Source organism: Sphingobium lactosutens DS20 (assembly GCF_000445105.1).
Classification (GTDB): Bacteria; Pseudomonadota; Alphaproteobacteria; order Sphingomonadales; family Sphingomonadaceae; genus Sphingobium; species Sphingobium lactosutens.
Window position 1 is genome coordinate 113454 of the sequence record NZ_ATDP01000107.1, and the last position, 55749, is coordinate 169202.

At 63.1% G+C, this 55749-nt stretch carries 61 protein-coding genes and 4 pseudogenes (2 of these 65 running past the window's edge); 49 read left to right on the plus strand and 16 right to left on the minus strand.

Annotation, left to right across the window (positions count from 1 at the left end; all coding sequences use genetic code 11):
• From RLDS_RS50725 to RLDS_RS50750, 6 genes are all read left to right on the plus strand, one after another.
• Positions 1-654: the 3' portion of a DUF7146 domain-containing protein gene (locus tag RLDS_RS50725; RefSeq protein WP_021228120.1), read on the plus strand. Its footprint begins 393 nt before the window's first position; only the last 654 of its 1047 coding nucleotides appear in the window; its start codon lies beyond the left edge, outside the window; its stop codon occupies positions 652-654.
• A 311-nt stretch (positions 655-965) separates the two neighbouring features.
• A complete protein-coding gene (locus RLDS_RS50730; RefSeq protein WP_021228121.1) occupies positions 966-1898 on the plus strand; it encodes a DUF2493 domain-containing protein in 933 nt (310 codons plus the stop codon).
• A 69-nt stretch (positions 1899-1967) separates the two neighbouring features.
• Positions 1968-2564 (plus strand): antitoxin Xre/MbcA/ParS-like domain-containing protein, encoded by a 597-nt coding sequence (locus RLDS_RS50735; RefSeq protein WP_152528134.1) that lies wholly within the window; start codon positions 1968-1970, stop codon positions 2562-2564.
• Positions 2561-3154 (plus strand): RES family NAD+ phosphorylase, encoded by a 594-nt coding sequence (locus RLDS_RS50740; RefSeq protein ID WP_021228123.1) that lies wholly within the window; start codon positions 2561-2563, stop codon positions 3152-3154. Before RLDS_RS50735 ends, RLDS_RS50740 begins: the two co-directional genes overlap by 4 nt.
• Positions 3155-3177: 23 nt before the next feature.
• Positions 3178-4281 (plus strand): hypothetical protein, encoded by a 1104-nt coding sequence (locus RLDS_RS50745; RefSeq protein ID WP_031298967.1) that lies wholly within the window; start codon positions 3178-3180, stop codon positions 4279-4281.
• Positions 4281-4787, plus strand: coding sequence for a hypothetical protein (locus RLDS_RS50750; RefSeq protein WP_021228125.1), 507 nt, complete (start codon positions 4281-4283; stop codon positions 4785-4787). Before RLDS_RS50745 ends, RLDS_RS50750 begins: the two co-directional genes overlap by 1 nt.
• Positions 4788-4826: 39 nt before the next feature.
• Here RLDS_RS50750 and RLDS_RS57060 read toward each other — a convergent pair whose 3' ends face one another.
• Positions 4827-5159: a hypothetical protein gene (locus tag RLDS_RS57060; RefSeq protein WP_021228126.1), complete on the minus strand. Its 333-nt coding sequence runs from the start codon at positions 5157-5159 to the stop codon at positions 4827-4829.
• A 359-nt stretch (positions 5160-5518) separates the two neighbouring features.
• On the opposite strand from RLDS_RS57060, the gene RLDS_RS50755 reads away from it, so the two are divergent.
• From RLDS_RS50755 to RLDS_RS50920, 37 genes and pseudogenes are all read left to right on the plus strand, one after another.
• Positions 5519-5839, plus strand: a complete 321-nt coding sequence (locus RLDS_RS50755) for a DUF736 domain-containing protein (protein ID WP_021228127.1) — start codon at positions 5519-5521, stop codon at positions 5837-5839.
• Positions 5840-5908: 69 nt separating this feature from the next.
• Positions 5909-6217, plus strand: coding sequence for a hypothetical protein (locus tag RLDS_RS50760; RefSeq protein ID WP_021228128.1), 309 nt, complete (start codon positions 5909-5911; stop codon positions 6215-6217).
• Positions 6218-6621: 404 nt separating this feature from the next.
• Positions 6622-6786: a hypothetical protein gene (locus RLDS_RS56585; RefSeq protein ID WP_021228129.1), complete on the plus strand. Its 165-nt coding sequence runs from the start codon at positions 6622-6624 to the stop codon at positions 6784-6786.
• 142 nt (positions 6787-6928) lie between these two features.
• Positions 6929-7378 carry a hypothetical protein gene (locus RLDS_RS50765; protein WP_021228131.1) on the plus strand — a complete coding sequence of 150 codons (450 nt, stop codon included), beginning with the start codon at positions 6929-6931 and terminating at the stop codon, positions 7376-7378.
• 427 nt (positions 7379-7805) lie between these two features.
• Positions 7806-8126 (plus strand): DUF736 domain-containing protein, encoded by a 321-nt coding sequence (locus RLDS_RS50770; protein WP_021228132.1) that lies wholly within the window; start codon positions 7806-7808, stop codon positions 8124-8126.
• A gap of 270 nt (positions 8127-8396) precedes the next feature.
• The gene (locus RLDS_RS57065; protein ID WP_228226848.1) at positions 8397-8606 is read left to right on the plus strand and encodes a transcriptional regulator domain-containing protein; all 210 of its coding nucleotides are present in this window, start codon (positions 8397-8399) and stop codon (positions 8604-8606) included.
• Positions 8607-8643: 37 nt separating this feature from the next.
• A complete protein-coding gene (locus RLDS_RS50780) occupies positions 8644-9168 on the plus strand; it encodes a DUF2285 domain-containing protein (protein WP_021228134.1) in 525 nt (174 codons plus the stop codon).
• 125 nt (positions 9169-9293) lie between these two features.
• Positions 9294-9557 (plus strand): helix-turn-helix transcriptional regulator, encoded by a 264-nt coding sequence (locus RLDS_RS50785; RefSeq protein ID WP_021228135.1) that lies wholly within the window; start codon positions 9294-9296, stop codon positions 9555-9557.
• Positions 9558-9561: 4 nt separating this feature from the next.
• Positions 9562-10440, plus strand: a complete 879-nt coding sequence (locus RLDS_RS50790; RefSeq protein ID WP_021228136.1) for a replication initiator protein A — start codon at positions 9562-9564, stop codon at positions 10438-10440.
• A 227-nt stretch (positions 10441-10667) separates the two neighbouring features.
• Positions 10668-11438 carry a DNA-methyltransferase gene (locus RLDS_RS50795; RefSeq protein ID WP_021228137.1) on the plus strand — a complete coding sequence of 257 codons (771 nt, stop codon included), beginning with the start codon at positions 10668-10670 and terminating at the stop codon, positions 11436-11438.
• Positions 11435-11953: a DUF2840 domain-containing protein gene (locus RLDS_RS50800; protein WP_021228138.1), complete on the plus strand. Its 519-nt coding sequence runs from the start codon at positions 11435-11437 to the stop codon at positions 11951-11953. The genes RLDS_RS50795 and RLDS_RS50800 overlap by 4 nt, the downstream gene beginning before the upstream one ends.
• A complete protein-coding gene (locus tag RLDS_RS0128955; RefSeq protein ID WP_031298977.1) occupies positions 11950-12549 on the plus strand; it encodes a S26 family signal peptidase in 600 nt (199 codons plus the stop codon). The genes RLDS_RS50800 and RLDS_RS0128955 overlap by 4 nt, the downstream gene beginning before the upstream one ends.
• Complete coding sequence (locus RLDS_RS50805; protein ID WP_021228139.1) at positions 12540-12872, plus strand: DUF736 domain-containing protein; 333 nt, start codon at positions 12540-12542, stop codon at positions 12870-12872. Before RLDS_RS0128955 ends, RLDS_RS50805 begins: the two co-directional genes overlap by 10 nt.
• Positions 12873-12875: 3 nt before the next feature.
• Positions 12876-13613 carry a lytic transglycosylase domain-containing protein gene (locus tag RLDS_RS50810; protein ID WP_021228140.1) on the plus strand — a complete coding sequence of 246 codons (738 nt, stop codon included), beginning with the start codon at positions 12876-12878 and terminating at the stop codon, positions 13611-13613.
• Between the two features lie 244 nt (positions 13614-13857).
• Positions 13858-15621: a relaxase/mobilization nuclease domain-containing protein gene (locus RLDS_RS50815; protein WP_031298980.1), complete on the plus strand. Its 1764-nt coding sequence runs from the start codon at positions 13858-13860 to the stop codon at positions 15619-15621.
• 85 nt (positions 15622-15706) lie between these two features.
• Positions 15707-17743 (plus strand): conjugal transfer protein TraG, encoded by a 2037-nt coding sequence (locus tag RLDS_RS50820; RefSeq protein WP_021228142.1) that lies wholly within the window; start codon positions 15707-15709, stop codon positions 17741-17743.
• Positions 17740-18159: a ribbon-helix-helix protein, CopG family gene (locus tag RLDS_RS50825; protein WP_021228143.1), complete on the plus strand. Its 420-nt coding sequence runs from the start codon at positions 17740-17742 to the stop codon at positions 18157-18159. Before RLDS_RS50820 ends, RLDS_RS50825 begins: the two co-directional genes overlap by 4 nt.
• 142 nt (positions 18160-18301) lie before the next feature.
• A complete protein-coding gene (locus RLDS_RS50830; RefSeq protein WP_021228144.1) occupies positions 18302-18535 on the plus strand; it encodes an EexN family lipoprotein in 234 nt (77 codons plus the stop codon).
• A 95-nt stretch (positions 18536-18630) separates the two neighbouring features.
• Positions 18631-19089: an SRPBCC domain-containing protein gene (locus tag RLDS_RS50835; protein ID WP_021228145.1), complete on the plus strand. Its 459-nt coding sequence runs from the start codon at positions 18631-18633 to the stop codon at positions 19087-19089.
• A 60-nt stretch (positions 19090-19149) separates the two neighbouring features.
• Positions 19150-20133 (plus strand): HEPN domain-containing protein, encoded by a 984-nt coding sequence (locus RLDS_RS50840; RefSeq protein WP_021228146.1) that lies wholly within the window; start codon positions 19150-19152, stop codon positions 20131-20133.
• A 190-nt stretch (positions 20134-20323) separates the two neighbouring features.
• The gene (trbB, locus tag RLDS_RS50845; protein WP_021228147.1) at positions 20324-21310 is read left to right on the plus strand and encodes a P-type conjugative transfer ATPase TrbB; all 987 of its coding nucleotides are present in this window, start codon (positions 20324-20326) and stop codon (positions 21308-21310) included.
• Entirely contained in the window at positions 21307-21642 is a 336-nt protein-coding gene (locus RLDS_RS50850; protein ID WP_021228148.1) for a TrbC/VirB2 family protein, read from the plus strand. Before trbB ends, RLDS_RS50850 begins: the two co-directional genes overlap by 4 nt.
• Positions 21642-21914, plus strand: coding sequence for a VirB3 family type IV secretion system protein (locus RLDS_RS50855; RefSeq protein WP_021228149.1), 273 nt, complete (start codon positions 21642-21644; stop codon positions 21912-21914). The genes RLDS_RS50850 and RLDS_RS50855 overlap by 1 nt, the downstream gene beginning before the upstream one ends.
• Positions 21911-24382, plus strand: coding sequence for a conjugal transfer protein TrbE (gene trbE, locus RLDS_RS50860; protein WP_021228150.1), 2472 nt, complete (start codon positions 21911-21913; stop codon positions 24380-24382). Before RLDS_RS50855 ends, trbE begins: the two co-directional genes overlap by 4 nt.
• Entirely contained in the window at positions 24382-25101 is a 720-nt protein-coding gene (gene trbJ, locus RLDS_RS50865; protein ID WP_021228151.1) for a P-type conjugative transfer protein TrbJ, read from the plus strand. Before trbE ends, trbJ begins: the two co-directional genes overlap by 1 nt.
• Entirely contained in the window at positions 25098-25340 is a 243-nt protein-coding gene (gene trbK-alt / locus RLDS_RS50870) for a putative entry exclusion protein TrbK-alt (protein ID WP_021228152.1), read from the plus strand. The genes trbJ and trbK-alt overlap by 4 nt, the downstream gene beginning before the upstream one ends.
• Positions 25337-26626, plus strand: a complete 1290-nt coding sequence (gene trbL / locus RLDS_RS50875; protein ID WP_021228153.1) for a P-type conjugative transfer protein TrbL — start codon at positions 25337-25339, stop codon at positions 26624-26626. The genes trbK-alt and trbL overlap by 4 nt, the downstream gene beginning before the upstream one ends.
• Before the next feature lie 3 nt (positions 26627-26629).
• Positions 26630-27313: a conjugal transfer protein TrbF gene (gene trbF, locus RLDS_RS50880; RefSeq protein WP_021228154.1), complete on the plus strand. Its 684-nt coding sequence runs from the start codon at positions 26630-26632 to the stop codon at positions 27311-27313.
• The gene (trbG, locus tag RLDS_RS50885) at positions 27310-28302 is read left to right on the plus strand and encodes a P-type conjugative transfer protein TrbG (protein ID WP_021228155.1); all 993 of its coding nucleotides are present in this window, start codon (positions 27310-27312) and stop codon (positions 28300-28302) included. The genes trbF and trbG overlap by 4 nt, the downstream gene beginning before the upstream one ends.
• Positions 28299-29039 carry a hypothetical protein gene (locus RLDS_RS56745; RefSeq protein WP_021228156.1) on the plus strand — a complete coding sequence of 247 codons (741 nt, stop codon included), beginning with the start codon at positions 28299-28301 and terminating at the stop codon, positions 29037-29039. Before trbG ends, RLDS_RS56745 begins: the two co-directional genes overlap by 4 nt.
• Positions 29029-30069, plus strand: a complete 1041-nt coding sequence (locus RLDS_RS50895; RefSeq protein ID WP_021228157.1) for an IS110 family RNA-guided transposase — start codon at positions 29029-29031, stop codon at positions 30067-30069. The genes RLDS_RS56745 and RLDS_RS50895 overlap by 11 nt, the downstream gene beginning before the upstream one ends.
• A 260-nt stretch (positions 30070-30329) precedes the next feature.
• Positions 30330-30962 (plus strand): annotated as a pseudogene (locus RLDS_RS50900) (TrbI/VirB10 family protein); the annotation flags it as partial.
• The gene (locus tag RLDS_RS50905) at positions 30959-31183 is read left to right on the plus strand and encodes a DUF2274 domain-containing protein (RefSeq protein WP_021228159.1); all 225 of its coding nucleotides are present in this window, start codon (positions 30959-30961) and stop codon (positions 31181-31183) included. The pseudogene RLDS_RS50900 and the gene RLDS_RS50905, both read left to right, overlap by 4 nt.
• A 69-nt stretch (positions 31184-31252) precedes the next feature.
• Positions 31253-32034: pseudogene (locus tag RLDS_RS55570) on the plus strand (IS5 family transposase).
• Positions 32035-32375: 341 nt separating this feature from the next.
• Positions 32376-32531: a benenodin family lasso peptide gene (locus RLDS_RS56140; protein ID WP_021228162.1), complete on the plus strand. Its 156-nt coding sequence runs from the start codon at positions 32376-32378 to the stop codon at positions 32529-32531.
• A 51-nt stretch (positions 32532-32582) separates the two neighbouring features.
• Positions 32583-33227, plus strand: coding sequence for a lasso peptide biosynthesis B2 protein (locus tag RLDS_RS55575; protein ID WP_084514978.1), 645 nt, complete (start codon positions 32583-32585; stop codon positions 33225-33227).
• On the plus strand, positions 33227-34975 hold the full coding sequence (locus RLDS_RS50920; RefSeq protein ID WP_021228164.1) for an asparagine synthase-related protein: 1749 nt from the start codon (positions 33227-33229) through the stop codon (positions 34973-34975). The genes RLDS_RS55575 and RLDS_RS50920 overlap by 1 nt, the downstream gene beginning before the upstream one ends.
• Before the next feature lie 9 nt (positions 34976-34984).
• Here RLDS_RS50920 and RLDS_RS50925 read toward each other — a convergent pair whose 3' ends face one another.
• The 12 genes from RLDS_RS50925 to RLDS_RS50980 all read right to left on the minus strand — a co-directional run bounded on the left by RLDS_RS50925 (position 34985) and on the right by RLDS_RS50980 (position 47250).
• Complete coding sequence (locus RLDS_RS50925; protein WP_031298993.1) at positions 34985-37066, minus strand: Atxe2 family lasso peptide isopeptidase; 2082 nt, start codon at positions 37064-37066, stop codon at positions 34985-34987.
• 3 nt (positions 37067-37069) lie between these two features.
• Positions 37070-39664: a TonB-dependent receptor gene (locus RLDS_RS50930; RefSeq protein ID WP_031298995.1), complete on the minus strand. Its 2595-nt coding sequence runs from the start codon at positions 39662-39664 to the stop codon at positions 37070-37072.
• A 99-nt stretch (positions 39665-39763) separates the two neighbouring features.
• Positions 39764-40852, minus strand: coding sequence for a FecR family protein (locus RLDS_RS50935; protein WP_021228167.1), 1089 nt, complete (start codon positions 40850-40852; stop codon positions 39764-39766).
• Entirely contained in the window at positions 40849-41457 is a 609-nt protein-coding gene (locus tag RLDS_RS55580) for a sigma-70 family RNA polymerase sigma factor (RefSeq protein ID WP_031298997.1), read from the minus strand. The genes RLDS_RS50935 and RLDS_RS55580 overlap by 4 nt, the downstream gene beginning before the upstream one ends.
• A gap of 283 nt (positions 41458-41740) precedes the next feature.
• Complete coding sequence (locus RLDS_RS50945; RefSeq protein ID WP_236616923.1) at positions 41741-42355, minus strand: GntR family transcriptional regulator; 615 nt, start codon at positions 42353-42355, stop codon at positions 41741-41743.
• Positions 42352-43230 (minus strand): phytanoyl-CoA dioxygenase family protein, encoded by an 879-nt coding sequence (locus RLDS_RS50950; RefSeq protein ID WP_021228170.1) that lies wholly within the window; start codon positions 43228-43230, stop codon positions 42352-42354. The genes RLDS_RS50945 and RLDS_RS50950 overlap by 4 nt, the downstream gene beginning before the upstream one ends.
• Positions 43227-43856, minus strand: coding sequence for an acyl-homoserine-lactone synthase (locus RLDS_RS50955; RefSeq protein ID WP_021228171.1), 630 nt, complete (start codon positions 43854-43856; stop codon positions 43227-43229). Before RLDS_RS50955 ends, RLDS_RS50950 begins: the two co-directional genes overlap by 4 nt.
• A 90-nt stretch (positions 43857-43946) precedes the next feature.
• Positions 43947-44672, minus strand: coding sequence for a helix-turn-helix transcriptional regulator (locus RLDS_RS50960; protein WP_236616924.1), 726 nt, complete (start codon positions 44670-44672; stop codon positions 43947-43949).
• A gap of 153 nt (positions 44673-44825) precedes the next feature.
• Complete coding sequence (locus tag RLDS_RS50965; RefSeq protein WP_021228173.1) at positions 44826-45329, minus strand: hypothetical protein; 504 nt, start codon at positions 45327-45329, stop codon at positions 44826-44828.
• 5 nt (positions 45330-45334) lie between these two features.
• Positions 45335-45670, minus strand: coding sequence for a hypothetical protein (locus RLDS_RS50970; protein ID WP_021228174.1), 336 nt, complete (start codon positions 45668-45670; stop codon positions 45335-45337).
• Positions 45671-45699: 29 nt separating this feature from the next.
• On the minus strand, positions 45700-46161 hold the full coding sequence (locus RLDS_RS50975; protein WP_021228175.1) for a helix-turn-helix transcriptional regulator: 462 nt from the start codon (positions 46159-46161) through the stop codon (positions 45700-45702).
• Positions 46162-46338: 177 nt separating this feature from the next.
• Positions 46339-47250, minus strand: a complete 912-nt coding sequence (locus tag RLDS_RS50980) for a LysR substrate-binding domain-containing protein (protein ID WP_021228176.1) — start codon at positions 47248-47250, stop codon at positions 46339-46341.
• A gap of 102 nt (positions 47251-47352) precedes the next feature.
• Between RLDS_RS50980 and RLDS_RS50985 the strand changes: the two genes are divergently transcribed.
• From RLDS_RS50985 to RLDS_RS51005, 5 genes and pseudogenes are all read left to right on the plus strand, one after another.
• Positions 47353-48465, plus strand: a complete 1113-nt coding sequence (locus tag RLDS_RS50985; protein WP_021228177.1) for an S-(hydroxymethyl)glutathione dehydrogenase/class III alcohol dehydrogenase — start codon at positions 47353-47355, stop codon at positions 48463-48465.
• Positions 48466-48548: 83 nt separating this feature from the next.
• Positions 48549-49478 (plus strand): SDR family oxidoreductase, encoded by a 930-nt coding sequence (locus RLDS_RS50990; RefSeq protein ID WP_021228178.1) that lies wholly within the window; start codon positions 48549-48551, stop codon positions 49476-49478.
• 276 nt (positions 49479-49754) lie between these two features.
• Complete coding sequence (locus RLDS_RS50995; RefSeq protein ID WP_021228179.1) at positions 49755-50156, plus strand: VOC family protein; 402 nt, start codon at positions 49755-49757, stop codon at positions 50154-50156.
• A gap of 2 nt (positions 50157-50158) precedes the next feature.
• Entirely contained in the window at positions 50159-51001 is an 843-nt protein-coding gene (gene fghA, locus RLDS_RS51000) for an S-formylglutathione hydrolase (RefSeq protein WP_021228180.1), read from the plus strand.
• 131 nt (positions 51002-51132) lie between these two features.
• Positions 51133-52360, plus strand: a pseudogene (locus tag RLDS_RS51005) (NAD(P)/FAD-dependent oxidoreductase).
• Positions 52361-52373: 13 nt separating this feature from the next.
• On the opposite strand, the gene RLDS_RS51010 reads toward RLDS_RS51005, so the two are convergent.
• The 3 genes and pseudogenes from RLDS_RS51010 to RLDS_RS51015 form a co-directional block, all read right to left on the minus strand.
• Positions 52374-53156: an aromatic ring-hydroxylating dioxygenase subunit alpha gene (locus tag RLDS_RS51010; protein WP_236616925.1), complete on the minus strand. Its 783-nt coding sequence runs from the start codon at positions 53154-53156 to the stop codon at positions 52374-52376.
• A pseudogene (locus RLDS_RS57235) lies at positions 53130-53363 on the minus strand (Rieske 2Fe-2S domain-containing protein); the annotation flags it as partial. The gene RLDS_RS51010 and the pseudogene RLDS_RS57235, both read right to left, overlap by 27 nt.
• A 98-nt stretch (positions 53364-53461) precedes the next feature.
• A protein-coding gene (locus RLDS_RS51015) for an IS3 family transposase (protein ID WP_408021196.1) occupies positions 53462-54825 on the minus strand; the annotation gives its coding sequence in 2 pieces (ribosomal slippage) (positions 53462-54475 and positions 54478-54825; 1362 coding nt in all).
• Between the two features lie 422 nt (positions 54826-55247).
• Between RLDS_RS51015 and RLDS_RS51025 the strand changes: the two genes are divergently transcribed.
• A protein-coding gene (locus RLDS_RS51025) for an acyl-CoA dehydrogenase (RefSeq protein ID WP_021228187.1) crosses the window boundary here: on the plus strand, positions 55248-55749 show its beginning. The gene runs 680 nt beyond the window's last position; 502 of the gene's 1182 nt are visible here — the first part of the coding sequence; it begins with the start codon at positions 55248-55250; the stop codon falls past the right edge of the window.

A 55749-nucleotide genomic window follows, 5' to 3' on the forward strand; every position in this document is an offset into this window, starting at 1 on the left:
TCGAAGCCGATCGCCGGCACGATCGCCGCGACCCATCTTGCCGCTCGCGGCATCATCAACCTCGCCGGCTGCGAAGCCCTGCGCTTCCATCCCCATTGCTGGTATCGGCCATCGGACGAAGACGGACCCGATGTCCGCCCCGCTTGGCCGGCGATGATCGCGGCTGTGACCGATCTCGATGGCAGTGTCACCGGCGTCCACCGGACCTGGCTGATGCGCGACGGTTCGGCCAAGGCGCCGGTTGCCTATCCCCGCCGCGCCATGGGACACCTTCTCGGCAACGGCATCAGGTTCGGCGGCGTCGGCGCGGTGATGATCGCCGGCGAGGGCATCGAGACCCTCCTGTCGCTGCGGCAGGTCATGCCCACGACCCCTGCGATCGCCGGAACGTCCGCCGCGCATCTCGCCGCCATCCTGTTTCCGGCCGCACTTCGCCGTCTCTATGTCGCGCGCGACGACGATCCCGCTGGAGCCGGTGCGTTGGCGACCTTGACCGAGCGTGCGCTTGCCAAGGGGATCGAGGTCGTGTCGCTGGAGCCGAGGCTCGATGATTTCAACAGCGATCTTACCGCCTTCGGACGCAACCGTCTGGCCAGCATGATCGGGGCGCAGCTCCGGGCCGTTGACGCCGCGCGCTTCCTGATCTCGACCTGAAGGCGGGGAACCTGGCACCACCCTGAACTGCGCCGGTCGATCGCATGGCGATGTCCGTCCGTAGAGACGCCGCGCGCTCGGCCTTCTTGAGAGGGCGACTGCGGCAAACGGTCCGGGGCAACAATCGCGTGTCCGGCGGCTATTTTCCGCCGGGCCTGACGGCCCTTTGCATCGCGAAGCAAAATAGCCTTGCCCCGCCATCCTCCGCTGCGCTCCGGCCGCGCCCTTGGGCGCGGTGCGGCCCCGTCCCGCCCGCCGCCAGCCGTCGCCACGAAGGCCGCGAGAGGCGCGGCTCTGAACGGAGACCCACCATGGCGATCGACCTCGACCAGCCCGAACAGGATGAGCCCCAGCCCGGTTCCACCGCTTATGTCCTTCAGGAAATGCAGCTCTACGGCTACCGGCCGTTCGAAGACGAACCCGATCAGCGGCCGCTTCCCGACGGCCGTATCGCCGAAGGCGCCATCGCTGACATCTTCGACGCGCTTGTATCCTGCTTGTCCGACACCCGGATCGAACCCGATCTTGAGGATCTCGCCTGGAACATCGTCAATGTCTTCCAACGTGCGGGCGAACGGATCGAGCGCGATCTCGACGATAATGAGCAAGCGCAGAAGCGGCTCCAGCGCCAGCAGGACGGCAGCGAGGTCAAATCTGTCGAGCTGGAACGCAAGATCGCTGAAGGCATCACCATGATCGAACGCCGCGATACGATGGAATTGCTTCGCGACGCCGGCGCCGACCAGTTCCGCACCCACTTGCGCAAACCCTGGCTGCCGCGATCCGGTCCGATGGTGAACCGCAAGGCGCTAACCTCGGCGGTGCTCGACAGTCGCAAGGCGCTCGACCGGCGCGCCTATCAGGACGCCCGCGTCCTCAATCCCGATGGCATCCGCATCGCGGTCAGCGCTGGTCCCAACTATAATAATCACCGGCTGGTCTGCGATGTCCTCGACAAGGTCCGCGCCCAAATCCCCGATATGATCCTCGTTCATGGCGCGACGAACACGGGCGGCGAGCGCATCGGCGCCTGTTGGGCGCGCGACCATGATGTGCCGCAGGATCCGCGCAAGCCCGATTGGGATCGGCATGGCCGGGCAGCGCCGTTCAAGCGTAACGACGCAATTCTGGAAACCTGCCCCAAGGGCGTGATCGTCTTCCCCGGCACCGGCATCCAGGACAATATCGCCGACAAGGCTCGCAAGATGGGCATCAGCGTCTGGGATTTCCGCAAGCGGGAGTGATCGGCGACCCAAAGCTTGCCTATGGACAAATTGGACAAGTTTTCTATATTGGGCATGAAGGAAACGCCCATGGTTCAGACTCAGATCAAGACACGGCGGGATGCGCGCGAGGCGGTAGTATCGTTCTTCGATACGCTGAGCGCGTCGACGCTGCTCAAATTCGCCAATGCCCTGCAACGCTCCAGACCCGATCCCGAACGGCTGGTTCGGCGTGTGCTGGAGGAAACCGGCGAAGCGCGCAAACTGGCCGGCGGCGGTCTCGGGACATTGCTTTCGAAAGCCGAGGGGCTGGCCCGGCTCGATGCGGTGACCGTCGAGGACGAGGGCGATCAGTGGGCCGAGACCGAAGTGCTTGGCGCAGGGGATATGGCCGAACGGCTCGGCGTCGCCCGCACCTCGCTCGATAACTGGCGTCGCGCGCATAAGATTCTGGCATTCCGCAAGGGTGTGCGGAATTATGTCTATCCGGTCCGCCAGTTCGAGCGCCTAGCCCCGCTTGAAGGTCTGGACCGAGTCCGCGCGCATTTCAGCGATGATGATACGGCCTGGGAATGGCTGGTGACGCCCAATCGCCATACCGGCGACGCCGCGCCAATCGAGCGGTTGCGCAAAGGCAAGATCGATGAGGTCGCGCGCGCGGCCGAAGGCGCGCTGGATTATCAGTGAAACTCGATCTCCGGCGCATTGCAGCGCGCACCGGGCCCGTCGACCTCGCTGACTGGCCGCGCATCATTTCGGACCGGCATCGCGCGACGCCCTGCGATGCCGGCTTCGGCTCGAGCCGCTTTTCCAGCCCCGGCCAATTGTTTCGCGTCCTCTATGCAGCCCAGGATTTTCCGACAGTGCTTGCAGAGGCGGTGATCCGTGACCGTTTTGTCGGCAAGCAGCGGCGCTACCTCTACCGGCCCTATCTCGAAAGCCTCGCAGCCACCACTATCAGCACGACTGCGCCGCTCATGCTGGTCGACCTGTCGGGAGGCGGAGCTTATGACATGGGGATCGATACCGATGCGAAAGGCAGCCGCGCGCATGTCGCTGGGCAAGCCTTCGCCGAAGCGCTGCACCGGCGAACGGCGGTGGACGGGATCATCTTTGATTCACGCCTGACCGGCGTGCCCTGCGCGGCCATTTTTGATCGCGCCTTTGTCCGGTTGCAGGCGTCCCCGCCGGTCGATCTCCTTCGCGTCGCGGCGCTAGCTGATGAACTCAAGGCACGGGACATCATCGTCAGACGCCGACGGATATCATCCCGTTGACGACGGGTTCCGGAGCATCGCCATTGAGCGATCCGCAAGAAGGCGACCCGATGTTCGTCTTGACCGAACTTGAAGGACCGGACGGCGGACCGCCACGCACGATCGCATTTGCCAATGCTGAAGTGCAGCCGCTCGACTTTGCAGCCTTGCGCGATGCCCGCCTCGATCAACCCATCACCATCCCGCTTAACTGCCGTAATGGCACGCTAGTCGAATCGACGGTTGAAGGGAGGGTGCCGGGCCAAGTCATCAACATCGCGACAACTCTCGACAGCCCTTTCACCTCCTGCGCGATCGGTCTTGTCAAAGGCGGGTGGCTGCCATCGGCCTTTGCCGTCACCCGACGGAATACCACGATGCTGGTCGATCGGAACGTCGTCACCCAGATCGTTGGCAGGTTCGAAAACGGACGACGGCGCCGCGAACAACGGGATTTCCTAGACTTGTTCGCTGACCAGCCCATCCGCATCAATCCTCTACTCTTCGTGATGGAGGGCAATCGCCGGTCCACTCCCACTCCGACCGAAGCTGAGGGGCAGATGCAGGAGGTGGCGGCCAAATTGCGCGTGGCGCTGCCCAAGGCCGAGATCACCGTTGGTCCGGAGCATCTGAAGGGCGCGCTTGGTCTCATCGAGGATTCCCGTGCCTCCCTGGAGAACAAGCAGCGTTTTCTATGTCACCTCGCGCCATTGCTGGTGTCGCCGGTTGCGCGGGCCAATGTCGAAGCCCGATGGAATGACATTATTGCAGCCGCCGACCTTCACGGTGTGCCGCGGCAATCCATCACCGTGCTGACAGCCCTCAGCGCCGTTGCCGTTCCCAATGGCAAGAGCCCGGCCAAACGCCTGTTGAAATTCCGGAACGGCTATACCGAAGCCGATGCCTATAATGCGCTCGCTGACCTCCGGGCCATCGAACTGTTCATCGCGATGCTCAGCTGTTTCCCCGACGAAGCCATTCAGCTTTGCACCGCGGACAAGAATCTGGCCCTGCTCTGGGTAGGGATTCAGGCATCGAACTTTGCCCGCGTCGGGGCAGGCTTTACCTATGACATGACGCCCGTCGACGACCTTTTCCCGGGAAACACGGGATTGGCCTGGAAAACCATCCTGGAGGGGAGGGATTGATGTTCTGTCCTTTGGCTATCGATTGGGGAAATGCGGCCGATTGGGCTTCGGCGATTGCGAGCACTAGCGCCGTCGTTGCGGCCCTGTGGATAGCCTTCGGCCAGGAGCGCAACGCGCACAGGCTCCGGAAATTGGCACGGAATGAAGAGCATGAGCGCAAGGCGCATCTGATTGCCGAAGTGATCCGACTATCTGGAGAGATCGAAGCAGTCGCTATCTCTGGCTCGAATTTGGTCAATCTTGGTGGACAAGATCTGTCGTCACAACGGGACGACATCGAGGGGTTGCGTTCGAAATTGCGCGCGCTTCAGCAATTTCCGCAATCCGATCCCCGCATATTTGGGGAAATTGGGCGCATCATCCATGCCAGCGAAATGCCATTCGATGTTTCGACGGCTAGCACCTCCTATCAGGGGATCATCCTGCGCGATCTTGCCGGCAGAATGGCGGAGCGTCGCGACGCGCTTGCGAAGCTGCTGTCGTCATTGACTTTGCATCCCGAATGACGGTCCCGTCACCGACAAATCTACTTCAGATTTTGCGCGCTAATGCAGCGTGGAATCGGACTCCAGTGTGATCGTGACGGCATTCCTGACGATAAACCAGAGAGCCAGCTCGTCGAGGTCGCGGGCCGCCATCAGGTCATCGATCTTGGCCTGGAGAACGGCAGCGACATCATCGCCATGCTCCGCGATCAGCTCGCGCGCCATGTGAAACGCTTTGGCTTCATCGACAGGTTCCATTCTGCCAGTGTAATCGCCCTCGATCGACCGCGCCACGCAGCAGGTAGCCGGGGTAACGCGATTGCCGAACGGATCGCCGCCGAATGCGGGGAAGTGCGGATGGGCAATCTCACGAGTGTCGTCACAAGCAGGCATTTGGCTCCGGCCTGTGAGGATATCGCGCCGACACTCCCCATTGCCGATCAACGGCTGAGGACATCCCACCGGCATCCGCTTGGCATGCGGACGTGAAAATCGAGGGTGGCACTTCTGGCGAGGATGGCGGGGCCGCCCATGTGCCATAGTTCACGGAGGGCCAGAAGCCATGTGACGCAACGTCTCCGGCTGACCTGTGACCAACCCCTTTTCTGTCGCCTGAATACGATCCTCGGCCGCCTCATGCCGTCAACCCCGTGAAGGGGTTCCCCTCCGCGTGCGCTGCGGTGACGTCGGCATCCGGGCTCTCCTTTGGCCGCCATCGGGGATGGTCCCCGATCATCCGAAGGAGTTTGAACATGGCCACTATCGCTAACCTCACCGTGAAGTCCGACGGCAGCATGGAGGGCACGCTCGCGACCCTCACCGTCACGGCGCCGATCTCGATCATCCGCAACGGTCGCAAGACCAAGGAAAACGAGCCCGACTGGCGGGTCGTCAGCCGCAAGAATGGCTTCGAGCTGGGTGCCGGCTGGGACCGCTTCTCGCAGAACACCGGCGCCGAATACACCTCGCTGTCGCTGTCCGCCCCCGAATTTGGCACCATCTACGCCAATATCGCCAATGCTCCGGGCGACGATCCTTCGAAGAAGGTCGCGATCTGGAACCCGCCGGCCTGACTCGCCGGCATCGGCCCCGCCCTCGGGCGGGGCCACTTTTTTACCCTCTTGGAAATCGAGGAGAGGCTCATGAGCCGTCATCCGGTCACCGTCCGCTCGGCAGATGCGACCGACACCGACGCGACCATCGGTTACGATCCGCCGATGCGCACCTATTTTCTTCAGGCGTTTGAGGATCCAAAGTCAGACGATCCGGGTCTATGGCTCGGCACCCGGCTTGAGGAATATCCCGATCTTGCGGGGCTGGTCGCAGCCGCGGGCGCTAAGGGCTATACGCTTGATGGCCTGACCGACGGGGTCATCGCCGATATGGCGCGGGAAGCCGCTATCCCGTCGCGGCCATCGCTGGCTGAACGCTGCGGCTGGCCGCTACGCTGAATACTCTTTTGTACCGGGGCGGGCACCGCTCGCTCCGGTTTTGCAAGGTTCACATACGACCCTTCCGATCGTCATATCCCTGCGCTTGTTCAATCTCCCGACATGGCCGGCGCCAATCCAGACAGGATATGGAGATCGATCCGCCGAGGCGAGATTCCAGGCGATCGATCGGGCGGCGACACGGCAGTCAACCTCTCCCAGGATCGGAAGGCCACACCCGCTCTAGTGAGGCGCTGATCCCTATGGCCGAAACCCGGCCTCCTTCAATCAACCCGTAAAGGGTCCGCTACGCTGCGCGTGCGGCCGCTTGGGCAAGCCGGCGCGGTGATTGCGGCCAGGCCCCGTCCGCCGGAGCACCTGTCGAGCGGGGATGGCCTCCGCTCCTTCCGACAGGAGTTGATGTCATGCCACTCAGGACCGCCCAATCGCTCGCCTGGAATCTCGCGCGCACGCTGATGACCGTCATCGTCCTCATCCGGACCGACAAAGGCTACGCCGTGATGCCTTGGGAAGAATTCGACGGCAATCCTGCCCAGGTGGTGCAGGAATATGATCCGTTCCCATCGTGATCGAAGCGACGAACTCGCTCTTTCGGCGAAACATTTTCGTGTTTCGCGCCGCACGAAGCGGCGTTATCCTGCTCACGCACGATAGCGCTGTGGAGGTGGTGGCGGGCGCGTCCGACGATCATTCGTCTTGGAAGGACGCTCTATGACTATCTTCCTCGTTCTCGGCCTGTTTGCCGGCCTCTACATGCTCTGGCTTCTCTTCAGTCTCGCGGTCTATGCGCTGCCAGTGGCGACCGGGATTTCCCTCGCATTCTGGATGCACGATCACGGCCATGGCTATCCCGCCGCGATCCTTGGCGGATTCGTCAGCGGCGTCGCGGTGCTGGTCGCGGGTCAGTTACTGTTCGCCTATGTCCGCTCACCGTTGATTCGGCTCGGCATCGCACTCCTGTTCGTGGTGCCCGCCGGGATTGCGGGCTACCATGCCGTCTATGGCATCGCTGGACTGGCTATTGACCCGGGTATCATCTTGTCGCTGCTGAGCTGGGTCGGCGCAGTCATGATCGCCGGCACCGCCTGGATGCGGCTCGCAGGCGAAGCGGTCGCGGGACCGGCCTCACAAAGCACAGCCGGGACGTCGACCTCTTCCTAGCCCTTATCGGCCGCGTCATTGCACGACTGGGCGCTGAGGCTCCGGTGGGATGGGGGGATTCACCAGGATGTAGGCGATGGACGTATCCGGCCCTGACGGGTTGATCGGAAAAGAGCCCACCCGGAATCGCCGAAACCTGCCGCAGTGGTCATCGCCAACACTGCCCCTTCGTCATCCGCTGCCAAAACGGCCTCGTGTCGATGCGCTTATTTGCCGTCAGGGACGCTGACGCTCTCCCGGCTTGCCGCAACGGCTTGGCCCAAACTTTCTTCCCCCGGCGTGCCGCCGTTCCTCGCGCACCAAGAAAGCCCCGCCCAAGCCGTCCTCCGCTTTGCTGCGGGCCTTCGGCTGCAGCGCCGGTCGCCTGCCGGCCTGACCAGCGCATCGAGGCCGCAATGGCGCGGCTCGACTGAGAAGGAACGGCATCATGGCAAAGATCGGCAGCTTCAAGAAGGTTTCGGGCGAACTCCGGGGCCAGATCACCACCCTCACGCTTCAGGCCCAGTCGGTTCGCATCGTCGCCGATGAACAAGCCAGCGGCAACGCCCCCAGCCACCGCGTCTATATCGGCGACTCCGTCGAAATCGGCGCTGGCTGGAGCAAGCGGACCAACGATGACCGCCATTATCTCTCGCTGAAACTCGACGATCCGAGCTTCGTCGCTCCCATCTTCGCCCAGCTCTTCGACGGCGAGAATGGTGAACACGATCTCGTCTGGACCCGCCCGGCACGCCGCGACCGCGATTGAAGCCGGTCGGCCCGCCTGGTTCGCCGGGCGGGCCATTCCAGACCGGACGGGTGCGCTACGGAGGCGGAAACCCCAACGACAGCGATCTTCACGGTTCGCGCGGAAGACGAAGAAGGCCGGCAGCCTCCGGACACAATCCGAGTTTATCGCGGGCGACACCGATGAGGACTCCCCCTTTTGGGGGAGGCCTATCCCCCATTTCGGGAATGCCGCCAACCCTGGCGACGCGCCAAATTCGCTTCCCTTCCAACGGGTTCGCGGGTGCAGGTCATGCCAAGAAAACTCGATACCGAGCGCCAGGCTCTCGATTTCGCCGGTTTCGCGCAAGAGTTTCTGCGTCGCAATCCGACATATCGATCGCAATATGAGATGGTCATGCGCGGCCCCGAAGGCGATCGAGCAACTCCCGGGCGCGAGACGATGGCCCGGTTCTGGGGGTTGGACTTTCCCATGTGCCCCGGATCGATCGGCTGCGGTTGAACCGGCCATCTGGCTTGCCGCCCTATCGCCCACAACGGTGGTCCTCGACACGGCCGATCCTGATTTGGGCATCGCCACCTCGGTCACTCTCGACGATTGGCCGCTGATCCTCGTCGACCGCCACCTTTCGAACGGCCGCCACCTCGTCCTTGCAGACACCGACGGCCTGCATCGTCTGTGGCTGCGCGACACGTCGCCCGGGCGCCCGCTTGCCTATGTGATCGCGAAGGATGCGAGCCTCGATCTGCGCCTCGCCGCCGTCCGGCGACTCGATCGGCGCCTTGCCGGCGCGCCACCCGCGAAGTTGCCGCGCGGCTTCATGCCCACCGCCTTCCAGCGGCACCGACTATCGCTGCTCCTCGATATCATCGACATGGCGAAGGACCGGGAATATCCCGAGGCCACCACCTACGACATCGCGCGCGCACTCCTGTACGTCGACATGGGTGTCGGTCGCGGCACCGATTGGAAAACGTCGTCGGAACGCCGCCGCACCCAGCGTCTGATGGAGGAAGCGTTTGCGTTGCGCGATGGTGGCTATCGCACCTTGCTACGCGGCTGAGATCAGGTGCGACAAAAATCGGACGCTAAAAACAGCCGCTCCACCGCGCCGATCCTTATTCGCCAATGTCCCTCCATGCTGTCCGCGGCCGCCTTCTGCCGCCGCCGACGCGATGGAGGACGATCATGCCCGAATCGGCGGACACGACTGCAACCCGCTTTCTGAAGACGCCCGATGCTGCGCTTCGGCTCGGGCTTAGCCCGCGCACGCTGGAGAAGCATCGCTGCTACGGCACCGGTCCTGCCTTTCATAAGCTGGGCGGCCGCGTGGTCTATTCGGTCGAAGCGCTCGACGCCTGGGTCGCACAGGGTCTTCGCAACTCGACCTCCGATCCGGGACCAGGCGCCTGCCTTCCGGCGAAACGCTCCGCCAGCCCGATTCGGCGCTGAGCTGATGGCACCCGCCAATATCCATCGCGCGGATGGCGAGCGCCTCCAGCTCGACCTGTTCCGGTCGGTCCCGGGCGACGTCGCGCCCCGCGATGCGCAGGATCTGATGGCCTGGCCTTTCTTCAGCCTCGCCAAGTCGCGGCGCACCGCGCCGATCGAGTTCCGCATGGGCGAGACCTGGATTTCGGTCGAGGCGGTGCCCGAACATGGCATGGCCACAATCTGGGATGCGGACATCCTGATCTGGGCCGCGAGTCAGCTCGTCGAGGCGCGCGATGCGCGGCGCCCGACCTCGCGGCTCCTGGCGACGACGCCGCACGAAATCCTGACCTTCGTCGGACGCGGCACCGGCCGCGACAATTACGAACGCCTCAAGGCCGCGCTCGATCGGCTCCAATCGACCACGGTCGCAACCTCGATCCGCCAGCATCACCAGCGCCGGCGTCACCGCTTCTCATGGATCAATGAATGGCAGGAACTGACCGACGATACCGGTCGCGCGCTCGGCATCCAACTCATCCTGCCTGATTGGTTCTATGCGGGCGTGCTCGACCGTGCGCTCGTCCTGACGATCGACCGCGCTTATTTCGACCTGACCGGCGGGCTGGAGCGCTGGCTGTACCGGATCGTGCGCAAGCATGGTGGCCGTCAACAAGGCGGCTGGAGCTTCGATGTCGCGCATCTCCATCTGAAATCAGGCGCGCTCTCGCCATTGAAGCGCTTTGCCTTCGAACTGCGCGACATCGTGCGCCGCCAGCCTTTGCCCGGATATCGCCTTGCGATCGGCTCGGATCATGGCCGCGAACGCCTGGCCTTCGCTCCTCTGCCGGTCGATCCGTTCGACGCCGCCATGCGCCGCGTCCGGATCAAGGCGCGTGGATAAGCGACGATGACGCTCGTCCTATCAGGAACCGCCAGAGTCGTCCGATCAGGAACCGCGGAGTCGTCCTATCGGGAACCCAAACTCCTCGTAACCTCCAGAAATAAAACAGCGATTCCGGCTCCCTCTAACCATGCTAATAGAGAAGAATCCTTCGGATTCTTGCTAACGCACCGCGCGCCTGTGGATATCGCGGTCGCGTTTCGGACAGCGCGCCGCCGGAGGGTGCCATGACGGTGCTGATCGGCGACTGCCGCGCCATCATGCCCGATCATGCGCCGTTCGACATGATCCTCGCCGATCCGCCCTATGGCGACACGGCGCTCGGCTGGGATCGCCGCGTCGAAGGCTGGCTCGCGCTTGCGCAACAAAGCCTGCGCCAATCCGGCTCGCTCTGGTTGTTCGGGTCGCTACGCAGCTTCCTGACGATCGCGGCCGAGCTGCGCGCCGCGGGCTTTCGCTATGCGCAGGAAGTTGTGTGGGAAAAGCAGAACGGCAGCGCCTTCCACGCCAATCGTTTCAAGCGTGTCCACGAGCTGATAGTTCAATTCTATCATTCGGATGCGCGCTGGGACGGCATTTACAACGACGTCCAGACCACGCCCGACGCGGCCGCGCGGACGGTGCGGCGCAAAATGCGGCCGCCCCATACGGGTCAGATTGAGCGCGGATATTATGTCAGCGAAGATGGCGGCCCGCGCCTGATGCGCTCGGTCATCTTCGCGCGCAATTGTCATGGTCGCGCGATCCATCCGACCGAGAAGCCGCTCGGCCTGATCGAAATCCTGATCCGAACGAGCTGTCCGCCCGGCGGCCTGATCGGCGACTGGTTCGCCGGTTCAGGCGTCGCCGGTGAAGCCGCCCGCGCGACGGGTCGCCGCTATATCGGCTGCGAGATCGACGCCCAGATGGCCGCTCGCGCCAACGCGCGGATCGCTGCTGCGCTGCCGCTGGGTAGCCCGCTGCCCAAATCCATCCCCCCTTCCGGAGATACACCATGAACCACCCGCCCACCGGCGCGGCGGCGATGCCCCGCCACACGCCGTCGCCGCGCGACGCGATGACCGACGTCGAACTGATCTGGATCGAGAAGCGTCTCGAACACTGGATTCGCTTCGGGCGCGTCGCGGCCGAGCGGATCATGACCCGCAAGACGCGCGTGGTTTCGTTCAGGCCCGACGCTGTGTTCGCGTTCGCCCGCTGGGTGGCGAACGACTATGGCACGGTCCATTCGCGGATCGATATCCTGCGCGCCGTGCGATCGGGCGAGGCCTATACGACCGTGCCGTTCGTGCGGCCTGGCGGCGAACTCTATCTGTCAATCCAGGGCTGGGCGAAGGTCCGCGCCGTGCTGGCTGCGATCGATGCGGTGGAGGCCGTCGGCGTCGATCCGTGTGATGCCGCCCCCGACCATTGGCGCCACGTCCACAACCGGCTGAGCATCGGCGAGCGCCCCCGCCCCTATACCGCAGAACGCCATGCGGCGTGGCTCAAGCGCAAGGCGATCGAGTCATGATCCGCATCGGCTATGCGCTCCTGACGCCAATCGTTGCCGGCGTCTTCGGTGGCCTGTTCATCGTCATTGCCGTGCTCGCGCCGCATCCTCGGCTCATCTGGAACGCAAGCGCCAGCGAGCCGATCGGCCTCTACCGCGTCGTTGCGGTCGAACAGCCAGCCGTCGGCGACCTTGTCGCAATCCGACCGCCAGCGCATCTCGCCCGCTTCCTTGCCGAGCGCCATTATCTCCCGGTCGACGTGCCGCTCCTGAAGCAGATCGCCGCTGGTCCCGGCGCGCGCATCTGCCGTCGCGGAAGCATCGTGACGGTCGACGGCCTGCAAAAGGTCGTGGCGCGGTCGCGCGATCGTCTCGGCCGCGCCCTGCCGACATGGCAGGGCTGCCGGATCGTCGGGAAACGCGAACTGTTCCTGCTCGCCAGCGCGCCGGACAGCATGGACGGCCGCTATTTCGGACCGATCCCAGCCAGCGGATTGCTCGGCCGAGCCTCCCCGATCCTCACGCGCGATGCGCCCGGCCAGCCGCTCCGCTGGCGCGGTCTGCGCGCCGCGCCTGCTTCCCCCGCTCACTGCAAAGGAGACTCGTCATGCAAATAGGTCGCTTTCGTGAGGTCGGTTCCGGCTATGCCGGCCGTCTTCAAACTCTCGCGCTCGATGTTCCGCTGCGACTGGTGCCGGCGCAGCCCGGCAAGGAGAAAGCGCCGGACTGGCGCGTCCATCTCGACGACAATGGGGATGGGCCGGAGATCGGTTCGGGTTGGACTCATGAACGCGACGGCGGCGGCAGCTTCATCGCGCTGCAGATCGATTGCCCGACGCTCGCTCGCCCTTTGCGCGCCAATCTCGTGCCGGCGCGCGGCGAAGCGGATGCCCATGTCCTGCTCTGGTCGCGACCGGCGCGCAGCAAGCGGGGGGAATGAGCTATGTCTCGTCATCTCCGTCGCCGCGCAATCCGCTTTGCATTTTCCCTGCTGATCGCAGGCTACGCGACTGCCGCCTTTCCGGTCGCGTGCAGCGCCCAGAATGTCGCGCCGCGTGCCTCTGCCCTCCATCCCTACGCCGCTCATGTCGGCGAGGCGTCCGCCCGGTTCGGCCTCCCAGAGGATCTGATCTGGGCGGTGATGCGGGCCGAAAGCGCCGGCAATCCGCGCGCTTTATCGCCCGCCGGAGCGATGGGGCTGATGCAGATCATGCCGGCGACATGGCGCGGACTGACTGCCCGACATGGGCTTGGCACTGATGCATTCGAGGTCCGCGCGAACATCCTGGCCGGTGCCGCCTATCTGCGCGCGATGTTCGATCGCTATGGCGATCTGACCTCGATGCTCGCCGCCTATAATGCGGGACCACGGCGCGTCGACGACTGGCGGGCGGGCGGGCGATCGCTACCCCCCGAGACCGTCGCCTATGTCGCACGCATCGCACCGGCAATGGGCGTATCGAGCGTCACTTCGTCCGCTCGACCTGCTGCCGTCCTACCGGATTGGCGCAGCGCGATGCTGTTCACGGCGCGCAGTGATGGGGCTTCCGAGCGCACTGCCGCTGCACAGGACGCGCCGCCGACGCGCATCGCGATGACGGCACCGGCGCCTCGCTCCGCCGCTTCGCCTGCTGGCTCGAACGCGCTGTTCGTCCCGCTTTCCGGTCAGGTCGCGCGATGAGCGGTGCTGGCGTCATTTGGCGTGTTGTGGCGGGCGGGACGCTAGCTCGGCGTAGGGGACGAGCTGGCTGGGAGGATGAAGGCAGGTCATCGCAAGATAAAAGGCGTGTCGGACATCGACACTTATGTGGTTGTGCAGGCTTGGTTTCTTCGTCCGACCGCCGCGCACGCTGTCCGACAGCGGACGGTCATAGTCGCGATATTGCGTGTCGCGCGTGTCGGACACGCTCCCGATCGGCCTCATGATGAGCCGGGACGACGATAATTTCCGGGTGCGGCCGGGAAGGAGCAGCGACCGGGGAGCCGGCTCGGGGCGCAAGGCCAAGAGCCTCGCGGCTCAGGTCAAACGAGCGGCGGGACGATCCGGCTATACCCGCTCGCTGGCCCGCAGCAGCGGCCGCAAATCCGGACGCCGCGGACAGGGCGCGCGCGGCCGCGGTCGCAATGCCATGCTCAGGATCCACCGCCCGGCGAACGCCAGGCGCGTGGTGGTGATGGCGCGCGTGGTACGACATCAGGGCGCCCGGTTCCGCGCCGCGCCGCTTGGCCGGCACCTTTCCTATCTGAAGCGCGACGGCGTGACCAAGGACGGACGCGACGCCAGCCTGTTCGACGCCCGATCGGACCGCGCCGACGGTGATGCCTTTGCCGAGCGCTGCGCCGACGATCGCCATCATTTCCGCTTCATCGTCTCGCCTGAGGACGCGAGCCAGATGGACGACCTCCACGCCTACACGCGCGAGCTGATGCAGGACATGGCCCGCGATCTCGGCATCGAGCTTGACTGGGTGGCGGTCGATCATTGGAACACCGACAATCCCCATATCCATGTGCTGGTGCGCGGGCGGGCCGACGATGGGAGCGATCTCGTCATCGACCGCGACTATACCCGCGAAGGGGTGCGGGCCCGCGCCGAGGAGCGCGTCACGCTGGAACTCGGCCCGCGCAGCGAGCGCGACATCCGCGCTGCGCTCGTACGCGAGGTCGAAGCCGACCGCTGGACCAGCCTCGACCAGCGCCTCCGCGACAGAACCGATGAGGTCGCTGGCACGGTCGACCTGCGGCCGGGCGGTGCGGATGACGACGACACCCGCCGCCTCTTGTGCGGTCGCGCCGACAAGCTGGAACGGTTGGGGCTCGCGGAAGAAACGGCGCCGGGGATCTGGCGTATCCGCGCCGGCACGGAACAGACGCTTCGCGATCTCGCCATCCGCACCGACATCATCAAGACGATGCACCGTGCGATGAGCGATAGCGGACGCGCACCTGACCTCGACGCCTTCGCGCTTCACGACGCGGCACCAAACGGGCCGATTGTTGGCCGGCTTGTCGATCGCGGCCTCCACGACGAACTGGCGGGCTCCGCCTATGCCGTGATCGACGGCGCGGACGGGCGCACGCATCATATCCGCTTCGACGATCTCGACATGACCGGCGACGCCCGGCCAGGCGCGATCGTCGAGGTGCGACGCTGGCAGGACGGCAAGGGTAAGGACCGGCTCTCGCTCGCGACCCGCTCGGATCTTCCGCTGCGCGAGCAGATCACCGCACCCGGCGCCACCTGGCTCGATCGCCAGCTCGTCGCGCGTGAGCCTGTCGCGACCGGCAACGGGTTCGGCATCGAGATCCGCGATGCGATGGACGCGCGGTCGCGCGAACTCGAATCCGCCGGCCTCGCGCGGCGCCAAGGCAAGGGCTTCCGCTTCGAGCGTGACCTGATCGAGACGCTGCGCGCGCGGGAAATGGCTCACGAAACCGATGCGATTGCCGCGCGTACCGGCCTTGCCCACCGGCCATCGGCCGAAGGCGACTATGTGAGCGGCGTCTATCGCGAGCGGGTGACGTTGGCGTCGGGGCGGTTCGCGATGATCGACGATGGGCTCGGCTTCCACCTCGTGCCCTGGCGCCCCGCGCTCGACCAGCATCTCGGCCAGCATATCAACGGCACGATGGGGCGTGGCGGCAGCGTTGATTGGGCGCTCGGTCGTGGCCGGGGTCTCGGGCTGTGAGCCCGCGTCCGCTTCATCCCGCCAACGGATGCTCCGCATCGCGCACGCGGGAAGCTCTCTCATTCGCTTCCAGAAAGGTCGACCCATGAACGCTACCCGGATTCTTTGGGCGCAGGTCATCGCCGTCTTCATGATCGTGCTGGCCGCGATCTGGACAGCGACTCAATGGACCGCCCAGGCTCTCGCCTATCAGCCCGAACTCGGAAACCCCTGGTTCCAGGTCGCCGGCTATCCCGTCTATTATCCGCCGGCCTTCTTCTGGTGGTGGTTCAGCTTCGATGCCTATGCGCCCGCTGTTTTTGTGACAGGCGGCTATATCGCGGCATCGGGTGGGATCCTCTCGGTGATCGTTGCGATCGCCATGTCGGTCTGGCGCGCGCGCGAGGCGAAACGGGCGGAGACCTTCGGTTCGGCACGCTGGGCTAGCGAAAAGGAGATCACGCGCGCGCGCCTGTTCAGCGAGGACGGCGTGGTGCTCGGCTGCCATGGTCCGCGCTATCTTCGCCATGACGGCCCGGAGCATGTCCTCTGCTTTGCCCCGACCCGGAGCGGCAAGGGTGTGGGCCTGGTCCTCCCGACCTTGCTCACCTGGCCCGGCTCGGCGATCGTCCACGACATCAAGGGCGAGAACTGGCAACTCACCGCGGGCTTTCGCGCGCGGCACGGTCGCGTGCTGCTCTTCGATCCGACCAATGCCTTGTCCGCCGCCTACAATCCGTTGCTCGAGGTGCGCAAAGGCGAATGGGAGGTGCGCGACGTCCAGAACGTCGCCGACGTGCTGGTCGACCCCGAAGGGAGCCTAGAAAAGCGCAACCATTGGGAAAAAACCAGCCATGCGCTGCTGGTCGGCGCGATCCTTCACGTCCTTTATGCCGAGGAGAACAAGACGTTGGCCGGCGTCGCGGCCTTCCTCTCCGATCCCAAACGGCCGATCGAAACGACGCTCCGCGCGATGATGACCACGCCGCATCTGGGCGAAGCCGGCGTCCATCCCGTCGTCGCGTCGGCCGCGCGCGAGCTGCTCAACAAATCGGACAATGAGCGATCGGGCGTGCTGTCGACCGCCATGTCGTTCCTCGGCCTCTACCGCGATCCCGTAATCGCTCAGGTGACGCGCGCCTGCGACTGGCGCATCCGGGATCTGGTCGACAGCGCAGGGCCGGTCTCACTCTATCTGGTCGTGCCGCCTTCCGACATCAGCCGGACCAAGCCGCTCATCCGGCTGATCCTCAACCAGATCGGGCGGCGGCTGACCGAGGAGTTGACGGCGAAGGGCAAGCAACATCGGCTGCTCATCATGCTTGACGAGTTCCCGGCCCTCGGCCGGCTCGACTTCTTCGAAAGCGCGCTCGCCTTTATGGCAGGATACGGCATCAAGAGCTTCTTAATCGCCCAGAGCCTCAACCAGATCGAGAAGGCGTATGGGCCGAACAACGCGATCCTCGACAACTGCCATGTGCGCGTGACCTTTGCTACCAACGACGACCGCACCGCCAAGCGTATTTCGGACGGGCTGGGCACCACCACCGAGATGCGCTCGATGAAGAATTATGCCGGCCATCGCCTCAGCCCCTGGCTCGGCCATCTGATGGTCTCCCGGCAGGAGTCCGCGCGTCAATTGCTGACCGTTGGCGAAATCATGCAGCTTCCCGAGCATGAAGAGATCGTGATGGTCGCGGGCATCCCGCCGATCCGGGCGGCCAAGGCACGCTACTATGCCGACCCGCGCTTCATGGCCCGCATCCTCCCGCCGCCGGCATCAAAACCACTTGAGGCTGCCCGGCGCCCGAAAGATGACTGGACGGCGCTCGCTCCGATAGCCGCGCCATCGCCGCCCGAATCCACGCCCGCCCCAAAAACCGAAGGCCCATCGGCCGAGAACGGATCAGAACCCGCGGGCGGTTCCGAAAGCGACACCGCCAACGCAGGCATCCGCCGCGAACCCGACCTCGGTGAGCATGAGGAGATCGCCCCGCCGGCAAAGGCGCCGGAGAAGGAGTTCGATTTCGACAATGACGATCCGGGCGACGACGCTGCCCGCGATCGGCGGCAGATCGACCGGAGCATGGCGCGCAATGCCCGTAATGCGTCGCTCGATCCCGATGACGGAATCGACCTGTGAGCGCGTCGCGGGAAAAGCACAGCTTCCGTCTGCCCGCCGAGTTGATGCGGCAGCTCGATGCAACCGCGCGCGCGCGGCAGGTATCGCGCGCGGCGATCGTCGAGGTGGCGCTCGCCTCCTATCTGTCACCTGACGGCGCCGAGCGGCTCGAAGCAGCCGTGACGCGGAGGCTCGACCGGCTAACCCGCCAGCTCGATCGCCTTGCCTGGCATCTCGACCTCTCCAACGAAACCCTCGCTCTGTTCATCCGCTTCTGGCTGAACAGCACGGTCCCGCTGCCAGACACCGCCCAGCGCGCGGCGCAGGCAATGGGCAAGGAACGGTGGGAGCGCTTTGTGGAATCGCTCACGCGCCGGATGGAATCCGGTCCGCGTCTGGGGAGCGAAATTTCGCGCGACGTTTCGGCCAGCGAGTGATCGGAGAAGTCAACGCCGCCCGGCGGATCGATGCGCGCGGCCCTCCCCCTTTTGTGTGAGGGCGAAGCCCTGAAAGGGCTGATAGGGATTGGTCGCTTGCCGTTTCCGGCTCGCATGTTTCCACTGGCGGGAGGAGTTTCTTATGCCGAAGATCCGGGCCTTTGCTGCGGCGCTCGCCGCTATTTTGGCGGTGGCCGGCTGCGCCAAACAGGAACCGCGCAGCAAGCAGTATTTTGACGCCCACCTCGACGAGGCGCGCCAGATTGTTGCGGGATGCAAGGAAGGTGCGACCCGCGGCGACGAATGCAACAATGCCGATCTGGCGGTGCAGGAGGCGGACGCAAAAGAGCGTCTTCGGCGCTTCTTTCGCAAATGATGCTGCTAACTGCGTAGCAGGCGCCCATCAGAGCCTGCGTCACATGACACTGCTAGGTTGGCTACGGCGCGCGCCTTGGCTACGACCATCCGATCATGAGCAGAGAGATTCACAGCGCCTCGCGCATCATCATCGCGACGCCCCGCGCAATCTTTCGCGCCCATATCGACCCGGAAGTGCTGGTCAAATGGCGGCCACCCCATGGAATGGAGGCACGGCTCCATGAATTCTCAGCGCGCCCCGGCGGCGGTTATCGGATGGAGCTGACCTGTGCGGATGGGGGCGGCAAGGGCAAATCGACCGCAAATAGCGACATTGTGCGCGTGCGCTTTGCCGAACTGATCCCCGACGATCGGATAGTCGAGGAGGCTGCGTTCGAAAGCGATGATCCTGCCAATGCCGGCACGATGACGCTCACCACGATCCTCGCGCCGGTCACCGGCGGCACCAAGGTGACGGTCACGGCCGAGAATGTGCCGGCAAGTATCAGCGAGGAGGATCATCGCAGCGGCATGGAGTCCAGTCTCCGAAACCTCGCCTTATTGCTCGAATAGACCGAAATCGCTGCAAATCCGGACGTGCATCGGGCAATCCCGGTTGCTAGGATGTTCCCAATGCGAACAGGCCTCGACCATCTTCCCGCGCACAAGCAACGCGAACTCGAACGGGTGGTGCAAATCATCTTCGAGGAATTCGAAAATGCGCTCGCGCTTGCGAAGCATCAGTGGAAGAAGCGGGGCCGGATCGACAAGATTGTCCTGTATGGAAGCTATGCGCGTGGTGGCTGGGTTGATGAGCCGCACACCGCAAAGGGCTATCAGTCCGATTTTGATCTGCTGATAATCGTCAACGACAAGCGCCTGACCGATCGCGTCGACTATTGGCTGGCGCTGGAAGATCGGCTGAACCGCGAACTGGGGATCACGAAGACGCTGCGCACCCCGGTCAACTTCATCGTCCATACGTTGCAGGAGGTGAATGACGGTCTCGCGCACGGGCGCTATTTCTTCATGGACGTCGCGCGCGACGGCCTCGCGCTCTACGAGTTCGACGATAGCGAGCTTCACAAGCCGAAGCCCAAGACAGCGGGCCAGGCGCTCGCCATGGCGCAGGAATATTATGAGGAGTGGTTCCCGAGCGCGATGAAGCGTTTCAAGGGCGCAAGATTCCATATGGAGATGGGCCATCTCAAGGACGCCGCGTTCGACCTCCACCAGACCACGGAACGGCTATACCATTGCGTCCTTCTGGTCGTGACCTTCTACACCCCGCACGTCCACAATATCGGCTTCCTTCGGACGCAGGCCGAGCGGCTCGATCGCCGTCTCTTCGATGCCTGGCCTCGGCAGACCAAGCCGGAGCAGGCCCTGTTCGAGAAATTGAAGGAAGCCTACGTCAAGGCGCGCTACTCGAAGCACTATCGCATTTCCGTCGAGCAGCTCGAATGGCTGGCCGGGCATATCGAGGAACTTGGCGCCGCCGTCCACACGATCTGCATCGAGCGCCTCGATCACCTCAAGGCCGACGTCGAACGCAAGCGGACAGGGCGATCGCAGCCGCACGGTCAGTCGAACTCAGAGGCTCAAGCGGGCAGTTGATTCGCCGCCTACGAGCGGCGTCGGGCAGGTGATTTCGCCGGGCCTTACGCTCCTTTGCTACGCCAACGCCTGTCTTTCTTCGCGCCACTGCGATTCGCGTAAATAGCTGTTGCCGCTGACCATTTCCTGCGTCTCTTACTCCTCCCCGTCGCGCTGACCGTCCTGGTCCGGTGCTGGAAACGGGGATGTCATGGCCAGCGAGCCTTACCGATCTGAAGCCTTGGTTCGCGGCGCGAAGATGCTCCGCACCGCGATGGGTGCGTCGATCGCCGCGTGGCTCGCCGACCCCCAGATCATCGAAGTGATGCTCAATCCCGACGGGCGGCTATGGGTCGACCGGCTCGGCGAAGGTATTTCCGACAGCGGCGCGACCCTGCCCCCCGCCGACGGTGAGCGGATCATTCGTCTCGTTGCCCATCATGTCGGCACCGAGGTCCATGCCCAAGCTCCCCGCGTTTCAGCCGAGCTACCGGAAACCGGCGAGCGCTTCGAGGGGCTGCTCCCTCCGGTCGTGACCGCGCCCGCCTTCGCGATCCGCAAGCCCGCGGTCGCGGTGTTCACCCTCGACGATTATGCCGATGTCGGCATCATGTCGCGGCTGCAGGCCGCAATGCTGCGCGAAGGCGTCGCGTCTCGCGCAAACATTCTCGTCGCGGGTGGCACCGGCACCGGCAAGACCACGCTCACCAACGCGCTGCTCGCCGAAATCGCCAAGACCGAGGATCGCGTGGTGCTGATCGAGGACACGCGCGAACTGCAATGCACGGCGCCCAACCTCGTCGCGATGCGCACCAAGGACGGCATCGCATCGCTTTCCGATCTCGTCCGCTCTTCGCTGCGCCTGCGTCCTGACCGGATACCGATCGGCGAGGTCCGCGGCGCCGAGGCGCTCGACCTTTTGAAGGCCTGGGGCACCGGCCATCCCGGCGGCGTCGGCACGATCCATGCCGGCAGCGCGATCGGCGCGCTCCGGCGCATGGAGCAACTGATCCAGGAAGCGGTGGTGACGGTGCCGCGGGCGCTCATCGCCGAGACCATCAACCTGATCGCCGTGCTGGTGCGCGATGGCGCCGGCCGCCGCCTCTCCGAGCTGGCGCGCGTCGACGGGCTCGATCCCGCGACCGGCGATTACCGCCTGATCTTCCTTCTCGACCCGAACCACGGAGACCTCTCATGATCGCAATTTCGCGGAGTCCTATCCGACGCCTGCTCCAGGGCAGCGCCGCCATCGCAATCAGCCTGTCGCTATTCGCCGGCCCGGCCTGGGCCTCAGGTTCCTCGATGCCGTGGGAGAGCCCGCTCAACTCGATCCTCCAGTCGATCGAAGGGCCTGTCGCCAAGATCATCGCGGTGATCATCATCATCGTCACGGGCCTGAGCCTCGCCTTCGGCGAAACTTCGGGTGGCTTCCGCCGGCTGATCCAGATCGTGTTCGGCCTGTCGATCGCCTTCGCCGCTTCGTCCTTCTTCCTCTCCTTTTTCAGCTTCAGCGGCGGGGCGCTGATCTGATGGGCGAGGCCGATCTCCTCCCCGCCGGCTATTTCGCGCCCGTGCATCGCGCGCTGAGCGAGCCGATCCTGCTCGGCGGGGCGCCGCGCTCGCTTGCCATCCTGACCGGGACGCTCGCAGGAGCGGTCGGTCTGGGACTGCGACTCTGGATCGCGGGCCTCGCCATCTGGGCGATCGGCCATGCGCTCGGGGTCTGGGCCGCCCGGCGCGATCCGCAATTCGTCGATGTCGCACGCCGCCACCTCAAATATCCGACCTGGGTGCGGCCATGATGTCATTGCGCGAATATCGCGATCACGCAGCGCACCTCGCCGACTTCCTGCCATGGGTCGCGCTGGTGGCGCCCGGCGTCGTGCTCAACAAGGACGGCTCGTTCCAGCGCACGGCGCGCTTCCGCGGTCCCGATCTCGACAGTTCGACGCCATCCGAACTGGTGGCGGTGACGGGGCGGCTCAACAACGCGCTCCGCCGCTTGGGATCGGGCTGGGCGGTGTTCGTCGAGGCGCAGCGCCTGCCCGCACTCGATTATCCCGAGTCCAGTTTTCCAGACGCCATCTCCGAGCTGGTCGATCTCGAGCGGCGAGAACAGTTTCGCGAGGAAGGCGCCCATTTCGAGAGCCGCTATTATCTGACCCTTCTCTGGATGCCGCCGGCCGAAGATGCCGCGCGTGCGGAAAGCTGGCTCTTTGAGGGCCGGTCGCGCGATGGCGTCGATGCCGGTGAACTGCTCAAGACCTTCATTGACCGCACCGACCGGCTGCTCCACCTGGTCGAAGGCTTCATGCCCGAGAGCGTCTGGCTCAATGACGGCGAGACGCTGAGCTATCTTTACAGCACCATTTCGACGCGGCGCCAGCGCGTCCGTTTGCCGGAGGTGCCGACCTATCTCGATGCTGTCCTCGCCGACGAACCGCTGACCGGCGGGCTCGAACCACGGCTCGGCGATCATCATCTGCGCACGCTCACCATCACCGGTCTGCCGAGCGTGACGTTCCCGGGCCTGCTCGACGATCTCAACGCGCTCGCCTTCTCCTATCGCTGGTCGACCCGCGCAATCATGCTCGACAAGACCGACGCGACCAAACTGCTGTCGAAAATCCGGCGCCAATGGTTCTCCAAGCGCAAGTCGGTCGCCGCGATCCTGAAGGAAGTGATGACCAACGAGGCGTCGGTGCTGACGGACAGCGATGCCGCCAACAAGGCGGCCGACGCCGATCTCGCATTGCAGGAATTGGGGGCTGACGCAGCGGGAATTGCTTATGTCACCGCGACGGTGACGGTGTGGGACAAGGATCCCGCGCTCGCGGCCGAGAAGCTGCGCCAGATCGAGAAGGTCATTCAAGGCCGCGACTTCACCTGTATTGCAGAAGGCCTGAACGCGATCGAAGCCTGGCTCGGCAGCCTGCCGGGGCAGGTTTATGCCAATGTCCGGCAACCGCCGGTCTCCACTCTCAATCTCGCCCACATGATCCCCCTATCCGCCGTGTGGGCGGGGGCGGAACGGGACGAACATTTCGGCCAGCCCGCCTTGTTCCATGCAAGGACCGAAGGTTCGACCCCATTCCGCTTTTCCCTTCATGTCGGCGATGTCGGGCACACGCTCGTCGTCGGCCCAACGGGCGCGGGTAAATCGGTGCTGCTTGGCCTGATGGCGCTCCAATTCCGGCGCTATCCCGAAAGCCAGATCTTTGCTTTCGACTTCGGCGGTTCGATCCGCGCCGCCACGCTCGGCATGGGCGGCGACTGGGAGAATCTCGGGGACACGCTGGGCGATGATGCGGCTGATCTCGGCGTTGCGCTCCAGCCCCTCGCCCGGATCGACGAGACCGCCGAACGCGCCTGGGCGGCCGATTGGGTCGCCGCGATCTTGACCGGTGAAGGCATCGCCATCGATCCCGCCAGCAAGGAGCAGCTCTGGACGGCGCTGACCTCCCTCGCCTCCGCACCGGCGCCCGAACGCACGCTTACCGGCCTCGCCGTCCTGCTCCAGAACCAGTTCCTGAAGCAGGCGCTCGCGCCCTATTGCGTCGGCGGTGCCTGGGGCCGGCTGCTCGACGCCGAACATGAACATCTTGGAGCAGCTTCAGTTCAGGCGTTCGAGACGGAGGGGCTGGTCGGCTCGGCCGCCGCGCCCGCCGTGCTCGCTTATCTGTTCCACCGCATCGAAGGCCGGCTCGACGGCCGGCCGACACTCATCATCATCGACGAAGGCTGGCTCGCGCTCGACAGTCCCGCCTTCGCCGCGCAGTTGCGCGAATGGTTAAAGACGTTGCGCAAGAAAAATGCGAGCGTCATCTTCGCGACGCAGAGCCTCGCCGATATCGAGACGTCGGCGATCGCGCCCGCGATCATCGAAAGCTGCCCAACCCGCATCTTCCTGCCCAACGAGCGAGCTAGCGAGCCGCAGATCACGCGCGTCTATGAAAGATTTGGGCTCAACGCACGGCAAATCGAGATCCTCGCGCGCGCGACCCCCAAGCGGGATTATTATTGCCAGTCGCGGCGAGGCAACCGGCTCGTGGATCTCGGCCTGGGCGAAGTCGCGCTCGCGTTCGCCGCGGCCTCCTCGAAGACCGACCAGCGCCACATCACCGAATTGGTAGCTGAACAAGGCCAGGGCGGCTTCGCAGCCGCGTGGCTCCGACATCGCGGCCTGGGCTGGGCGGCGGATCTCATCACCGCCGCGCCGACCGCATCGGCCGATTTCCCCATCACCCAAGCCCGAAAGGAGAACCCCTGATGAAACTGTCTGCCCGGCACCGGCTGCTCGCCGGAGCCCTCACCCTGTGCACGCTTGCCATTGCAGTGCTGCCTGCACCGGCCTTCGCGCAATTCGGTCTCGGGGGGATCGTCTATGACCCGACCAACTATGCGCAGAATGTGCTGACCGCGGCGCGAACGCTCGAGCAGATCAACAATCAGATCCGCCAAATCCAGAACCAGGCGCAATCGCTGATCAACGAGGGAAAAAACCTCGCCAGCCTGCCGGTGTCGACCTTGTCCACACTGCAGAGCCAGGTCAACCAGACCCGGCAGCTGCTCTCCCAGGCGCAGCGCATCGCCTATAGCGTGCAGGACATCCAGCAGGCGTTCACCCAGCGCTATAATGGCGCGAACCTGACTGCATCGCAGGGCCAGATGGTCGCCAATGCCAATGCGCGCTGGCAGGACAGCGTTGGCGCCTATCAGGATGCCCTTCAGGTTCAGGCCGGCGTCGTCGGCAATATCGACGGTGCGCGCGGCTCGATCGACACGTTGGTCTCGGCCAGCCAGTCGGCGAGCGGCGCGCTTCAGGCGACGCAGGCCGGCAATCAGCTCCTCGCGCTGCAATCGCAGCAGCTTGCCGATCTGACCGCTGCGGTCGCAGCCCAAGGCCGGGCGCAAGCCCTCGATGCGGCCCGCAATGCCGCTGAGGAAGCCGAAGCGCGCGAGCGTCTCCGCCGCTTCTTCCGGCAATGACCAGCGCGGCGAAAATCGCCGGGGTCGGTTGTCTCGCCGGCCTCATGCTCGCGGCGATAGCGGGTATGGCGGCCCGGCAGCCCACGCCAAGCAACATTGCCGAGACACCCAGCCGGTCGGCGCCGGCGATCGCAAGCGACCAACTGGCGCGCTGCCGCACGCTCACCATGCCCGACGCAGGCTGCGAGGCGGCATGGGAGGCGGAGCGCCGCCGCTTCTTCCGGGATGAAAAACGATGAACGACACCGGCGTGATCGACGGCTTCCTGCAGGTCTATGGTCAATATATCGACAGCGGCTTTGGTCTGCTCGGCGGCGAGGTCGGGTTTCTGTCTTCGACCCTGATCGCGATCGACGTCACCATCGCGGGGCTGTTCTGGGCCTGGGGCGCGGATGAGGATGTGCTCCAGCGCCTCATCAAGAAGACGCTCTATATTGGCGTCTTCGCCTTCATCATCGGCAATTTCTCGAACCTCGCGACCCTATTGTTCGATAGCTTTGCCGGGCTCGGACTCAAGGCCAGCGGCGGGGCACTGGCGCTCGGCGATTTCATGAAGCCGGGCACGATCGCCGCGACCGGGCTCGATGCCGGCAAGCCGCTGACAGATGCGGTCTACAATCTTGCTGGCCCAATCGGGGTGTTCGTGAATTTCGCGCAGATTCTCATTCTGCTTCTCGCCTGGGTCATCGTCGTTCTCGCTTTCTTCGTCCTCGCGGTGCAAATCTTCATCACGATCATCGAGTTCAAACTGGTGACATTGGCCGGCTTCGTGCTGCTGCCGTTCGCCTTTTTCGGCCGCACTGCCTTCATGGCTGAGCGCGTGCTCGGCCATATCGTCTCGTCAGGAATCAAGGTGCTGGTGCTGGCCGTGATCACCGGCATTGGCACGACTTTGTTCAGCCAGTTCACCAACGCCAATCTCGGGGAAGCCCCCGACATCCAACAGGCCATGACGATCGCGCTTGCGGCGCTCACCTTGCTCGGGCTCGGCATCTTCGGTCCCGGCATCGCCAATGGCATCGTCACCGGCGGCCCGCAGCTCGGCGCGGGCGCCGCTGCCGGAACGGCGCTGGCCGCAGGCGCAACGGTAGCTGGAGGCGTCGCGGCCGTAGGGCTTGCAGGCGGCGCGGCGGCGGGCGCACTCGGCGGTGCAGCCTCGGGCAGTGCTCGCGCCGCAGGCGGCGCATCCGCCGCCTACAGCGCTGGCGCGGCCGGTAAGAGCGGCGGGGCGGCCGTTGCCGGGGGCCTCGGCAATATCGGCAAGAGCGCTGGCCATGCCGCGGTGTCACCACTGCGGAAAGCGGCCGCCTCGCTTCGGCAAAGCTTTGCCGCGGGTCAGGCGGGTGCAAGCAACAGCGCGGCGCCTGCCTCCACGGCGTCCGCCGACGACGGCCCGCCGGCCTGGGCCAAGGCGATGAAGCGCCGCCAGACCGTAACGCAGGGCGCATCGATCGCCAGCCACACGCTCAAAGCCGGTGACAGCCATGGCGGCGGTGCCGGTCCCGACATCTCGCAAAAGGATTGACGCATGTTTCGACGTCCCTCGACCCGCTATGGGCAGCGCCCTGAGCCCGTCACCCCCTATCAACGCGCCGCGCAGGTCTGGGATGATCGCATCGGTTCGGCCCGCGTCCAGGCGAAGAATTGGCGACTGGCCTTTTTCGGCTGCCTGGCCCTCTCGGGCGGCCTCGCTGGCGGGCTGGTCTGGCAGTCGGCGCGCGGCACGATCATCCCATGGGTCGTCCAGGTGGACAAGCTTGGCCAAGCGCAGGCGGTAGCGCCGGCCGACGCCGGCTATCAGCCGACCGATCCGCAGATCGCGTTTCACCTCGCGCGCTTAATCGAGAATGTCCGGGCGATTCCCGCCGATCCGATCGTGCTCAAGCAGGATTGGCTGCAGGCTTATGACTTCACCACCGACAGGGGCGCGGTCGCGCTCAACGACTATGCGCGCGCCAACGATCCGTTCGCCAACGTCGGCAAGGTCCAGGTCGCGGTCGATGTTTCCAGCGTGATCCGCGCATCCAAGGACAGCTTCCGCGTCGCCTGGACCGAGCGGCGCTATCAGGACGGCTCGCTTGCAGAGACCTCGCGCTGGTCAGCGATCCTGACCGTGGTGATCCAAACGCCGCGCACGCCGGACGGGCTGCGCCGAAACCCCCTCGGCGTCTTCGTCGATGCCCTCAACTGGTCGAAGGAACTCAGCCAATGACAAAATACGCAATAGCCGGGCAGTGCCGGCCTCTGCTCGCTTGCCTCGCAGCCGCGCCCTTGCTCAGCATAACCCCCACGCAAGCCGCGACGGCCGAAACTCCGGGCGCGCAACCGCCGCGCCCCGTTGAGATCGTCGCCGTGCCGGTTCCGCTCCCGCTTCCAGGGCAGTTGAAGCCCTTCCGCCAAGTGCGATCCGGAGCCGCGCCGTCCGATCCGAAGGAGGGCGTCACCCGGGCCAACGCCGCTGCCAGGGTCCAGCCCGAACGAAGTTCTTGGATGAACGCGATCCAGCAATATGCGTGGGCCGATGGCGCGCTCTATCAGGTCTACGCCGCCCCCGGCCAGGTGACCGACATCATGCTTCAGGAAGGCGAGGAACTCGTCGGCCCCGGTCCGGTCGCTGCCGGCGACACGGTGCGCTGGATTATCGGCGATACCGTGAGCGGGGTCGGTGCAGCAAGGCGCGTTCATATTCTGGTGAAGCCGACGCGTCCCGACCTCCTCACCAATCTCGTCATCAACACCGATCGCCGGACCTATCATCTCGAACTGCGTGCGACGTCGGCTACCTATATGGCGGCGGTTTCCTGGACCTATCCGCAGGATCAGTTGATCGCGCTGCGCGCCGCCAACGCGGAGGCGGTGAGGGCAATGCCGGTTGCGGGTGACATTGACCCTGCCGCGCTCGATTTTCGCTATCGGATTGACGGCGATCAACCCGCATGGCGCCCGGTGCGGGCATTCGATGACGGCCAGCAAGCCTTTATCGAGTTTCCCGATGGCATCGGCACGACCGATATGCCCCCGCTGTTCGCGCTCGGCAGCGACGGCAGCGCCGAGCTGATCAACTATCGGGTCCAAGGCCGGTATATGGTGGTCGACCGGCTATTTGGGACCGCCGAACTGCGGCTGGGAACGAAGAAAAACGCGCAGCGGGTACGAATCATCCGCGAAGGCGCCGGCCGTCGCCAGCGGGGGCGGTCATGAGCGCGGCAGAGAGCAACTCCGCGCCGTCGACCGGCCCGGAGATGGCGCCTCCGACCGAGACGGCGCCGGAGCCTCAGAGCGACCCGCTGGCGTTTCGTTTGCGCACCCCGCCACCGCGCGTCATGCGCCTGTCGCGCAAAATGCTGGCGTCAATCGGCATTGTCGCCGGACTCGGGATTGGCGGATCGCTGATCTATGCGCTCCAGCAGAAGCAACCCGCCGCCTCGGCGCAGAATGTCTACAGCGGCGACGGCCGCACCAAATCCGAAATCGTCACCTCGGCCCCGTCCGACTATTCGAAGGTGCCAAAGCTGGGACAACCGTTACCCGGCGATCTCGGCCGACCCATCCTTTCGGCACAGCAGAATGGCCAGGCGGTCCCGGTCCCGCCATTGGGGACCCAAGCGGGTCAGCCCGATCCTCGCATCGCCGCTGCGGAGCAGGCTCGCCAACGTCTGGCGCAGGAGCGGGATACCGCGCGCACCAGCCGCCTCTTTCTGGGCGGCGGGGACACCGCAACCGCGAACCCGGAAAACACTTTGGCGCAGCCGGGCTTGATGGCAGATGGTTCGAACCAGTTCGCGACGAGCGACACGACATCGTCGGCCGCAGCCGCCAACATGGCGGGGCAATCAGCGAAGCGGATGAGGTGGATGGCTCCCGCTCACGGCATCGAAGTGCCAAGATGGGTTTGCTGTCATGCAACCCGAGAAGGAGCCACCCGCCATGGAGATTAGCACGATCGGCCTCGATTTGGCCAAGAACGTTTTTCAGGTTCACGGTATCAGCGCGACCGGTGAGGTCATCATTCGCAAGGCGCTGCGACGATCGCAGATGCTGCAGTTCTTCGAGAAGCTGCCGCCGTGCCTGGTAGGCGCCGAGGCTTGCGGGACGTCGCATCACTGGGCGCGCGAACTGACCAAGCTGGGTCATGAGGTTCGGCTGATGCCGGCGGCTTACGTGAAGCCTTACGTAAAGCGCGGAAAGAACGACGCCGCCGATGCTGAGGCGATCTGCGAAGCGGTTACACGTCAGACGATGCGGTTCGTGCCCATCAAGTCGCGCGAGCAGCAGGCGGCATTGTCGCTGCACCGAGTGCGCCAGCTGTTGATCAAACAGCGCACGCAGCTGGTCAACATGATGCGCAGCGTGCTTGCCGAGCTGGGCACCGCCATCCCAGTAGGGATCGTGAAGGCACTGCATATGGCGCGGGAGATTGTCGACGGGGAGTCCACGCTCGACTTGCCGCCCGAAGCGGCGAACGTCGTCGCAATGCTGGCAGGGCAACTGCTCCAGCTTCACATCCAATTGCGCAAGCTCGACCTGCGTCTCGCCGCTCTGCAGCGCAGCGACGAGCGGGCTCGACGCCTGGCAACGATCCCTGGTATCGGACCGATCGGTGCGACTGCACTCGCCGCGTCGGTGACCGATCCAAGCCAGTTCTCGTCAGGGCGACAGTTTGCCGCCTGGCTAGGGCTGACCCCGCGACAGAGTTCGAGTGGCGGCAAGGAACGCTTGGGGCGCATTACCAAGATGGGCGACCGGTATCTGCGGCAGCTCCTGGTTGTCGGCGCAACCGCGCTCGTCCGATACGCCAAGCAGAAACCCAGCACGGTCGATCCGCGCTTCGTCGCGTTGCTCGCCAGGAAGCCCGCGCGTGTCGCCTCGGTCGCCATCGCCAACAAGATGGCGCGGATCGCATGGGCAGTCATGGCGCGCGGCGGCGTCTTCGAACGCGGGCATGCGCCGATGCTGGCTGCGGCATAGATTAAGAGCTTAGCTGCGGAGATCAGCTTCACGAAGTTGTGAGAGCGAAGGATGTGATGGCAAAACCGGTCGGACCGGGAACAAGGACAACCCAAGGAACGTCATAGGCATGATAGCCTGCAAAGCCGATCGGACCTTGTTCGCGGACACCATCAGGGCCAGCAGTCTACACCGACTGCATCAACAGGCCGGACAGACGACTGCACCCGACGGAACGTCAGATCATCACTTTATGCTTGCAACGCGGGAGCCATCCACAGAGGTCGTTCCTTCAGGTCAGGGCCAATCGCTCGACCGAAAGCCCCGAGCGAATTCTGTCGCCCAGCTCGGCCAACATTCTGCAAGCCGGGAGCATCATTCCGGCGGCGCTCATCACCGGCATCCGGTCGGACTTGCCGGGCCAGATCAGCGCGCAGGTTACGCAGAATGTCTATGACAGTCCGACCGGCCGCATCCTGCTGATCCCTCAAGGCTCCCGGCTGATCGGCGAATATGACAGCGAGGTCTCGGCAGGCCAAAACCGCGTGCTGCTCGCATGGGACAGGATCATCTTCCCGAATGGCCGTTCGATTCTCCTCGATCGTCAGCCCGGTGCCGATGGTGCCGGCATGGCGGGCTTGCAGGACCGCACCAACTATCATTGGGGCAACATGCTCCGCGCCGCTGCCATCTCGACCTTGCTCGGGGTTGGCGCAGAACTGGCGACGGGGAGCGACGACAGCCTGACCCGAGCGTTGCGCTCCGGCACACAGGATACCGTCAATCAGACCGGGCGCCAGCTCGTGCAGCGCGAGATGAATGTGCCACCGACCCTGACAATCCGGTCCGGCTATCCGATCCGGGTGTTCCTCACCCGAGATCTCGTGCTTGACCGAATGGAGAAACGACCATGACGAAGTTGCGGCTCGGCCCCATCGACGATGACAAACCCGTCAAGGTCCAGGTCGAGCTTCCCGGCTCGGTCCACCGTGATCTTCTGGCTTATGCAAAGGCCCATGCAGAGGAGACCGGCTTGGCACAGCCCTTGACCGTCGAGCGGCTCATCGCGCCGATGCTGGCGCGCTTCATGGCAACCGATCGCGGCTTTGCCCGGAAATCGCGAAACTCCAGCTAGGTCGCGTTGACAAAAGGGATTCCCAAATCAGCTTCCGTCTGATTCAAGGCTTTCTTTTGGAAGGCAGGCATGGATCGCGGGGACCTGAGCGACGCGGAATGGGAATTGATCGGGCCGCTGTTGCCGCCTGAGCGAGGCAGGCACGCGCGCCCTGCCGGAGACAACCGGCGCTACCTCAACGGAATGCTGCACGTCTTGCGGGTTGGCTGCCCCTGGCGGGACATGCATGAACGCTATGGGAAGTGGAACTCGGTCTACGTCCGCTTCCGCCGTTGGGCCGAGCAGAGCGTCTGGGATGCCATGCTGCAAACTCTGGTCGATCTGGGTCTGACCGACGACTGGCAGCACATGATCGACAGCACCACGGTTCGCGGCCATGTCTCGGCCGTGGGCGGAAAAGGGGGGCTTGTGCGCAGGCTTTTGGTCGATCACGCGGCGGCTTTACGTGCAAAGTCCACGCCCGCTGCGACAATCAAGGCCTCCCTCTCGGCTTCCACCTGACGGGCGGCGAGGCTTCCGATTACGGCGGTGTCGATAGCCTGATGGCCATGCCGGTGCCAAAGCCTGCGGCCTTGCTCGCCGACAAGGGCTACGATGGCGACCGCTTCCGCGAAGACCTGCTCCTGAATAACATCCTGCCGGTCATCCCGCCGCGGTCGAACCGCAAGGCACCACAGCATCCTGACTATCGACGCTATCGCGATCGCAACCGCGTCGAGCGCATGTTCGGCTTCCTCAAACAACAGCGCCGCATCGCAACACGCTTCGAGAAAACCGCGCTATCCTACCTCAGCTTCCTCAACCTCGCCGCAGCACGGCTATGGCTCAAGCATTTTGTCAACGCGACCTAATATCCAGATTGGTTGAGATTTTTGCTTGCGTGCCGATAGGGGCAGGCTCACATTTCTTTTCGCTCGGGAGTGATCTTGAGCGGTGACCGGGTGGCCGGCGCGCATGTCCAGGCCCCCGCTAAAGGCGCCGGCGCGTGCTTCCAACGCACGTTTTCACTGCTCGGTCACTCTTCTTACTTAACCACGCGATTACTCTCGTACTCCGAGAATTTCTGGGGCTTGTTCGCTCGCGAAGCCTGCCTTTAAGAAGGCTCTTCCGGACGATCGATTATAATCCGATTATAAAATAGATCAGTACAAATCACTGACTTAGCCTTCACAGGCGACAATGGAGTCGCGTCTTGCTGAAGGAGGTCACCATGACCGAACACAATGAAATGCTCGAAGACGAAGCCATCGAGCTGGGCATCGCCAGCGTCGAGACGAAAGGCAACGGCCTTCGCGTCATCGACGGCATCTCGACGCTGCAGCCGCTCGCCGGCATTTCCGACGACTGACGGTTCTGGCGCGTGTATTTCCGATACGCGCGCCAGTCCCCGGACAAACCCATGGAAAGCCCCCAAGAATCCACTCCTTTGGCATTCTGTGTCATCGATAATCGCGCGGTATTTCTAGACATTGATGGTGATCGCTATTTCTGCCTCCCGTCGAAGCTCAATCAGGCATTCTTGGATGGTCTCAGTCAACCGGTTGGATTGAAAGATGAAGCCCGCGAGCGTCTAGCCCAAGTTGGGGTTCTTACGGGGCCTTTTACCGAATCCTTCCCGAGCCAGCCTCGTGTCTGTTCACCCGCTCAAGATCTGAAACCCGGCAATCCGCGCAGATTCCTACTGTCGGCTGCGGTCGCGCAGAGCCGGATGCGGTTTCGTTTGCGCCGCTGGAGCTTCTCCAGGATCATCCAGGCGGAGCGGCGCCGACAAAAGACACATCGCAGCGGCGGCGAGCCCCTAGAAGCTTGTCAGCTTTACGGGTCTTTCCGCACTCTCACGCCATGGTTCGGGGAAGACGATCAGTGCCTCGCACGGGCGCTGGCCTTTCGAATGATCGCGATGAAACACGGCCATGACGCGTCGCTTGTCATTGGCGTGAAGCTCGATCCTTTCGCTGCCCACTGCTGGATTCAGGATGGTCCGCGTCTTCTCAACGATCGGCTCGAGAGGGTTCGGCTATTCACGCCGATCCTGGCACTCTGATGGCGTTGCGCTATCTCCTCCGCATCGGGCAGACTCCAAATTCGACACGCGCATTTTCGCCTGACTTTCTTGCCAAAAGCGGGCTTTCGATCCTCTATTCCGATCAGCGGACCGTGCTGGCTTGCAACCAGGAAGAATGCTGGAGTCGCTTTGCCGACGGCAATGGATTGGTCGTCGGAAGTATCTTCCGCAGGGACCGCTTCTCGCAATTTCCGGTCTCCGCGAACGGAGAAACGATCGCCATGGATGCGGACGTTCACGCCGTTCTGACGTCGCTTTGGGGCGCGTTTGTCGCGGTCATCTTGGGCGCGAGCAGTATCACGGTGACGCGCGATCCCTCGGGGCTCCTGCCGGCTTATTATGCCCGTTACGACGGTGATTGGTATTTCGCCTCCGACGTATCGGTGCTGGTCGAGGCCGGTATCATCGCGCCATCGGTCGATTGGGAAGGACTGGGCCGCGCGCTCTACGCCAACGAACTCCCCGAGGAACGAACCTCGCTCCTTGGCGTCCGTCAGCTCCTTCCTGGAATGGCAGTCGAATGTGCTGAGGATGGCGCACGGGCCAGTATGGTGTGGACACCCTGGACCCATGTCAATTCTAGGCCGCTCGACGACGAGCAGCTTCGCCGCCTGATCATATCCTGCCTACACGCGTGGGGATCGCGCTTCGATCGCGCACTGATCGGCGTCTCCGGTGGCCTCGATTCCTCTATCGCCGCCGCCGGGCTGCGCCGGTCGACGGAATTGCACGGGATCACCATTTCCACCCGCGATGCCCAAGGTGACGAAGCCCTTTATGCCCGTGCCTTGTGCGATCGGCTCGGCATAACGCTTGCGGAAGAATGTTATTCGCTCGATCGGGTCGATATCGAGCGATCCAGCTATGCCCATTGTCCTCGCCCCGGCGGACGCGCCCAGCTTCAGGCTTATGATGCGGCAATGCTGGACGTCGCCCACCGCTTGGGCACCGAGGCATTTTTCACCGGCGTAGGCGGCGACAATATATTTCAGTTCACGAAGTCAGCACGGCCACTGGTCGATCGCTATCTTGCCCAAGGCATCGGGCTTCATCTTTTCTCAACGCTGTCCGATATTTGCCGGCTCACCGGCGCAAATGCCTTCCGCGTCATTCGCGAGGCAGCAAAGGTTCCACGCAGCGGAACGCAGAAATATTTGTGGGTGCCTGATGAACGCTTCCTCTCGAAGGATGCGATCGCGGCCGCGGCAACCTCACGCTTGAGCCACCCGTGGCTCGAAGGACCGACAGACTCGCTTCCCGGCAAGGCCGCGCACATCGCGTTTCTGATCCGTACCCAACATTACATGGATGTGCACGATCGACGATGGCCGACGAGCACGCTGCACCCGCTCCTGTCGCTGCCGATCATCGAGGCGTGCCTCGCCATGCCGAGCTGGACCGCTTGTGCAGGAGGTGTCGATCGAGCTTATGCGCGCCGCTCTTTTGCGGCAGATCTCCCAACGGAAACCCTGACACGCAGCGTCAAAAACGGTCCCGACGGATTCGCGCACGCGATCATTCGACACCACCTCAGCCGCATCCGCGAACGGTTGCTCGATGGAGAGCTGGCCCAACGTAATATCCTTGATCGCGAAAAACTGGATGCGGCGCTTAAGGAACAGCAGATCGCAAGAGGAGATGATTACCCCCGCATCCTGTTGCTGCTCGATACCGAAGCTTGGGCCGAGGGCTGGAGCGCCGGTTCACCAGCGAGCCGTCAGACCTGAGCGCCCGTGCTATTGTATACTGGACATGGCTGCCCACCGTGCGGCTTCCGCCTTGCGACGCGGATCTTCCGGCATTGCGCCGCGAAGCCAGAACTCGAACCAGTCTATGCTGCGCTCATATGCAGCGAGCTTGTGCGCAGGCTGCCATTTGATGTGATGCTCATCGGGGAATATAAACAGATCGGCGGGTTTTCCGACCTCCTTGAGCGCCGTGTAGCTCTCCAGTGCTACCCGGAACTCCTCGTCCGACGTTTCGAACAGGATCGGAAACGCAACCCGCCTGGCATTTTTGGCGATCGACATCCGCGCCCAGAAAGCATCGTCCACGGCACTGACCCCAGGCCATCCGATGCGTCGATAAACATCGGCCATAGCCGGCCCTAGAATCGCAGTCTGCCCCGGCTCCCAGCAACAGCCACTAGCGATGCCGGCTGCGAAAAGGCGGCTGTTCAACGCGGCAAACTGCACGGTCGATGACCCATCGCTTAGCCCGGTGATACCTATTTTGGCGGGATCGGCGATTCCGCGGTCGATCAGCGTGCGAACCCCGTTTTCCACCACTGACAGCACGCTTCGGCGATCGGCAAAATCTTGAAGACCGATCCGGTCGACTTCCACATAGTCCCGTGGACGCGCGCGCGCACCAACGGGCTGCGGTCGCTGAACGCTCAGAACGGCAAAGCCGCGATTGGCGAAGGCCTGGATAGGGAATTCGTCGCCGGTCCCGCCACGAAGAAAGCCGCGCGACTGATACTGAACGACGACCGCGGGATATCGATGGCCGGCGCGATATCCTTCCGGGAACACGACATCACCGAAAGCTTCAAGTCCTGCGTCACTTTTGAGCGGAATGCGCTCAACCCGCCCTAATGTAAGCCGCTCAAACTCCGGATTAGGATCGACGATTGTTGTCATGGTCCCTGTATCCGTATCGATCACCACTAACCGACGCGACGTCACCGAAGTCTCGCGCAGACAGGCAAGATGCGTTTTTCGCAACGGCTGACAATCGATCAGAAAGTCACTTGTCTCGAATAACTTACGCACCGTCTGGGTCGCAGGCTTCCACTCATATGTCGCCATAATCGTGTCGGCCCAGCCCTCACGTCGCAGGAAGCGAACCGAGGACCGATCCGGCATCCAGACCGGACCGCTCGTGTTTGTGCAAGCAGCGGCGCTGCAGAACGAGACGGGGCCATTCGCACACCGGATTTCGAGACGGGTCTGTGGCGGAACACCCGTCGTGATTTCCCGGCGGTCGACCGAACAGCCCACACCTAACGCCCTCGGGTTCTGCGATCCTGCACCGATGGTCGAGATAGGCAGGCCACCGCCTCCCGCGATGGCGGTGCGCTGCCCCGAGCGCAGATCAACTTGGTAGCGTGTGAACGGCGGCGAGCGCGGGATTTTCGGACGGTCGGACAAGAACGGCATGAACCGATCGTCAAAATGATAGCCCGTCAACGCTTCGTGATCGCTTGCAGCCCTTGCTTCCACAACCCCTGATCGGACGCTGGCAGTCAGCGAACCCATGCCGTCGAGCGCGAATTCCTGCACATCCTGATCGAATGCGGTGACGGGGCGACTGCCGTTGCCCATGGCGTCGGCCCGCCAAACCTGGACAACACCATTATCGCGCTTGAGAAAATAGATCGCATTTCCGTCGGGCGACCATTGCGGCGTGATAATCGCTGGCACGCCAGTGCTGCGTCGCGGCTCGACCGTCGCATCCATCTCTTCCCGAATCAAGTCACCGCCGCGATCCACGAAAAGCGGCACAGCGCCGCTACCTATTCGCATAACCACCATGCCGAGGCAGAAGCTGTTGCGGTCGGGGTCGCCCTGCCGAACCTGAAAGGCGACAGATCGCTGATCCGGCGAGATCGCAAATATATGCTGTTCGGGAACAGCGTCGCCCAGCGATCCGATATCACGAAGGGTTACAAGGTCGCGCGGCGTCACGGCCGCGCGACCGGCTGGAACTTCGACCTTCGACCAATCCAGTCTTGAGCATGAATCCAAAGCCATCGCCGTGTGCGGGACCAGCGCCCACAAGCCGACGCAGAGGATAGAGCCCGCCCTCAGCCGCATGATCTACCAGCGCTTCGTGATGGTGGCGCTGATCACCCGACCGAGCGCCGGGTAGTTCGTGGAATCATAGGGCGGGTCGATCAGCGATGAGGTCCGGATTGTCTCCGGTTTCCGGTTAAAAAGGTTGGAGACCGCAAGCGTCAGGTCGGCACCCCGAAAGATGCCATCCGTTCCCGACACCTTGGCAACAAGGTCGGTCGATACGAATGAACTGATCCGAAGGTGGGGCTGCTGCCGGTTGTCGGTTACGCCACCAACATAGTTGAGGAACCCCGAGATCGTCACATTGCCCTGCTCGAACGTCGCGCCGCCGCGCGCGCGCCAATGCGGCGGATAGAAGATTACGCCGGCGGTCGGTGTCGTTGGTTGCCCCGCAAGCAGGCGACGATTGCTATCGATGTAGCTTCCGGCGGCATTGAGATCGAGCGCACCGCCCGCAGCGAGGTCGAACGCATATCGCGCGGAGAGGTCTATCCCCTGGATCGCCTGATAGGCAGTGTTCTGCGCGCGAGCGTCAACCACCGCATAGACCGTCGCAGGATCATAAGGCTGGCCAGTGAAATTCTGGAGACCGAAGGCTCCGGCAGCGGGCACGATCAACTGATCGAGCAATGCGGCGGATGGGAAATAGGTGATGAGGCTCGAATAAGTCGAACTGCTGAAAAGGCCGACCGTCGAGGTCAGCGGATTCACGACCCGATTGCGATATTTGATGTTGTAGTAATTCGCCTCGAACCGCAGTCCGGGAACGCTCGTGGGCGCGAAGGCAGCCGATACCGTCCATGTCGAAGCGCGCTCCGGTTTCAGATCAGGATTGCCGCCAGCGAGATAGAGCAAAACCTTGTCGCCGATCACCCCGTCCTGACCGAGGTCCGCCGCGCCGATCAACAGTGCCTGATAGACTTTGTATCGCTGGTAAAAGGTGGGCGCCTTGAAGGATTTCCCCCAGCTCCCCTTGATCGTCACCGATGGTGTCGGTCGGTAAACCACCCCAAGTTTCGGCGATGCGACATCGGCGAGGCCTTCGTATCGCTCGTAGCGCACCGCAGCGGAAAGCTGCAGCATATCAAAAAACGGCTGCCGATTCCCCTGCCCGAAAATCGGGACGGAGATTTCGCCGAAGGCATATTCGACATTCTCTCGATGATTGATGTTGAGAAGGTTGATCGTGGTCGCGCCGAATGCGATCGCCGACTTTGATCTCAACGAAAAGCCGCGATAGCCGCCGCCCACAGCTAGGCCGACATTGCCGCCGGGAAGCGAGAAAATTGTCCCGTCGCCGCGAAGCTCAACAGTGTACAGCCGATTATCGTAAAAAACATTCGATGTGGATGCGAGCGTGCCCGCCGCATAGGCGTTCCCTGGGGCGTTGGTCAGGCTGCGGCCATAGATGCCGGTAAGACTGACCTTCCAATCCGCCCCCACCAAGGCGTTGATCACCGGGCTGATCGAATAGCTCGTCACCCTTGGGAAGTAGATATTCCCGTTCGTCCGCGCGTCGGACGTGGCTGTCGTGGGGTTGGCGAAGCTGCTCTCACGACGACTATATTGCGCATCAAGTCCAAATTCGAAATTCGGCGAAAGCGTCTGATGCCCATTGAAGACCGCGCTATATTGCTTCTGATACGGGATCAGCGTTGACGAGCCATCGAGCGCTTGTGTGTAGGAGCGCTGCGCTGCCGTGACGGCCGTCGAACGGTTGAAGCCGCCCGCTAGCATGAAACCGCCCGATTCCCATTTCGAACCGGTGACAAGATCATATTGCTCGGTAAAAGCACCGCCATCGGTCGCGCCCCCGATCCGTGCCGAGGTGACCGCCCCTTCGAAATCCTTCCGCAGAATGACATTGGCAACCCCGCCAACCGCATCCGACCCGTAAAGCGCAGACGCGCCGTCCGGCACGATCTCGATCCGCTCCAGTGCGGCCAAGGGTATCGCGGAGATGTCGACGCCTTGTGCAGCGCCATCATAAGCGACGCGATGACCGTTGATGAGGGTCAGCGTTGCGTCGGGTCCAAGGCCACGAAGGTTGAGCGCGGAGGTCGCGCCGACATTCTCGCTGCCGCCCTGGACACCGCCCCCGACGATACCAGGATTCTGACCACCCCCGAAATTCTGCGGCAGGCTCCTGATGAACTCGCCGAGATTGGATTGCCCACTTTTTTCGATTTCCGAGCGACTGGCCGTAACGACGCTATTTACCGGCTCGCTCCTCCGGATACGTGTCCCCGTCACAACGATATCGTCGCCATCCGGGGGCGTGCTCAACGCGGCGCGCGCGGTCGCTCGCCCCCGGATGATGACAGCCCCCCTATCGAACCTCGCCTCGAGATTCGTGCCCTTCAGCAGCCGTTCGATCGCCTCGCGCGCGGTGAGCGATCCTCGCAGCGCTGGCGCCGCCTTGCCGTTCAGGTCGTCGGTTTGCGCGTATAATTCCCATCCGGCACGCGCAGCGATACTCCGCAGCGCGTCCCCCAGATCCTGCGATGGCATGTCGAACGGATAGGCTTGCCCGTCCTGCGCCCAGACCTGGGAAGGCACAATCATCCCCACCGTGCCGGCAAGCAGCGCCGCGATCACATACCGTCGTTTCCCCACTGTTCATCCTCCCAGGTCGCGAGCAGCTCGATCGGCTCGCTTGCTGGTAAGGAATTCGACGCGGCGCTTGATCGAGACCTTAGCGGCGCGGAAGGAATTTTATCTTCTGCTCAGGTGAATCCCGTCAGGTCTCTTCGAAACCTTCAAGGCGAACAGCTCCGCGATCCGCTTCACAAAGGCATCGGTGTCCGTGAGTTTGAAGCGGCCAGTGACCCCGCGCGCGGCAAGCACCGGATCGTCGATGACGAGCGGCGTCTTCGCGTAACGGTTCGCCTCGCTGATCAGGCCCGCCAGCGGAATCGTGCGATAGTCCACCCAGCCCTCGGTCCAGTTGCGGGTATCGGCTATCGGCGCCGCAACCGGCCTGGGCTCGAACGCGCCCGGCGGATAGGTGACGGGCTGATCGATCGTCAGCATCCGCGCGACGCTGTCTTTTCCTTCGTTGCCATCGCGCAAATCCGCCACACCGGCGCGAAGTTGAAGGTCCACATGGCGGTCGCGATCCACGGCAACGTCGAGCGTACCCTTTGATGTCACCACCTTTCCGGTGCCGGCCTCGATCGTAAACGGCCGGTCGTCGGCCTTGACAACAAAGCGCGCCCTCCCCTCCTCGATCAGCGCATGACGGCGAGCACGATCCATGATGATCTTTACGCGGCTATCAGTGTCGAGTGTCATGTTCGATCCATCCGCCAGGTCGAACGAGCGAATATCGCCATGCCCGGTTTGAAAGACTTCCGCTTTCGCCGGTGAGAAAAGGGACAGACTGTTCAAGGTCGGCGCGACGCCGACGGCAAAGGCCAACACGGCGGCGGAGGCCGCAGCCGCAACACCTATCCGCCATGCCCGGCGGGATCCGGATCGCACGGCGTCCTGCGGGCGGCCCATGCCTCCCGGCTCGGCGGTCCGCGCCGCTTCGATCGGGATGATATGAGCCGGCCGCCGATGGGAGCTGGGGAAGGATTGCCCGAGCGTCCGCTCGACCCGCGCACGAATGTCGTCCGACATCGGCGTGCTGAACATCACCGTCGCAAAAGCCTCGCGATTCTCCCGGCTTGTGCCGAACCACGCTTTCAGCGCCGTCAGGTCGGTTTCCGACGCATCATCGAGAAACCGGACAGTCCAGGCCGAGGCCTCTTTCACGGCCTTTGACGGTTCGATCCCGTCGGGCCACGGCTCGTCCGTCATCGATGGGCTTCCATCAGGGTTGCGACGAAGGCGATCGCGCGCATCATATGATATTCTACGGTCGCCACAGTGATCCCAAGTTCCTTGCTGATCTGCCGGTAGGTCAGATTCTCGACCCTGCTCATGAGGAATACGCGGCGCGTTTTTTCTGGCAAGCGATCAATCGCCTGCTCATAGGCCCGCTGAAGGTCAGACGCTTGGATCGCCATGTCCTGCTCAGGTTGGACCACCTCGTCGCGCGCTTCGTCGAGCGGAAACAGGATGACGTTGTTCGCGTGCCGGCGGCGCGCCCGATCAATCAGCAGATTGCGTGCGATCCGCGTCAGAAAGGCGGCGGGATTTGCGAGTACGCCCGCCTGGCGGCTACCGGCGGCGCGCGTGAACACCTCTTGGACGAGATCCGGCGCCTGGTCCGGCCCGGCCCGACGACCAAGATATCGAAGAAGCCGCCGTCGTTCGCTGCGAAACGCTTCTTCAAGCGTCGGCCCTGCGTCAGCGTCGCTATTCGGAACCGCTGCGCCATCGCTCACAGGGCCATGATGGCAGGCCGATGACACCGACAACGGATGTCGCACAACGGGGACTGGCGTGATTGACGATGACATCGGCGCGATCCGGACTGGCACGACAAACAGCGCCGGCTCCTGCCGACGTCTTCCTGTCCCAGTGCTGCGCCGCCGTCGGGTTCTTTGGTGGAAGCCCCCTGGACCGGTTCGGCCGCCGGGCCTTATGGACCGGCGTTCTTGATGCCTGGCGGGTGATCCCCTCGCGACCGAATGCCAGAATATTGAGCCGCGAGCGACAGAATGGCGCGACCGTTGCGGCAAGGCAATAGTTGATAACGACAACGTCCTCAAATCATGCCCGATTGCGCGCGCCTGACCCGTCTTACGTTGCCGAAGGCCCCTCTCGGGCCAGGCGGGCGATGACGGCGGCGCGGTCAGCACGCCGCCGATGATAATGGTCGATCGCGCGGCGCACGGTTCCCCGCAGCGCACCGCCCGCGAGTTGCTCGATTGCGTCAAGCTCATGTTCCACGTCACCGAGCGCCGCGCCTTCGTATCGACGAAACGACCCGAGACGGGCGGCCGCATTGCTCATCGCCCAATCCAGCTCACTATTGCCGGCGGTCGCGGCAATTGCCCCGAACAGCAATGCCGTCCGCTCACCGATACCGTCATGGTCCTGCGGCACCTCGATCCGGGGAAGCGGCCCGCGCCTATGACTCAGTGCCGCGAACAGCAGCATATGGTGCCACTGGAGCAGCGTGCGGAATTCGGTTTCGTCGAACCGCGGCACATGGAAGCCGTCTCCGGGCGTGGAATGCACCAATCGCTCGCCAACCAATCGATTGAGCGCATCGCGCACTGGCGTGATGCTGACGCCAAATTCGTCGGCAAGCCGAACGGCTTCAAGCCGCTGCCCTGATGGCGAAGCGCCGGTCAGTAACCGCCGCCGCAGCGCATCATAGGTCGGCTCAAGGACATGAGCCGGGCTCATCATGTCCTCGCTATCTCATCAACATAGGTGGCAATCATCGCCTCCTGATCGGGACGCAACGCATCGATCGCCCCGATGTGGCGGGGCACCTCATTGCGCAGCAGGATCGAGGGACATTGCCCTTCATAGTTGCCAAGGTTGGGACGGTGCTGGGCATAGCCCACCAGCGCGGAAAGTTCGGGTGAAAAGGCTCGCGCAATCTCCGGCGGATAGGCGAGCCATTGATTCTCATAGGGCTTGAGCCAGCCGAGGCAGTAGCCCACCACAATCCCGCGCCGCGGAAGATTGGTAAGATTGGCGCCGGCGCCGTGAGCGGTCGAGCCGAGAAAGCAGATCGCCGATCCCGGACCACACTCAGCCGCCACGGGCTCGCCGAGATCGGTTCGCGCCATCCCAGCCGCGCCGTGGCTATGGGGATAGATCAGTGTTGCGCCATTCTCTCGAGTAAACGGCGTCAGCGGCCAGATCACGTTGACGAGATATTCGTGGCCGCCCTTCGCCCCCTGCCACATATCATGATCGCGGTGCGGGAGTTGCCGTGCTTCGCCGGGTTGGATTTCAATCGCCTGGGCGACGTTGAGCTGGATCCGGTCGCATGCATCTCCCAGCACGGTTTCGACCGCATCAATGATCGTCGCGTTCATCACCAGCGCTGACATGTGCGTCGAATGCTTGAGCAAGCTCCCGAAACGCTTGGTCCGCTCCCCATAGAAAAGGCCCTGACACAGCGGTGTCACGGCGAACACGGGATCGAGATCAGCGTTGAGGGCTGTGACAACCAACTCCGGCAAGGCATCCGGGATGATGCAATAGCCATCCTGGAGAAGTTGGCGCGCCCACGCTTCAGGCGACCGCTGGGACGGGGTGTGCGCGTTCATTGCGTCTCTCCCCCGATCCGCGTCCGCACCAGCGCATGGTCCGCATCTGCTCCGATTCCACCAGCCCGCAGTCTTTCGGGCGTATCGGCCTCGATCAGAATATGAAGCGCGGTGAGGAAGCGCCCGCCGTGCCGCATCGGTTGGCCCAGAGCCTCGCATCTCCACCCGAACCGCCTGATCTGCTTGAACCATTCGACTTCCGCCACGCCGGTATAGGCGGTGATCCCGGTGGCCAGCGCATAGTCGGCAAGAGCAGTGACAAGTTGGTTGCGCGCCGCGCGGCGCTCGCCAGCACGTTGGTCGCGATCGAGACAGAAGCGCGTGATCTCGCGGATGGTCGGGCCGGCGGGCACCGGTCCCGCGCAAAGGTGCGCATAGAGATCGCCCAGCAGGTGCGGACGGTCGGTGCGAAGCAGGCGGGCCGAGGCGCGATGCTCCATGCTTCGCCCAAGCAGGATCAGATATTCGGCGTCGACATCGTCAAACTGATCGATCTCGAATTCGCCGGCAAGGACCGGCAGATCCCATTTGAGGAGATCGACAAACACCTCCTTGCGTGCCCGATACATCGCGCGCAGCGCCGCGCTTTCGTCGACCGCGAGGCAATCTCCATTTTCCTGTAACATGACGCTCTCCTGTGCGGGTCATTCCCGCGCACAGGAGAGCACCGGCGCCGACCGCCTGCCCATAACAAGAAAGGGGGATGGGCTTGCTCGTCACCGCCTTCGTTTTCGCCGCTCGCGCCAGCGAAAAATATCGGCGAAGCTGATCAGTCCGTCGAAGAGCGCACACAGGATGAGCGAAGCCCGTTTGTCCGCGTCATATCGGTCACGCGCCTCGCGGAGATGTTGCACGACGGTGTCGCGACTGATGCCGAGAATCCTGGATATCTCCCAATCGGTCTTGCCTCGCGCCGCCCACAACACGCAGTCCCGCTGGCGGTCGGTGAGTTTTGGCGGCTCGCTCCGCTCCTCATATCCGGACACATTGCGCGCGCTGGCGAGCGCGATCGCACCGAGGAGTTCGGCGCCAGGCAGCATCGCTTCGGGCAAATTTCTGTCTGTCCCGATCACAAAGCTGCAGGAACCCGTAATTTCGCCAGGCATGTGACGCGGCACAGTGTAGCCGTCAACGATGCCGTATTTGTGGCCCGCCTCGAATGTTCGTCGCTCGAAATCCGTAACCGGAATGAGGTGACGGATCCGCTGCCATTTGAAGCCGAGCAAACTCCGTTCCGCGGCCCGGCGGATCGGATCGGTCTCAGCAAGATTGAACCCGATATACATATCGGCCCAGCTCGCTGGATAATCATGAATCAGGACGGATGTGCCGAACGCGCTTCCGCAGCCGATCTCAAGCGACAGTGCGAAGCGATCGAAACCTAGATCGTGCGTCGTCTTCGCCAGCAACTCATGCAGTTCGTCGACCGAGTTTGCGGCCAAGATCAGCTCTCCAAGCGACTCAATTAGTTCAAAATACATGCTCCACTGCTACGGCCTCGAGCGCGTTTCCAACCCGCGAGGCTCTCGGCCCGCCTTTCCCTACGGCCGATCCGCAAGCGCAATTTTCACGTTGCAGGGCGGATCAGCACCTGGTTACACATTCGAATTGAGCTGACTGTGTTCGCGCAATTTTTCCTTGGCGAACCAGGCTCGGCGTGAGCCATTCTTCAGCACGTCGTCGGCGCCAGGCGGCATCCGCCAGGCCCCCAGAAGCAGAGCCCCAAGCGCGAGGTACGCATAAGCGCTTAGGCCCGAATGATAGGCGAAAAGCGAAACACCCGGCAGCAGCAGGGCCGCGACGGTCATGATCAGGTTGGCGAGCGCGAACCCGAACGCCCAGATTGGCCAGAATCTGGTGGTGCGGATCGCGAGCCAATAGAAACTGATCGCGACCACGACATCGATTCCGAGTACGATCGCTTCCGCCGGTGCATAATGGCGCCGATCGATGAGCTGCAATGCTCCAGTCGCGAACGACGCGGCGATGTTGATCGCCGCGCCGATGCGCTCGGGACGCCCGCCCCGCACCCATGCATATCCGCCTACACTCAGCAGAACGGCATTGTACGTCAATGCGAGCACCCAGCTCATGCTCATAGGCGTCAGGCCGCCATGCTTTCCTCAAGCATCCCTATGCTGGGCTTCGGCGCGCTGCCGCCCCAGGCGGTCACATCGAGCCCCAGGTCGCGACCGACAGATTCGGCGCTCGTATGCGCGCGAATCGCCATCTGGCTCTGGCTCTCCGCCAGAGCTGTCAGCGCGCCGATCGTCGCCTTAACGGTGCGATGCGACATCGCCGGCGACAGCTCATGCGCCTCGGTCGCGTCGAGCGTGGTCAACAAGAACTGGGCCGTATCGCGCGTCGCAAGATTGATCGAGCGCTCCGCCTGCCGCAACTCGGCGGCGATGACCCTGCTCGTTTTTACCAGATTTTCCATAAGCTACTCCCGTGGCGAAACACCGCCACTCATTGCGGGTTGATGCCGATCACCAACGAGAAGGCGACGATCACCATAGCGGCAACGGTCAGGGCGATCGGGGCGGCGATTGCGATGATCGCGCCCCAAGCCAGAACCTGCTTCCATGTCAGCGTGCTGTTCGCCTTCGCGCTGGTCGGCAAAGGCCATGGAAGCGGCCAAAACTCGGGGCGGGAAGGTGCAACGCTTGCAGGGTAGAATCTTTCTACCCCAGCCTCGAACTCCGCAAACATCCGTGCCGCTTCGAAACGACTGGTAGCGCCGAGCGTGTCCTTGGCCAAAAGCAGCTGCTTGTCGACGGCACGCGCACTGACGCCTTCGAGATGTGCGATCTCATCGGACGCGCGATGCTGAAAGACATGCCGAAGGTAAATGCGCTGCCTCTCGGACAGCTTTTCAAATGAGCCACCCGTCGTTTCATTCTTCCCTCGAAATGATTTCTGCCCGGACATCGGCTATCGCACAGGCAAGCTCAACGGGCACGGGGGCCAGCACGTAGGTCCTCCGCGAGAATCCCTCGCCGGGCTATCCGTCCTGCTCATTGACCTTTCCTCTCAGGTGGTGGGGTCTCCGGCGAGTGCCGCGGCGGTGGTGCAATCCAATCGGCCTCATCCTTCGACAGCCCTCTTTCAGCGCGGATTCGCCGGATCATGCGACACCGAGCTGGTGATCGCGGCCGAAAGCTCACGCTGGAGGCAATCGACTACCGATTGGATTTTCGGAAGAAGGTGGCGCCGCTGCGGGGTGACGGCCCAGACCGGCTCATCGGCAGGCCGATAGTCCTCGACAAGCAGCTCCACCATTCCCTGCTTGAGATAGGGCAGGATATAGAAATCGGGTAATTGGCAGATGCCCATCCCCGCGATGCAGGCTTCCATCACCGCATAGCCGTTGTTGCACTGAAACGGCCCTTGGGGCTGATGGATGATCTCGCGACCATCGCGTTTGAATTGCCAAACGGGATTGGTGCCGGCGATGCACTGATGTTGAGCGAAGTCTTCGACGGACGTCGGTCTGCCGGCCCGCGCCAGATAGCTTGGGGCGGCACATGTATAGAGCGTCCGGGTGGCAACCTGAGTCGCGATCAACCGGCTGTCCGCGACATGGCCGGTCCGTATCGCGAGATCATATCCCTCCGCAACAAGGTCGACGATTCGGTTGGTGAGGTCGATGACCACGCTCAGCTTGGGATGACGCATGGCGAAGCGCCGGATGATGGGCGCGACGAAACGCTCTCCCATTGCTGTCGAACAGGTGACTCTCAACTGTCCCTGTGGCTCGCCTTGCTCGCCGATGAGGGCGATGGCTTCGTCCCGCTCCTGGGCGATTCGGCTGCAATGCTCGAAAAACACCCGCCCCGAATCCGTAAGCCGGACCGTCCGCGTGGTGCGGTTGAAAAGCTGCGTTTGCACCCGCTGCTCAAGTGCGAGGACGGACCGACTCACATGCGTCGGCGACATCTTGATCGCCTGCGCACCGCGCGTGAACGAGCCAGCAGTGGCCACTGCAATGAACTCATCGATCCCATCCCACGACGACATATTATCCCTCTCAAGACATAGTGTATTGCGGAATATCTGTATTAAAACACCATTGGCATAATGCTAGAGCAGGTCAACTCAAAATCTTTAGGGGAGCATGAGATGAAGACCCGCGCTGCCGTCGCATTCGAAGCCAAGAAGCCGCTGGAGATCGTCGAAGTCGATCTGGAAGGCCCCAAGGCCGGCGAGGTTCTGGTCGAGATCATGGCGACGGGCATCTGCCACACCGACGCCTATACGCTCGACGGCTTCGACAGTGAGGGCATCTTTCCCTCGATCCTGGGTCATGAAGGCGCGGGCATCGTCCGCGAGGTGGGCGCCGGCGTCACCTCGGTCGTTCCCGGCGACCATGTCATCCCGCTCTACACGCCCGAATGCCGCCAGTGTAAATCATGCCTCAGCGGCAAGACCAACCTCTGCACCGCGATCCGCGCCACGCAGGGCAAGGGCCTGATGCCCGACGGCACCACGCGCTTTTCGTACAAGGGCCAGCCGATCTTCCATTATATGGGCTGCTCGACCTTCTCCAACTTCACCGTGCTGCCCGAAATCGCGGTGGCGAAGATTCGCGAGGACGCGCCGTTCAAGACGAGCTGCTATGTCGGCTGCGGCGTCACCACCGGCGTCGGCGCGGTCGTGAACACGGCGAAGGTGCAGGTAGGCGAGAAGGTCGTGATCTTCGGCCTGGGCGGCATCGGCCTCAACGTGATCCAGGGCGCCAAGATGGTGGGCGCGGACGTGATCGTCGGCGTCGACATCAATCCCGACCGCGAGGAATGGGGTCGCAGGTTCGGCATGACCCATTTCATCAACGGCAAGGGCAAGAGCCGCGACGAGGTGATCGCGGAGGTGCTTCAGCTCACCGATGGTGGCGCCGACTACAGCTTCGACGCCACCGGCAACACCGAAGTGATGCGCACCGCGCTGGAATGCTGTCATCGCGGCTGGGGCGAAAGCATCATCATCGGCGTCGCCGAGGCCGGCAAGGAAATCAGCACGCGTCCGTTCCAGCTCGTCACCGGCCGAAACTGGCGGGGCACCGCGTTCGGCGGTGCGAAGGGCCGGACAGACGTGCCGAAGATCGTCGACTGGTACATGAACGGCAAGATCGAGATCGACCCGATGATCACCCACGTCCTGACGCTGGAAGAGATCAACAAGGGCTTCGACCTGATGCACGCGGGCGAGAGCATCCGGAGCGTGGTCGTCTATTGAGAATGACCGGGGGCTGAGCAGCCGACCTTGCGGATCAAACGATCCGCAAGGTGCAGCACGCGCGCGTTTTTGGGAGGAGCGAAATGGCGAAAATCGTTGTGAGTGGTGCGTCAGGTGATCTTGGACGCCGGATAACCGCGGACCTTCTCGAGCAGATTGCGCCTGCCGATCTTACGCTGGTTACCCGCAGCCCCGAAAAACTTGCGGAACGCGCCGCCGCGGGCGTGCGGGTCGCATATGGCGATTATCGCGACAGAGAAGCGCTTCAAGCGGCCTTCACCGGAAGTGAAGTGCTGATGATGATTAGCAGCCTCGACGTTGCAAAACGCGTTCCCGAACACCGGAATGCGATCGAAGCCGCCAAGGCAGTGGGCATCCGGCATATCGTCTACACCTCTTGCGGCGGCATCCACCCGCGCAATCCGGTTCCATCGGTATCCGACCATATCGTCACCGAAGAGGATCTGCGTAACAGCGGCCTCGGCTATACGATCCTGCGCAACCAGACCTATGCGGAGGTCTTTCCCACGCTGGCCGCTCCGCCTGTCCTTGCAACGGGAAAATGGTATCAGGCCGCCGGCGAAGGCAAGCTTTCGCCGGTTTCCAAGCGCGATATCACCGCATGCGCAGTCCGGTGCCTGCTCGACACGAAATTGCATGATCGCGCGACCTACGAGATCACCGGGTCAGAACTGCTAGGCTATCGCGAGATTGCGGCCATTGCGGCCGACGTGTTCGGCGTTACGATCGAATATATCCCGGTGTCGCCTGAGGAACGCTATCGCCAGTTTGACGCAATGGGCGTGCCGCGCACCTTCGACCCCAACATGCCGACCCACGACTATGCGCAAAATTGGTGCAGTGAAGAGATGGTAGGGCAGGACATTGGGTTTGCCGGACAATATTACGCGATCCAATCCCATCATGTGGAGATGATTACGTGGCGAAAGCCTTACACTCTCCGCGAGGTTTTCGAATTCTGTAAGGGCCGCGATTACAATGACTGCTGGTGATACCCGCGGCACTTCGGAGGCCGTGAAGCACGTCACCGCGCGCCACTTCCTACTCATGTTCGATCGGCAACCGCAGCCATCGCGTTCACTCGCGCTGGCCGTCGCATCGACCTGCCGGAGATCATCAAGCGGAGCGTGAGCGCCAGGTTTGGATCGATCCGTCGATCCGCAAATCCTCACCCTCGGGGAAATCGACGAGGGATCGACGTTAAGCACGCGGACGCATCCAGAGCGCCGTCGTGTTCTGACACCATTGTTTTAACAAAGGAGAATATCATGGCGGTTATTTCTGGTGATGGCGTGTTTTCGCATACCTGCCTGGGTGCGAGCGATCTCGCGGCTTCGGTTAGCTTCTACGATGCCGCCCTCGCGCCGCTCGGCGTGAAGAACATGGGCCCGTTCGGCGAAAGCGTCGTGCTCTATGGCAAGGACAAGCCCGCCCTTCTTATCCTCACCCCGGGCAATGGCGAAGCACCGTCGAGCAATGGCGTGACCGTCGGTTTCGCCGCCGCGACGACCGCTGATGTCGATGCCTTCCATGCAGCTGGCCTCGCTGCGGGCGGCACCGATGAAGGCGCTCCCGGCGCGCGCGGTCATCTGCCCGGCGCCTATGCCGCCTATCTGCGCGATCCGGCGGGCAACAAGATCTGCTCCTACACCTTCACCGACGGCAACTGACAATGGAGCAGGTCAGCGCCAATATCGCCTTTGGCGGCGTCGAGGGGGTTTACAAGCACGCCTCCACATCGACCGCTACCGAGATGACGTTCTCGGTCTTCGTTCCACCGCATGCGGAGGGGGCGAAGCTGCCGGTGGTCTGGTATCTGTCGGGGCTGACCTGCACCCATGCCAATGTGACTGAAAAGGGCGAGTTCCGTCGTGCTTGCGCGGAACTCGGCCTGATGCTCGTCGCACCCGATACCTCGCCGCGTGGCGACGGTGTGCCCGACGATGTCAACGGTGCCTATGATTTCGGTCTCGGCGCGGGCTTCTATGTCGATGCGACCGAAACGCCGTTCAATACGAACTATCGGATGTGGACCTACATTACCGAGGAGCTTCCCGCTCTCATTGCGGACAATTTTCCCGCGGATATGGGGCGCCAGTCGATTATGGGACACTCCATGGGCGGCCATGGCGCGCTAACCGTGGCACTTCGCCATCCCGACCGGTTTCGATCCGTTTCCGCCTTTTCTCCGATCGTTGCTCCGACCCAGGTTCCTTGGGGCCAGAAGGCCCTGCGAGGCTATCTCGGCCAGGATACCGCGACTTGGGATAGCCACGACGCAGTGGCCCTCATCAAGAGCGGCGCTCGCGTTGGTGAGATCCTCGTCGATCAGGGTGCCGCTGATCCCTTTCTTGCAGAGCAGCTGAAACCTGATCTTCTGGCCGCAGCGTGCGACGCGGCGGGGATCGCACTGACGCTCAACATCCACCCGGGATACGACCACAGCTATTATTTCATTTCGACATTCATGACCGAACATCTCCGCTGGCATGCGGAGCGCCTTAGCCGCGCCTGAGCGAGGCATAAGGTAAGTCAGGTGCAAGGCGAGCGAGACGATCGTTGAGTTCGACAGACCGGTATGAGCGGGATTCCAATTTTCATACCCGGCGCGATGCCCTCGCGCGGGTCCGCTGATGGGGGCGTAATATGCTCGAATATGATGTTCTGATCGTCGGCGCAGGCCATGCGGGCGCCCAGCTTGCCTTTGCACTGCGCCAGCAGAAGTTCGAGGGTAGTATCGCTCTCCTCGGTGATGAGCCCCATGCTCCCTATGAGCGCCCTCCCCTGTCGAAGGACTATCGCCGGCGTCCGAGGCTTCGAGCGCATCCTGATCCGTCCGGAGCAGTTCTGGGTGGATCGGGACATCGCCCTGCTTCCGGGGCGTCGCGTCACCGAAATCCGGCCGCAAGACCATGAAGCGGTGCTCTCCGACGGGATTAGCATCCGTTATCGTCATCTGATTTGGGCCGCCGGAGGCGCACCGCGCTCCCTAACCTGCGATGGGCACGACCTCGCCGGCGTGCATAGCGTCAGAACCCGCGCCGACGTAGACCGCATCATGGCGGAACTCCCGAATGCCGAGCGCATCGTCGTGATCGGCGGCGGGTACATTGGCCTCGAGGCCGCCGCGGTTCTGAGCAAGCTCGGCAAGAGCGTCACCGTCGTAGAGGCGATGGATCGCGTCCTCGCCCGCGTCGCTTGCGAGCCGCTGTCCCGCTTCTTTGAAACGGAGCATCGGGAACATGGCATCGACGTGCGCCTTTCCTCGCAGGTCGAATGTCTCGAAGGCGATGACGCAGTACGCGCGGTCCGGCTTGCTGACGGCGAACCTCTTCCAGCCGATATGGTGATTGTTGGTATCGGCATCATTCCATCCATCGAACCGCTGCGTGCCGCTGGCGCCGATTGTCCGAATGGCGTCTATGTCGACGAGTACTGCCGGACCAGCCTGCCGGACGTTTTTGCGATCGGGGATTGCGCGGCGCACGACAATCCATATGCCGAAGGCGCTATGATCCGGCTTGAATCGGTACAGAATGCAACCGATCAGGCCACGACGGTGGCGAAGTTTCTCACCGGGTCGCCGGAGGCCTATGATGCCGTGCCCTGGTTCTGGTCGAACCAGTACGATCTGAAACTCCAGACGGTCGGCCTGACGATGGGCTACGACGACATCGTGATGCGTGGAGAGCCGAGCGAAAAGTCCTTCTCGCTCATCTATTTGCGAAACGGTCGCGTCATCGCGCTCGACTGCGTCAACATGGTCCGGGACTATGTCCAGGGAAAAGCGCTGGTGACCGGCCGAATGGAGATCAGTCCGAGCCTTTTGGCGGACACCAATGTTCCGCTCAAATCGCACGGCAGTCGCGAGTAAGGCGACTGGCAAGTCAATTGGCTGCGGAAGCTGCCGCCTCGCTGGCTATGAGGCGTGCGAGCAGCTTCCGCATCAGGAACGGGCCCTTGTCTTGCGGCAAGAAGAGCATCTCGTCGCCGGCGGGCGTTAGATCCCAAATGCGCTGCTGCGCCTCGATCATCTCCCGGTCCTCAGTGAACGCGGCCTTCACGACCTCGATCCTGCGATTGACGTCAGGCGTCAACGGAGCGTTGTCGCCGACAACAGCAGTCCCGAAGAAATAGGCGGTCCTTCGATCCGAAATCGGTGTGACAGCCTGCTGCTCAACCGTCTCGTTTATCGGGACGACGCCGGTGGGTGCCGCGTAATTGCACTTCGCTGCCGTTCCCGGCGGGAAGCGGCCACTCCGCATGATGAAGACGCCCGGAACCGCAAACTCGTAAGAGTTCCAGGTGTCAACGACCGCCGAACCATCGGGAGAATCCGCAGACTCGAACCAGCGCTCCAGACGGATCCCCCGATCAGCCGAGGTAATCCGAGGTGCTGTCTCGGACCAATGGGCGCCGCTGATCGGCCGCAGCGTTGTCGCATGGACGAAATCGACATGCGATAGATCGCACAGATTGTCGTGGATCAGCTGATAGTGGGCATCATAATCCATGTGCCCAGTGCGCATCGGTCTGTCAGGCGCGAAGCCGAACGCATTGGGAATGAGTGCCGCGTCCGCCTTTTCCTTGTCGCCCATCCAAATCCATAGCCAGGCGTCTTTTTCGAGCACCGGATAGGTTCTCACGCAGCGCGCCGGGGGATTGTCCATTCCCGGCACCTGGAGGCAGGTGCCTCCGCTCGAAAAGAGCATCCCACGATACATGCACCGGATTGCCGTTCCTTCAACGCGGCCCTTGGAGAGCGGCGCACGCCGGTGAGGACAGCGATCCTCCATTGCATGGAGCGCGCCTTCTTCGTCGCGCCAGACGACGACTGGCTCTTCAAGCATTACCCGGCCGAGAATTCCATCGGCCTCCTGGAGTTCATGTGCCCATCCGAATGTCTGTCGTCAGAACATTTGGCGCAGATCGCGGCGTAGATTAGCGGAGCGCGGGCCTCGTCCTGGGGTTGATATTAAGCGGCGAGCTTGCGGTGCTGCAAGCGTCGGTGTTCGATGGTCTTCCGTTTGATCCTTTCGCGCTGTTGGATGATGGCGTCAGCCCTGCCGAAGTAGGTGTCGGCGGGCGTCACATTGCCGAGGCTTTCGTGATATCGGCGGTGATTATAGTGGTCGATGAAGGCCTCGATCCGGGTCTCCAGATCGCCGGGCAGGAAGTAATTTTCCAGCAGGATCCGGTTCTTGAGGGTCTGGTGCCAGCGCTCGATCTTGCCTTGGGTCTGGGGATGCATCGGGGCGCCGCGGACATGGCTCATACCGTTGGCACCGATCCATTGGGCCAGCTCCTCGGCGATGTAGCTCGGACCATTATCGCTGAGCAGCCTGGGCTTTTGCACGACCCTGGCTGACGAACAGCCCGAGGCTTCAAGCGCCAGTTCCAGCGTGTCGGTGACGTCCCCGGCGCGCATGGTGGTGCAAAGCTTCCAGGCGATGACATAGCGGGAGAAGTCGTCGAGCACGGTCGACAGATACACCCAGCCCCAACCGATGATTTTGAAGTAGGTGAAGTCGGTCTGCCACATCTCGTTCGGCCGCGTCGTCTTGGTGTGGAACGCATCGGCCGCCTTGATCACGATGAAGGCCGGGCTGGTGATCAGGTCATGGGCTTTCAGAAGCCGGTAAACCGTCGATTCCGACACGAAGTAGCGCTTCTCGTCGGTAAAGCGCACAGCCAACTCGCGGGGCGATAGCTCGGACTGGTCCAGCGCCATCTCGACGATCTGCTGCTGGATATCGTTGCCGATGCGATTACACACCCGGCTCGGCGCCGATGGCCGATCCTCCAGCGCCTCCGGCCCGCCTTCGAGGTAGCGGTCATACCATCGATAGAAGGTCCGGCGGGGGATGCCGAGCTGGTCCAGCGTCCGCTTGGCGGGCAGATGCGACTGCTCGACGATCCTGATGATCTCGAGCTTCTCAGATGCGGGATACCTCATTCTTCGTCGCCCCCATCCGCGATCATGCTTTTTTTGAGCAGACGGTTTTCCAGCGTCAGGTCGGCCACGCATTCCTTCAGGGCACGGGTTTCGCGGCGCAGGTCGTGCACCTCGCCGGTGGTCGCAGCTCGGGCGGTATCGCCGGCCAGACGACGCTTGCCCGCTTCCATGAACTCCTTCGACCAGGTGTAATACAGGCTCTGGGCGATGCCTTCCTTGCGGCACAGCTCGGCGATACTGTCTTCGCCGCGCAGCCCCTCCAGCACGATCCTGATTTTGTCCTCTGCAGAGAAGTGCCGGCGCGTCGCACGCCGTATGTCCTTCACCACCCGCTCAGCTGGGGCCTTCGGCGCCGATTTTTTCAAGGAGGATTTGGGCTTCATCTTCGTTCCTTCGTCACTACGACGAAGCCCAAATCCTCCTTAAATCACAACCTCAATCTGTGCCATTGGCGCTGACGGCGGACACCCATCCGAACACATACCAACTGTTCCGCAGAAACATGCTCTCTCAACCCATCGCTCATTCCCCGCGCAATCAGGCTCAACTGATCAGTCTTGGGGAATTGTTCAAAGGCGCGGACGGCGAAGGGGAAAATTCTCCCACAAAAGGCAAGCAAGCGCCCGCGTCGTCGCGCCAGCTGACCTAGACTTATCCTCGCAGTGGCCTCGCTTCTTGTGTCTCGCTGCCAGAAATTTCTCTGCCAGACGCGCTCTCAGTCAATTTTTTGGCAGGATGCCTCCAGCACGCCACGCTTCTCGCCGCTACGTCAGCGCAAACGAGTTTTCTTACGAGGTTCCAAGCCATGGATATTCAATCTCTCGACTGGAGCGATCCGCTCTCACTGGACTCCGCACTCGCAGAAGACGAGCGGATGATTGCGGAGAGCGCGCGCGCCTTCGCGGCAGAACGCCTGACGCCACGCGTCACAAGGGCCTATCTCGATGAGCAATTTGATCCCGAGATCATGCGCGAGATGGGTGAAATGGGTCTGTTGGGGATGACGATCGACAGCGAACTTGGCGGCGGCGGATTGGGCTATGTGGCCTATGGCCTTGTCGCTCGCGAAATCGAGAGGGTGGACTCAGGCTACCGCTCCGCCATGTCCGTGCAGTCGAGCCTCGTGATGCATCCGATCGACGCCTATGGCAGCGAAGAACAGCGTCGCGCTTTCCTGCCGCGGCTCGCCACTGGCGAAATGATCGGCTGCTTCGGGCTGACCGAGCCTGACGCCGGTTCTGATCCCGGTTCGATGCGGACGCGTGCTGTTCCGATTGACGGCGGATATCGTCTGACCGGCGCGAAGA

Coding starts and splice junctions, on each gene's coding strand:
- RLDS_RS57060 (WP_021228126.1), bottom strand. CDS start 5,159: ATGCCTGCTTGTGACGACACTCGTGAGATTGCCCATCCGCACTTCCCC.
- trbJ (WP_021228151.1), top strand. CDS start 24,382: ATGAAACTGTCTGCCCGGCACCGGCTGCTCGCCGGAGCCCTCACCCTG.
- RLDS_RS50730 (WP_021228121.1), top strand. CDS start 966: ATGGCGATCGACCTCGACCAGCCCGAACAGGATGAGCCCCAGCCCGGT.
- RLDS_RS57065 (WP_228226848.1), top strand. CDS start 8,397: ATGCCAAGAAAACTCGATACCGAGCGCCAGGCTCTCGATTTCGCCGGT.
- RLDS_RS50795 (WP_021228137.1), top strand. CDS start 10,668: ATGACGGTGCTGATCGGCGACTGCCGCGCCATCATGCCCGATCATGCG.
- RLDS_RS50785 (WP_021228135.1), top strand. CDS start 9,294: ATGCCCGAATCGGCGGACACGACTGCAACCCGCTTTCTGAAGACGCCC.
- RLDS_RS50835 (WP_021228145.1), top strand. CDS start 18,631: ATGAGCAGAGAGATTCACAGCGCCTCGCGCATCATCATCGCGACGCCC.
- RLDS_RS51010 (WP_236616925.1), bottom strand. CDS start 53,156: ATGGACAATCCCCCGGCGCGCTGCGTGAGAACCTATCCGGTGCTCGAA.
- RLDS_RS50830 (WP_021228144.1), top strand. CDS start 18,302: ATGCCGAAGATCCGGGCCTTTGCTGCGGCGCTCGCCGCTATTTTGGCG.
- RLDS_RS50735 (WP_152528134.1), top strand. CDS start 1,968: ATGGTTCAGACTCAGATCAAGACACGGCGGGATGCGCGCGAGGCGGTA.
- RLDS_RS50850 (WP_021228148.1), top strand. CDS start 21,307: ATGATCGCAATTTCGCGGAGTCCTATCCGACGCCTGCTCCAGGGCAGC.
- RLDS_RS50945 (WP_236616923.1), bottom strand. CDS start 42,355: ATGATGAGCCCGGCTCATGTCCTTGAGCCGACCTATGATGCGCTGCGG.
- RLDS_RS50955 (WP_021228171.1), bottom strand. CDS start 43,856: ATGTTACAGGAAAATGGAGATTGCCTCGCGGTCGACGAAAGCGCGGCG.
- RLDS_RS50990 (WP_021228178.1), top strand. CDS start 48,549: ATGGCGAAAATCGTTGTGAGTGGTGCGTCAGGTGATCTTGGACGCCGG.
- RLDS_RS50765 (WP_021228131.1), top strand. CDS start 6,929: ATGACTATCTTCCTCGTTCTCGGCCTGTTTGCCGGCCTCTACATGCTC.
- RLDS_RS50970 (WP_021228174.1), bottom strand. CDS start 45,670: ATGGAAAATCTGGTAAAAACGAGCAGGGTCATCGCCGCCGAGTTGCGG.
- trbE (WP_021228150.1), top strand. CDS start 21,911: ATGATGTCATTGCGCGAATATCGCGATCACGCAGCGCACCTCGCCGAC.
- RLDS_RS55575 (WP_084514978.1), top strand. CDS start 32,583: ATGGAAAGCCCCCAAGAATCCACTCCTTTGGCATTCTGTGTCATCGAT.
- RLDS_RS50805 (WP_021228139.1), top strand. CDS start 12,540: ATGCAAATAGGTCGCTTTCGTGAGGTCGGTTCCGGCTATGCCGGCCGT.
- RLDS_RS50920 (WP_021228164.1), top strand. CDS start 33,227: ATGGCGTTGCGCTATCTCCTCCGCATCGGGCAGACTCCAAATTCGACA.
- trbG (WP_021228155.1), top strand. CDS start 27,310: ATGACAAAATACGCAATAGCCGGGCAGTGCCGGCCTCTGCTCGCTTGC.
- RLDS_RS50935 (WP_021228167.1), bottom strand. CDS start 40,852: ATGACGGACGAGCCGTGGCCCGACGGGATCGAACCGTCAAAGGCCGTG.
- RLDS_RS50965 (WP_021228173.1), bottom strand. CDS start 45,329: ATGAGCATGAGCTGGGTGCTCGCATTGACGTACAATGCCGTTCTGCTG.
- RLDS_RS50855 (WP_021228149.1), top strand. CDS start 21,642: ATGGGCGAGGCCGATCTCCTCCCCGCCGGCTATTTCGCGCCCGTGCAT.
- RLDS_RS56745 (WP_021228156.1), top strand. CDS start 28,299: ATGAGCGCGGCAGAGAGCAACTCCGCGCCGTCGACCGGCCCGGAGATG.
- RLDS_RS55580 (WP_031298997.1), bottom strand. CDS start 41,457: ATGTCATCGTCAATCACGCCAGTCCCCGTTGTGCGACATCCGTTGTCG.
- RLDS_RS50980 (WP_021228176.1), bottom strand. CDS start 47,250: ATGTCGTCGTGGGATGGGATCGATGAGTTCATTGCAGTGGCCACTGCT.
- trbF (WP_021228154.1), top strand. CDS start 26,630: ATGTTTCGACGTCCCTCGACCCGCTATGGGCAGCGCCCTGAGCCCGTC.
- RLDS_RS50750 (WP_021228125.1), top strand. CDS start 4,281: ATGTTCTGTCCTTTGGCTATCGATTGGGGAAATGCGGCCGATTGGGCT.
- trbK-alt (WP_021228152.1), top strand. CDS start 25,098: ATGACCAGCGCGGCGAAAATCGCCGGGGTCGGTTGTCTCGCCGGCCTC.
- RLDS_RS50995 (WP_021228179.1), top strand. CDS start 49,755: ATGGCGGTTATTTCTGGTGATGGCGTGTTTTCGCATACCTGCCTGGGT.
- trbB (WP_021228147.1), top strand. CDS start 20,324: ATGGCCAGCGAGCCTTACCGATCTGAAGCCTTGGTTCGCGGCGCGAAG.
- RLDS_RS50770 (WP_021228132.1), top strand. CDS start 7,806: ATGGCAAAGATCGGCAGCTTCAAGAAGGTTTCGGGCGAACTCCGGGGC.
- RLDS_RS50790 (WP_021228136.1), top strand. CDS start 9,562: ATGGCACCCGCCAATATCCATCGCGCGGATGGCGAGCGCCTCCAGCTC.
- fghA (WP_021228180.1), top strand. CDS start 50,159: ATGGAGCAGGTCAGCGCCAATATCGCCTTTGGCGGCGTCGAGGGGGTT.
- trbL (WP_021228153.1), top strand. CDS start 25,337: ATGAACGACACCGGCGTGATCGACGGCTTCCTGCAGGTCTATGGTCAA.
- RLDS_RS50760 (WP_021228128.1), top strand. CDS start 5,909: ATGAGCCGTCATCCGGTCACCGTCCGCTCGGCAGATGCGACCGACACC.
- RLDS_RS50985 (WP_021228177.1), top strand. CDS start 47,353: ATGAAGACCCGCGCTGCCGTCGCATTCGAAGCCAAGAAGCCGCTGGAG.
- RLDS_RS50925 (WP_031298993.1), bottom strand. CDS start 37,066: ATGCGGCTGAGGGCGGGCTCTATCCTCTGCGTCGGCTTGTGGGCGCTG.
- RLDS_RS50820 (WP_021228142.1), top strand. CDS start 15,707: ATGAACGCTACCCGGATTCTTTGGGCGCAGGTCATCGCCGTCTTCATG.
- RLDS_RS50810 (WP_021228140.1), top strand. CDS start 12,876: ATGTCTCGTCATCTCCGTCGCCGCGCAATCCGCTTTGCATTTTCCCTG.
- RLDS_RS50895 (WP_021228157.1), top strand. CDS start 29,029: ATGGAGATTAGCACGATCGGCCTCGATTTGGCCAAGAACGTTTTTCAG.
- RLDS_RS50840 (WP_021228146.1), top strand. CDS start 19,150: ATGCGAACAGGCCTCGACCATCTTCCCGCGCACAAGCAACGCGAACTC.
- RLDS_RS50815 (WP_031298980.1), top strand. CDS start 13,858: ATGAGCCGGGACGACGATAATTTCCGGGTGCGGCCGGGAAGGAGCAGC.
- RLDS_RS50755 (WP_021228127.1), top strand. CDS start 5,519: ATGGCCACTATCGCTAACCTCACCGTGAAGTCCGACGGCAGCATGGAG.
- RLDS_RS50800 (WP_021228138.1), top strand. CDS start 11,435: ATGAACCACCCGCCCACCGGCGCGGCGGCGATGCCCCGCCACACGCCG.
- RLDS_RS56585 (WP_021228129.1), top strand. CDS start 6,622: ATGCCACTCAGGACCGCCCAATCGCTCGCCTGGAATCTCGCGCGCACG.
- RLDS_RS50950 (WP_021228170.1), bottom strand. CDS start 43,230: ATGAACGCGCACACCCCGTCCCAGCGGTCGCCTGAAGCGTGGGCGCGC.
- RLDS_RS50905 (WP_021228159.1), top strand. CDS start 30,959: ATGACGAAGTTGCGGCTCGGCCCCATCGACGATGACAAACCCGTCAAG.
- RLDS_RS50975 (WP_021228175.1), bottom strand. CDS start 46,161: ATGTCCGGGCAGAAATCATTTCGAGGGAAGAATGAAACGACGGGTGGC.
- RLDS_RS0128955 (WP_031298977.1), top strand. CDS start 11,950: ATGATCCGCATCGGCTATGCGCTCCTGACGCCAATCGTTGCCGGCGTC.